This is a genomic window from Streptomyces sp. ISL-43 (genome assembly GCF_018614195.1).
Taxonomy (GTDB): domain Bacteria; phylum Actinomycetota; class Actinomycetes; order Streptomycetales; family Streptomycetaceae; genus Streptomyces.
In genome coordinates this window covers 1-55,669 of record NZ_JAGGOT010000032.1, presented here as the reverse complement: position 1 = coordinate 55,669, position 55,669 = coordinate 1, and the positions used below count along the sequence as shown (strand labels likewise).

Below are 55,669 nucleotides of genomic sequence, written 5' to 3'. Positions count from 1 at the left end.
CGGCGAAGACGGCCCTCAGCGTCGGGTTCACCCTCGCCGTCCCCGACCGGGCCGAGCCCGGGGACCACCCCGGAGCCATCGTCGCGCTGGAGGACCGGCCCGCCGACACGGCCGCGCGGGGGATCGGCGTGCAGCAGGCCGTCGCCGCCCGGGTCTACCTGCGGGTCACCGGGCCCACCGCCCCCGCCCTCGCCGTCGAGGACCTCCGCACCACCCGCCGCGGCGCCGCCGGCGCGGAGATCTCGTACACGCTCCACAACCTCGGCAACGTCACCCTGCGCCCCCGCGCCGTCCTCACCGCCTCCGGCGCCCTCGGCCGCTCCCTCCTCTCCCGGAACCTCACCGGGCTGCCCGCCGAGCTGCTGCCGGGGCAGGAAGTCCGGCTCCGAGCCCGCTGGGAGGACCCGCCCGCGCTGGAATGGACCCAGGTCACGGTGGCTGCCGGGGCCGAGGGCGCCACCTCCCGGGCCGCCGTCGGGCACGCCGCGCACCCCGCCCTGAACGGCCTGCTCGCGGCCGCTCTCGCCCTCGTGGCGGCGGTCTGGTCGGCGCTGGGAGCCGCATCGGGGAGAATGGCCCGTATGAGCGATCGTTCCCCCGAGACCACCAGCCCGCACCGTGCGGGCTTCGCCTGCTTCGTCGGCCGTCCCAACGCGGGGAAGTCGACCCTGACCAACGCGCTCGTGGGTACCAAGGTCGCGATCACCTCCAACCGGCCGCAGACCACCCGCCACACGGTCCGCGGCATCGTGCACCGCCCCGACGCCCAGCTCGTGCTGGTCGACACGCCCGGCCTCCACAAGCCGCGCACCCTGCTCGGCGAGCGCCTCAACGACGTCGTGCGCGCGACCTGGACCGAGGTCGACGTCATCGGCTTCTGCCTGCCCGCCGACCAGAAGCTCGGCCCCGGCGACAAGTTCATCGCCAAGGAGCTCGCGGGGATCAAGAAGACCCCCAAGATCGCCATCATCACCAAGACCGACCTGGTCGAGTCCAAGCAGGTGGGCGAGCAGCTCATCGCCGTCCACCAGCTCGCCGAGGAGCTCGGCTTCGAGTGGGCCGAGATCGTCCCCGTCTCGGCGGTCGGCGACAACCAGGTCCAGCTGCTGGCGGACCTGATCGCGCCGATGCTGCCGCTGAGCCCGCCGCTGTACCCCGAGGGCGACCTCACCGACGAGCCCGAGATGGTCATGGTCGCGGAGCTGATCCGCGAGGCCGCGCTCGAAGGCGTACGGGACGAGCTCCCGCACTCCATCGCGGTCGTCGTCGAGGAGATGATCCCCCGGGAGAACCGCCCGGCGGACCGCCCGCTGCTCGACATCCACGCGAACCTCTACATCGAGCGGCCGAGCCAGAAGGGCATCATCATCGGCCCGAAGGGCGCCCGCCTGAAGGAGGTCGGGATGAAGTCGCGCAAGCACATCGAGGCACTGCTCGGCACCCCGGTCTTCCTCGACCTGCACGTGAAGGTCGCCAAGGACTGGCAGCGCGACCCCAAGCAGCTCCGCAAGCTCGGCTTCTGATTCCTTGACGCGGCCGGCCCCGGCTAGGGGAGGCGCCGCACCTTCACCGCGTTGTCCGTACGGGTCCCGGGCCGGCCGTCAGGCTGGTTCTGGACCCGTACGTGTTCCTCCGCCAGCAGCACCTCCCAGGCGCCCGACTCCAGCTCCAGCTGGGCGAGGACCTCGTCGGGGGTCGGCATGGCCACCTCGGGGCGGTCCTGCTGCCAGGGTGCCCAGCCCGCGTGGCCCACGACGAGCAGGATGCCGCCGGGGGCCACGGCCGCGGCTGCCCGGCGCAGGATCCGCTCGCGCGGGAAATCGCCGAAGGTGTGCAGGAAGCACGCGGAGACCAGGTCGTACTCCCCGGCCGGGAAGGACTCCGCGAGGTCGTGGCGCTCCCACGCGGTGCGGTCCGCGACCCCGGCGTCGGCGGCGTGGGCCGCCGCCTTCTCCAGGGCGACCCCGGAGATGTCCGTCCCGGTGACGTGCCAGCCCTTGCGCGCGAGCCACACGGCGTCGCCGCCCTCGCCGCAGCCCAGATCCAGGGCCCGCCCCGGAGCGAGCGACGCGACCTCCCGCGCCAGGGCGGCGTTGGCGTCGCCGCTCCAGATCTTCTCGCTCTCCCGGTAGCGGGTGTCCCAGTACTCCTCGCCTTCGAAGTCGGCGGGCTCGGGGGACTGGTGGTCGTGCTCGTGCGCCATGGCGGCCTCTTCCGGTCGGTACGGGTGCCTGCGCCCCCGATGCTCCGCCCGCCTGTCCCGGCCCGCCAAACAACGTTGCCGTTCCGGCAACCCCGCCTGCCGCCCGCGCTCTCTTCGAGCAGGTACGAGCGGTACGCGGGCGGGAAGCGGACGCCGAGCTCCCGCTCCGCCTCGGCCGCCTCGGCCTCGGTCAGCGGCAGGCGGTCCGGCGGGGCGGCGGCGCGGGCCACCCGTTGGCCAGGGGCTGGGCGCGGGCCTGCCGTGCCTCCCGGCGCGGCCGGACCCGGTGGATCACAGGGGGCGGTCCGCGATCAGGGCCGTGCCGACCGGGCGGAAGCCGAGGCGGGCGTAGACGCGGGCCACGTCCTCGTCGCCCGCCGAGAGGAAGACCGTGCGGGCACCGCGGGCCAGGGCGTCCGCGATCAGGGCCGCCGTCACCGCGAGGGCCAGGCCTTGGCGGCGGGCCGAGGGGAGCGTGCCGACGCCGACGACCTCGGTGACGTCGCCGACCGGGATGTGCTGGCCGGAACACAGCACCACGCCGTCGCGTGCGGCCGCCGCCAGGGCGGTACGGCCCGACGCGATCATCCCGGCGACCCGGACCCGGCGGCCCTCCGAGGCCGGGTCCCGCTCCGCCACCGCGAGCTCCGCCGGGCCCGCCTCGCCCACCGCCGTGCCGGGCGCGGCGAAGGCCAGCATCGGCACCGTCACCGCCGCGCGCAGCAGCGGGTCGGCCGCGCCGAGTACGCGTACGTCCGGATGCGCGGGGATCCGTACCGCCGAGGGGTCGAGCACCATCAGCGGGTGGGCGTGGACCTGGAGTCCGGCGGCCTCCGCCGCGGCCCGCAGGGAGGGGGTGGTTTCGGCCACCCACTCGAAGGACTCGGGGACGTTCAGCTCCCGCTGGCGGGTCAGCACCCGTTCCACGTCGGCCACCGAGACGGCGTCGGCCGAATCGCCGCCGAGCGCGGGCCGCGCGTAGTACGGCCAGCCCGCGCTCTCCTGGACGAACAGGGTCAGCGGGCCGAAGTCCTCGGCCCGCGCCCCGCCCACCCGGGGTGCCGTGTCGTAGTAGCGCTCGAGCTCGGGCAGGCAGTCGGACGTAGTGATCATCCGGCCATCCAATCAAGCGGAGCGCCGCTAGGCACCTTCTTTCAGGACGCGCGAGATCAGCGAGCGCTGCGCCTCCGACAGGTTCGGGTCCTGGCAGAGCACCGTCCGCCCGTCGACCGTGATCCGGTAGGAGAACCCGTCCCGGATCCGGTCCGCCGGATCCCTCGGCGGACCGGGCCGCAGGGCCAGCTGGGCCAGGGCCTGCCACTCGGCCTCGTCGGGCATGCCCGAGGTGTCCACCTCGGCCCGTCGCTCGATCCCCGCGAAGCCGCCCGTTCGCACCACCTGAATCCGCATGACCGGCCTTCTACCCCAACCCGACCGCCGACCACGCCTTCTGCAGCGCCTGGTGTTCCGCGCCGCCCTCCCCGTACCGGGCCACGGCCGCGGTGACCGTCAGGGCGGCGAACTCCGCGAAGTCCGCCTTCGGGCCGAGCTGCCCGCCGGTCAGCGTGTCGTACCAGATCCGCCCGGCCCGCTCCCAGGCCTTGCCGCCGAGCTCGGTCGCCACGATGTAGAAGGCGTGGTTGGGGATGCCGGAGTTGATGTGCACCCCGCCGTTGTCGCGGGAGGTGCGGACGTAGCCGTCCATCGTCGCGGGCTGCGGGTCCTTGCCGAGCTCGTCGTCCTCGTACGCCGTCCCGGGCGCCTTCATCGACCGCAGGGCGGAGCCGCTGTCGACGGACGGACCGAGCAGCCCGGCGCCGATCAGCCAGTCGGCCTCCTCGGCCGTCTGGTCCAGCGAGTACTGCTTGATGAGGGAGCCGAAGACATCGGACATGGACTCGTTGAGCGCGCCGGACTGGCCGAAGTACTCGAGGTCGGCGGTGTACTGGGTGACCCCGTGGGTCAGCTCGTGCCCGATGACGTCCACGGAGACGGTGAAGTCGAGGAAGAGGTCCCCGTCCCCGTCGCCGAAGACCATCTGGCTGCCGTCCCAGAAGGCGTTGTTGTACAGCCGGTCGTAGTGGACGCTGGCGTTCAGCGGCAGGCCGGCGTCGTCGATCGAGTGGCGGCCGAAGGCCTTGAGGTACAGCTCGAAGGTGGCCCCGAGCCCGGCGTAGGCGCGGTTGACGCTGGCGTCCTTGCTCGCCTCCCCGCCCTCGCCGCGGACCTTCTTGCCGGGGAGCCGGGTGTGGTGCTGCGCGTCGTGGATGGTCCGCTCGGGGGTGTCGGGGACCGCGTCCCCCGCGGGCGGGAGGACCGCCATCAGGCGCCGGACGCGGTGGGAGGCGTCCAGTTCGAGGGTGCGCCGCGCGGCGGCCGCGCGGGCGGCGTCCTCGGACCGGGCGATCTTGTCCAGGAGGTGCGGCGGCACCACGGTGCAGAAGGTGGGGTGACTGTGGGCGTGGAAGGCATCCATGCCCGGCAATGTGGCAGCGGGTGACGAGAATGTCACTAGGGGCGACCATGATTCATTCGGTCGTCTTAAAGCGGTCGCATCGCGTTGACGGATCACCCGGACCTCGGGCCGATCTCGCGTGAGCGAACGAGGCTTAGCTCACAAAGGGTGCAAATCGGGCGCAGGGGTCTTGCATACTGAAACAGGTCCCGGATTACGGGGCGGCTCGGTTAGGCTCGGCCCATCATGCGTTTCGGGCTGCTTCTCCTTAGCTGCCGCGGCGAGGGCCTGTAGTCGTAGGCCGACCCCCTCCCCGCGGAGTTTGGTGTTGCGGTTTTGCGACCGTCGTCGGCCGTCCCAGCGAACTACACGCGGACACGCGAGGAGCCCTACGTCATGAGCCAGCACACTTTTGTCGGTCGCCCCACGCCCATCACGAACGCGACCCACACCCAGAAGCCCTCCGGGATGCCGATCCACAAGTACGGCTCGTACGAGCAGGTGGACATCCCCGACCGCACCTGGCCCGAGGCCCGCGTCACCAAGGCGCCCCGCTGGCTGTCCACCGACCTGCGCGACGGCAACCAGTCGCTGATCGACCCGATGACCCCCGCCCGCAAGCGCGAGATGTTCGACCTGCTGGTGCGCATGGGCTACAAGGAGATCGAGGTCGGCTTCCCGTCCTCCGGTGAGACCGACTTCGCCTTCGTGCGCTCCATCATCGAAGAGGGCGCGATCCCGGACGACGTCACCATCTCCGTACTGACCCAGGCCCGCGAGGACCTGATCGAGCGGACCGTGGAGTCGCTGGTCGGCGCCAAGCGCGCCACCGTACACCTGTACAACGCGACCGCCCCGACCTTCCGCCGGGTCGTCTTCCGCGGCTCCAAGGAGCAGATCAAGCAGATCGCCGTCGACGGCACCCGCCTGGTCATGGAGTACGCCGGCAAGCTGCTGGGCCCGGAGACCACCTTCGGCTACCAGTACAGCCCGGAGATCTTCACCGACACCGAGCTGGACTTCGCCCTGGAGGTCTGCGAGGCCGTCTGCGACGTGTGGCAGCCGTCCGAGGGCCGCGAGATCATCCTGAACCTGCCCGCCACCGTGGAGCGCTCGACGCCCTCCACGCACGCGGACCGCTTCGAGTGGATGGCCCGCAACCTGACCCGCCGCGAGCACATCTGCATCTCCGTGCACCCGCACAACGACCGCGGCACGGCCGTGGCCGCCGCCGAACTGGCCCTGATGGCCGGCGCCGACCGCATCGAGGGCTGCCTGTTCGGCCAGGGCGAGCGCACCGGCAACGTCGACCTGATCACGCTGGGCATGAACCTGTTCTCGCAGGGCATCGACCCGCAGATCGACTTCTCGCAGATCGACGAGATCCGTCGTACGAGCGAGTACTGCAACCAGATGGAAGTACATCCGCGCCACCCCTACGCGGGCGATCTGGTCTACACCGCCTTCTCCGGCTCCCACCAGGACGCCATCAAGAAGGGCTTCGACGCCATGGAGGCCGACGCGGCCGCCGCCGGCAAGACCGTCGACGACATCGAGTGGGCGGTCCCGTACCTGCCCATCGACCCCAAGGACGTCGGCCGCTCCTACGAGGCGGTCATCCGGGTCAACTCGCAGTCCGGCAAGGGCGGCATCGCGTACGTCCTGAAGAACGACCACAAGCTGGACCTGCCGCGCCGCATGCAGATCGAGTTCTCGCGGATCATCCAGGCCAAGACCGACTCCGAGGGCGGCGAGGTCACCCCGAAGGCGATCTGGGACGTCTTCCAGGACGAGTACCTGCCCAACCCGGAGAACCCGTGGGGCCGCATCCAGCTGCGTTCCGGTCAGACCACCACCGACAAGGACGGCACGGACACGCTGACCGTCGAGGCGGTCGTGGACGGCGTGGACACCGTGCTGAACGGCACCGGCAACGGCCCGATCTCGGCCTTCTTCGACGCGCTGGCCGGCATCGGCATCGACGCCCGCCTGCTGGACTACACCGAGCACACGATGAGCGAGGGCGCCTCCGCCGTCGCCGCCTCGTACATCGAGTGCGCGATCGACGGCCGCGTCCTGTGGGGCATCGGCATCGACGCCAACACCACCCGCGCCTCCCTGAAGGCGGTCATCTCCGCCGTCAACCGCGCGGGCCGCTGAACCCCGTCCGGCTGATCCCTGTCCGGCTGATCCCTGCCGTACATGCGCTTCGTGACCCCGTCCCTCCTCCCGGAGGGGCGGGGTCACGCCGTTTTCGCCCGCCTTCGCACCGCTTCCCGGCAGGGGCGCAGATCGGCCAAGTACGGGGCCCGGCGGATGTTGTCTTGTCACACGCCTGACGCATCCTCATCGATGTGGCTAACATCACGCCAACCCGGCGATGCTGCCGGAAGGTTACGGAGGTGCGACGTGCTGCCAGTTCGGGGTGGGGACGGCCGGAAGCTGACGGTCTGGGGCATCCGCACCACCTGGAGCACCGTGGGGGACGGGGAGTTCTTCTGCCCTGACTGCGGTGGGGACCGCAATTACCGCCGGCGCACCGGGCGCCGCCGGTTCACCGTCCTCGGGGTGCCGCTGCTGCCGCGCGGGCAGGCGGGCCCCGTCGTCGAATGCCAGGGCTGCCGCGAGCGCTTCGCCACCGAGGTCCTGGACCACCTCACCACCACCCGCTTCACCGCTCTGCTGCGCGACGCCGTGCACACGGTGACGCTGGCCGTGCTGGCCGCCGGCGGGACGGTGTCGCGCAGCGCGCTGGAGGCCGCCGTGGGCGCCGTACGGTCGGCCGGGTTCCAGGACTGCACGGAGGAGCAGCTGGAGTCCCTCGTGGAGGCGCTGGCCACCGACGAGGGGCGGCTCGGGCTCTACGACGGCCCGGACTGCTGCGGCGCCGCGCTCTCGATCGAGCTGCACGAGGTCCTGGAACCACTGGCTTCACACCTGGCCGCCCCCGGGCGCGAATCGATTCTGCTGCAGGGCGCGCGCGTGGCGCTGGCGGACGGCCCGTACATCCCCGCGGAGCGCGAGGTGCTCGCGACGGTGGGCGCGGCGCTGCGGATCGACACGGACGAGGTGGCACGGCTGCTGTCGGCGGTCCGGGCCCCGTAGGGGACCACCGAGCCGCGTTCGTTCGAAGATGCCTCGTGTCTCAGGGCGAGCCGCGACCTGGCCGTTTCGGCCAGGCCGGCCGTTTCACATGCCGTCGCCGCCCCCGGGATGGGATAAAACGGCACATTTCGAGGTAACGATCCAGCCTCGCACCCTCGATTTCGAGCCTTTCGCGCTCCGTTTGAACCGTGGAGCCGTGCCATCCGTGTGTGATGAGTCCACCAGGTGGACGGTCGGAGGAGCGCCTTCTCGTTTGCGCCGCCGAACCCCCGCGAAGCGTTAACCCGCACGTCATCCCGTAGGGCCTTCGCGTTCGCGCAGCGGGAACCGGTCATTCTGTGAACCGTTGGCCATAGCTGACCCCGACGTGCTCCGCCACTGGTGAAACCTCCAGATCGAGCACTCTCGCGCCTCAACACTTTGTGGAAGTCGACGATATCTGTGAGCGGCCCCACAGGCGTTCAATTCCGGTCACACGACGAGACGCCGGCGGTAACACCGCGGGGCTTCGATTCACGTGAACGCACTGACAACCCTGGCGGACCAACGGGTTAGCGACCCACTCCGGCCAGGGATAACCAGATTCCTCTCAGGTACCTACCTCATTGAAGGGCAAGGCAGAGATGGCACGTGTCGCCGCACCGCTTTCCGCCAACGGAGAGCAGAGCACGCACCCGGTCGACGAGGTGCTCCCCCTCCCCAAGCTCGCGCTGTACGGCTTCCAGCACGTACTCGCGTTCTACGCCGGTGCGGTGATCGTTCCGATCATCGTCGGTGGCGCCCTCGGGCTCACCACCGAGCAGCTGGTCTACCTGATCAACGCCGACCTCTTCACCTGCGGTATCGCCTCGATCATCCAGGCGTGGGGCATCGGCCGGATCGGCGCGCGGCTGCCTCTGATCCAGGGCGTCACCTTCACCGCGGTGTCCCCGATGATCGCCATCGGTCTCGGAGCGGGCGGCGGTACGGCGGGCCTGCTCGTCATCTACGGCGCGGTCATCACGGCCGGCATCGCCACCTTCGCCTTCGCCTGGCTGCCTCCCAAGGCCTTCCGTACGGTCATGAGGCTCTTCCCGCCGGTCGTCACCGGCACGGTGATCACCGTCCTCGGCATCGTGCTGATCCCCGTCGGTCTCAACGACGCCGCGGGCGGCGTCGGCAGCCCCGACTTCGGCGACCCCAAGCACTTCGCCTACGCCGGCGGCACGATGCTCTTCATCCTCGTCCTGATGAAGCTCGGCAAGCCCTTCCTCAACAGCATCTCCATCCTGCTCGGCCTGGTCGGCGGCACCGTCGTCGCCTTCCTGCTCGGCGACGCCAAGTTCGGCGACGTGAGCAACTCGGACTGGATCGGCATCACCACCCCGTTCCACTACGGAGCCCCGAAGTTCGCGTGGTTCCCGATCCTGCTGATGCTCATCGTCATGCTGATCACCATGGTCGAGACCACCGGTGACACGTACGCCGTCGGCGACATCGTCGGCAAGGAGATCGACAGCGAGACCGTGGCCCGCGCCCTGCGCGCCGACGGGGCCGCGACCGCGCTGGGCGGCGTCCTCAACTCCTTCCCGTACGTGGCCTTCGCCGAGAACGTCGGCCTGGTCCGCATGACCAAGGTCAAGAGCCGCTTCGTCGTGGTCGCCGCGGGCGTCTTCATGATCGTGCTGGGGCTGATCCCGAAGGCCGCCGCGATCGTCGCCGCGGTCCCGCACGGAGTGCTCGGCGGCGCGGCGACGGTGATGTTCGCCATGGTGGCCCTGGCCGGTATCCAGACCCTGGCCAAGGTCGACCTCAAGGAGGAGAAGAACGCGCTGGTCGTGGGCGTCTCCCTGGCCTTCGCCCTGCTCCCGGCCACCGTCCCGGTGCTCTTCAAGGACCACATGGACACGGACCTCTCCTCGCTCCTCAACAGCGGTGTGACGCTGGGCGCCACGGCCGCGATCGTCCTCAACCTGATCTTCAACGGCCTGGGCAAGGACGACGCGCACAGCGCCCCGCAGGCCGCCGCCCCGGAAGCCGCCGCCGCGGAGGCCGCCGCCCCCGAGGCCGCCGCCCCGGAGGTCGCCGCCCCGGCGGTGGACGACGAGGACACGGCAGCCATACCGGCCCAGTCGGCCGAGGGCGAGCACGCCGCCCCGACGCCGTCCGCCTGATCCTCCCAAGGGGTGTCCCCCGCCGGGCTCGCGCCCGGCGGGGGCCGCTGCCGTTCCGGGAGGCCGTCCTGTCAGCGGGGTACGGGACAATGGGGCCATGAGCCTGTTCCGCGACGACGGCATCGTGCTGCGCACCCAGAAGCTGGGTGAGGCGGACCGCATCATCACGCTGCTCACCCGGGGCCACGGCCGGGTCCGGGCCGTCGCCCGCGGTGTCCGGCGTACGAAGTCCAAGTTCGGCGCCGGGCTGGAACCTTTCTCCCACGCCGACGTGCAGTTCTTCGCGCGCGGCAACGAGTTGATCGGCCGCAGCCTGCCGCTCTGCACGCAGACCCAGATCATCGCCCCGTACGGCAACGGCATCGTCACCGACTACGCCCGCTACACCGCCGGCACCGCGATGCTGGAGACCGCCGAGCGGTTCACCGACCACGAGGGCGAGCCCGCCGTGCAGCAGTACCTGCTGCTCGTCGGCGCGCTGCGCACCCTCTCGCGCGGCGAACACGCGCCCAACCTCATCCTCGACGCCTTCCTGCTGCGCTCGCTGGCCGTCAACGGCTACGCGCCCAGCTTCGACGACTGCGCGAAGTGCGGGATCCACGGCCCCAACCGGCACTTCTCCGTCGGCGCCGGCGGGGTCATATGCGGCGACTGCCGCGTCCCCGGCAGCGTCGTACCCTCGTCGGAGGCCATCGCCCTGCTCAGCGCGCTGCTGACGGGCGACTGGGGGCATGCCGACGCGTGCGAGGCGCGTCACGTGCGGGAGGGCAGCGGGCTGGTCTCCGCCTACTTGCACTGGCATCTGGAGCGCGGGCTACGCTCCCTTCGATACGTCGAGAAATAGGAGCTGGGCACATGGCACGACGCGGGATTCTGGGACGCTCTCGCCGCGAGTACAAGGTTCCCGAGCCGCACCCGTCCGGTGAGCGTCCGCCGAAGATCCCCGGCGAGCTCGTCCCGAACCACGTCGCGGTCGTCATGGACGGCAACGGCCGCTGGGCCAAGGAGCGCGGACTGCCGCGGACCGAGGGCCACAAGGTGGGCGAGGGTGTCGTACTCGACGTGCTCAAGGGCTGCCTGGAGATGGGCGTCAAGAACCTCTCCCTCTATGCCTTCTCGACGGAGAACTGGAAGCGCTCGCCCGACGAGGTGCGCTTCCTCATGAACTTCAACCGCGACGTCATCCGGCGCCGGCGCGACGAGATGAACGAGCTGGGCATCCGCATCCGCTGGGTCGGCCGCATGCCGAAGATGTGGAAGTCGGTCGTCCAGGAGCTGCAGGTCGCGCAGGAGCAGACCGTCGACAACGACGCGATGACCCTGTACTTCTGCGTCAACTACGGCGGCCGCGCCGAGATCGCGGACGCGGCGCAGGCGATCGCGCGCGACGTGGCGGCCGGCCGGCTCGACCCGTCGAAGGTCAACGAGAAGACCTTCGCGAAGTACATGTACTACCCGGACATGCCGGACGTGGACCTCTTCCTGCGGCCGAGCGGCGAACAGCGCACCTCCAACTACCTGCTCTGGCAGAGCGCGTACGCCGAGATGGTCTTCCAGGACGTCCTGTGGCCGGACTTCGACCGCCGCAACCTCTGGGCGGCCTGCTACGAGTACGCCCAGCGGGACCGCCGCTTCGGCGGGGCCGTCCCGAACCAGGGGGAGCCGGGCGCCTCGGCCTGAGCGTCCCCTACGCTCCAGTTTCATGAACACGAGTGGGGATCACGCACAGCGGACGGAGCAGGCCGTATTCGCCTACCGGCCGACGCTCGACGACCTTCGGGGGGCCGTCCGGGCCCGCGCCCGGCGGACCGGAGCGGGCCGGGCGGAGACGGTCCTGCTCCCGCTGATGACGACCCTCCTCGTGGTGGCGTTCGGCCTGTTCCGCGGGTTCCTGCCGATCGTCGTCGTGATCAGCGCGGTGGTGGGCCTGGGCGCCGGGCTCATCGGTGTCGTACGGGGTCGACGCGGCATGGCGCGCCGGCTCCACAGCGTGATGGCGCAGTACGGGCAGTGCCGCACGGTGGTCGACGAGCGGGGCGCCGCGACCACGGGCGAGAGCATGTCGTACACGACCGACTGGAAGCTCTTCACGGATTACGTCGAGACACCGGAACTCTTCGTCTTGGTCGGAGGCCCGCGCGCGAGCTGCCTCGCGGCACTGCCGAAGCGGGGAGCCCAGGAGCCCGCCGACATCGACCGCACGCGCGCGATCCTCGACCGGAACCTGCGCAAGCTCTGAAGGTTGTTGCAGAATGCCCCTGACCGAGGCTTCTGCAACAACCTTTAGGCGGCGGCCGCCGCGCAGTCGGAGCAGGTGCCGAAGATTTCCACCGTGTGGGCGACGTTCACGAATCCGTGCTCGGCCGCGATGGCGTCCGCCCACTTCTCCACCGCCGGGCCTTCCACCTCGACCGCCTTGCCGCACTTGCGGCAGACCAGGTGGTGGTGGTGCTCCCCGGTGGAGCAGCGCCGGTAGACGGACTCGCCGTCGCTGGTACGCAGGACGTCCACCTCGCCGGCGTCCGCGAGGGACTGCAGGGTGCGGTAGACGGTCGTCAGGCCCACGGAGTCGCCGCGGTGCTTGAGCATGTCGTGGAGTTCCTGGGCACTGCGGAACTCGTCCACCTCGTCCAGCGCCGCCGCGACGGCGGCCCGCTGCCGGGTGGATCGTCCTCGTACTGGCGCGGTATTCATCTCGCCAGGCGCAGTCGCCACCGGTTCCTCCTCGTTTCGGTCTCGGCCCATTGTGCCAGGCGGCCGTGGGCCTCAGGCCTTCAGACTTCCACGCCTTCCCGCGTGCAGACTTCCTCGGTGGCGCGGGCGGCCTTCGCCCGGCGCCGGGCCAGCGGGGTCGACACGGCCGTCATGACCATGAAGACGGCGATGGCGAGCAGCACGATCGTGCCGCCGGACGGCGCGTCGATGTAGTACGTGGCCGCCGTGCCGGAGAGCGAGACCAGTACGCCGATCACCATGGCCACCGACAAGGTGGCGGTGAAGCCCCGGGTGACGCGCTGTGCGGCGGCGACGGGGATCACCATCATGGCGCTGACCAGCAGCAGGCCGACGATGCGCATCGCGACGGTGACGGTGACGGCGGCGGTGACCGCCATCAGCAGGTTCAGGAAGCGCACCGGCAGGCCGGTGACCCGGGCGAACTCCTCGTCCTGGCAGACCGCGAACAGCTGACGGCGCAGCCCCAGGGTGACGGCGACGACGAACAGGGCGAGGATCACCACGGCGGTGATGTCCTCGGCCGAGACGGTGGTGATGGAGCCGAAGAGGTAGCTGGTCAGATTGGCCGTGGAGCCGCCCGGAGCCAGGTTGATGATCATGACGCCGCCGGCCAGGCCGCCGTAGAAGAGCATGGCGAGCGCGATGTCCCCGCTGGTCTTGCCGCGGGAGCGGATCAGCTCCATGCCGACCGCGCCGATGACGGCGACGAGCGTGGCCATCCACACCGGGCTCGTGTTGAGCAGGAAGCCGAGCGCGACACCGGTCATGGCCACGTGCCCGATGCCGTCGCCCATGACGGCCTGGCGGCGCTGCACGAGGTACGTGCCGATCGCGGGGGCCGTGATGCCGACCAGGGCGGCCGCGATCAGCGCGCGCTGCATGAAGGCGTAGTCGAGGAGGTCCATCAGCTCAGCAGTCCCGTCCGCAGGGGCTCGGCGTCGTGCGCCGCGTGGGGGTGTACGTGGTCGTGGCCGGGCAGCGCGTGCTGGCCCACGGCCTCCGGGGGCGGGCCGTCGTGCGTGACGCAGCCGTCGCGCAGGACGACGGCGCGGTCGATGAGCGGCTCCAGCGGACCCAGTTCGTGCAGGACGAGCAGCACGGTGGTGCCGGCGGCGACCTGGGTGCGCAGGGCATTCGCGAGGACCTCCTGGTTGGCCAGGTCCACGCCCGCCATCGGCTCGTCCATGATCAGCAGCTCCGGCTCGACGGCGAGCGCGCGGGCGATGAGCACCCGCTGGTGCTGGCCGCCGGAGAGGGCGTTCACGGAGGCGCCGGCGTAGAAGCCCATGTCGACCAGGTCCAGAGCCCGCTCGACGGCGGCCTTGTCGGCCTTGCGCAGGAACCCGAACCGGGTGCGCGCGAGCCGGCCGGCGGAGACGACCTCGCGGACGGTGGCGGGGACCCCGCTGGCGGCGGTGGTGCGCTGGGGGACGTACCCGATGCGCGACCAGTCGCGGAAACGCTTGAAATCGGTGCCGAAGAGCGACAGAGCGCCGTCGCTCAGCGGGACCTGGCCGACCACGGCGCGTACCGCCGTGGACTTGCCGGAGCCGTTGGCGCCGAGCAGGGCGACGACCTCGCCGCGGCGGACGGTCAGGTCGACGCCGCGCAGCACGGGGCGCGAGCCGAGCGAGGCCGTGGCCCCGCGCAGGGATATGACGGGCTGGTCCGACACCTGCTCGGGCTTGGACTCCATGGCTCGCGCCTCCGTTGCTGCTACTGCTGCCATTACTTGTTGCCGAGTGCCTTCTGGAGGTTCTTCAGGTTGGCCCGCATGACCTCGAAGTAGTCAGCGCCCTGGGACTTGTCCGTGATTCCCTCGAGGGGGTCCAGGACGTCGGTCTTCAGGCCGGTGTCGGTCGCGAGGGTCTTGGCCGTCTTGTCGCTGGCCAGCGTCTCGAAGAACACCGTCGTCACATTGTCCTTTTTCGCGATGGTCTGGAGCTCCTTCATCCGGGCCGGGCTCGGCTCGGACTCGGGGTCGACGCCGGAGATGCCCTCCTGGTCGAGGCCGTAGCGCTCGGCGAGGTAGCCGAAGGCGGAGTGGGTGGTGATGAAGGTCTTGGAGGCCGTGTTCTTCAGGCCGTCCTTGAACTCGGTGTCGAGCGCGCCCAGCTTGGCGACCAGCTCGCCGGTGTTCTTCTCGTAGTCCGCCGCGTGGTCGGGGTCGGCCTTCTCCAGGGCCGCGCCGACGCCCTTGGCGATCTCCGCGTACTTGACGGGGTCGAGCCAGACGTGGGGGTCCTCGCCGGCTTCGCCGTGGCTGTGGTCGTGGTCGTGGCCGTCAGCGGCGCCCTCGGCGGGGTGGCCTTCCTCGGCCGTGTGGTCGTGGTCGTGGCCGGAGGTGCCGTGCGCCTCCAGCTTGGTGAGGGTGGCGGCGTCGACGATGTTCTTCACGCCGGACTGGGCGACGGCCTTGTCGACGGCGGGCTGCAGCGTCTTGAGGTAGAGGACGACGTCCGACTCGGCGAGCTGCGCGGTCTGCTTCGGGGTGATCTCCAGGTCGTGCGGCTCCACGCCCGGCTTGGTGAGGGTGTCGACCTTCACGTGGTCCTTGCCGATCTGCTCGGCGAGGAACTGCATCGGATAGAACGACGCCGTCACGTCGAGTCTGCCGTCCTTGCCGCCGGCGGCTCCGGCGGCGCCCGAGCAGGCGGTGAGGGCCGTGGCGGCGAGGGCAACGGCTCCGGCGAGGGTGGCGGTGGGTATGAGGCGTCGTACGTTCATGACATCCATTTTCATCAAAGATGGAAACGATTGTCAAAAACGCTGGTGAAGTGGGGTGCGGAGCGCCCGTGGACGGGGGTCCCGATTTGAAAGGGAGGGTGCGGGCGCCGGTAACCTTGAGGCTTCGCCGTTCGTCCTCGTAAATGAAGAGAGCACCGTGGCCGCCGACAAGATCGAAACCATCGTCAGCCTGAGCAAGCGCCGTGGCTTCGTTTTCCCGTGCAGTGACATCTACGGCGGCTCTCGGGCTGCCTGGGATTACGGTCCGCTCGGTGTCGAGCTCAAGGAGAACATCAAGCGCCAGTGGTGGAAGGCGATGGTCACCGGGCGTGAGGACGTCGTCGGCCTCGACTCCTCCGTGATCCTGGCCCCCGAGGTCTGGGTGGCGTCGGGTCACGTCGGCACCTTCTCGGACCCGCTGACGGAGTGCACCTCCTGTCACAAGCGCCACCGCGCCGACCACCTGGAAGAGGCGTACGAGGCCAAGCACGGCCGCACGCCCGCCAACGGTCTCGCCGACATCAACTGCCCCAACTGCGGCGTGAAGGGCCAGTTCACCGAGCCCAAGCAGTTCTCCGGCATGCTGGAGACCCACCTCGGCCCGACCCAGGACACCGGCTCCAAGGCGTACCTGCGCCCCGAGACGGCCCAGGGCATCTTCACCAACTTCGCCCACGTGCAGACCACCTCGCGCAAGAAGCCCCCGTTCGGCATCGCGCAGATGGGCAAGTCCTTCCGCAACGAGATCACGCCCGGCAACTTCATCTTCCGCACCCGCGAGTTCGAGCAGATGGAGATGGAGTTCTTCGTCAAGCCGGGCGAGGACGAGCAGTGGCAGGAGTACTGGATGCAGGAGCGGTGGAACTGGTACCGCGACCTCGGCATCCGCGAGGAGAACATCCGCTGGTACGACCACCCGAAGGAGAAGCTGTCCCACTACTCGAAGCGCACCGCCGACATCGAGTACCGCTTCAACTTCGGTGGCAATGAGTTCTCCGAGCTCGAGGGCGTGGCCAACCGCACCGACTTCGACCTCAAGGCCCACTCCGCCGCCTCCGGCCAGGACTTGGTGTACTTCGACCAGGAGTCCAAGGAGAAGTACACCCCGTACGTCATCGAGCCGGCGGCCGGTGTCAACCGCGCCATGCTCGCCTTCATGCTCGACGCGTACAACGAGGACGAGGCCCCCAACGCCAAGGGCGTCATGGAGAAGCGCACCGTGATGCGCCTCGACCCGCGCCTGGCCCCGATCAAGGTCGCCGTCCTGCCGCTGTCCCGCAACGCGCAGCTGTCGCCGAAGGCCAAGGGCCTCGCCGCCGACCTGCGCAAGTACTGGAACATCGAGTTCGACGACGCGGGCGCCATCGGCCGCCGCTACCGCCGTCAGGACGAGATCGGTACGCCGTTCTGCGTCACCGTCGACTTCGACACCCTCGACGACAACGCGGTGACCGTGCGCGAGCGCGACACCATGAAGCAGGAGCGCGTCTCCCTGGACCAGATCCAGAGCTACCTCGGCAGCCGCCTGCTCGGCTGCTAGCTTCCCGCGGCGAGAACGGCAGTGGCCCGGTGCGTATCGCGCACCGGGCCACTGCCGTCTGCCGCGCCGACTACGCCGGTGCGGCGGTGCCCTCGGCGGTGGCGGCCGCCAGGGCCGCGGCCCTGGCCTGGCCCTCGGCCTGGGTCCGCTTCGAGAACCTGATGGTCCAGAAGATCAGCGAGAGCAGGAAGCCGTAGATCAGGACGGGGCTGACCACGACCATCTGGTCGACGGTCAGCTGGTACGCCAGCACGACGCGCAGCAATGCCTCCACCAGGTACGCGACGCCCCAGACGGTGGTCATCCGTCGCATCGCCCTGCGGAAGTCGGGGTACTGCCAGAGCCCGTTGAAGTACGCCACGCCCTCCTTCGTCCCGTCCGTGCCGAACTTCCGGCCGAAGTAGAACATCAGCGGCCGGGGAGCGAACAGGGTGGCGATGCAGAGCAGGCCGAACAGACCCGTCACCCCCGAGTCCTTGATGAGCAGGGCGCGCGCCGAGTGCGCGCCGATCAGCGTGACGAGGGCGGTGATCACCAGGAAGACCAGGGTGACCACGGCGAATTCGTCGATCTTGCGTCGCCAGGCGAGGTGGACAATGGAGTCGACCACCGGCCAGACGCCGCTGACCAGCAGCGCGGCGAACTCGCTCCAGCCCCGGTCGGTGAGCATGTTGTACGTGAGGATGGGTGCGACCACGTTGAACCCGATGGTCAGGATCCAGCCGATCGCGGCGGCGGCTCCGGACCGGGCCGGTGGCCCGGACTGTGCTGCCGGTACTTCCTGAGCGGACAATGTTCCCCCTGGAACAGACCTGATGACGTGCGGTAAGGGGAACGTAGGAACGCGACAGGGGTGCGGCAAGGGCGTGGCGCCCAAAATGATGATCAAGAAGTCCGGAGTGGCCGATTCCGGACGTCAGGCGCGCAGACCCCGGATGACCAGGGCAGAGACCGCCTCGAACTCCGCGGTGATGTTCGGCAGCAGCCAGTCCGCGGCGTACTGCGGATCGTGGAAGCGGCCGGTGGCATCGAACACCGCACGGGCGGCGGCCGGTACGTCGGCCGCGCTGAGCGATCCCTCCACGACGCCCTCGCCGATGATCCGGGAGAGTTGTTCGATCAGCTGTGTCAGATGGTGGTCGACCACACCGCTGTTCTCGGCGAGCAGCACCGTGTACGTCGCGAACAGTTCCGGGTCGTCACCCGCCTTGTGGCGCTTGGACTCGAACAGCGCCTCCAGCCACGACTCCAGCTTCGAGGGGGCCGGCTCGGCGGGCGCCGAGGCGATCTCCTCCAGCATGCTCACGTTCTTGGCGAGCCAGCGGTCCGTGACGGCCTCGCGCAGCGCCGCCTTCGACGGGAAGTGCCGGTACACGCTGCCGTGACTCACGCCCAGGGCCCGCGCCACGTCCACCACGGTCGCCTTGGTCGGACCGAAGCGGCGCAGCACCTCCTCGGTGATTTCGAGGATGCGCTCGGGAGTGAGGGGCTCGGCAGCTGCGGGTGGCATGAGTACGACCGTACAGCCGGATCAGTGCTCGCTGTCCAGGTGGGCCATCTGCGCCGCCGGATACCGCTCGCCCGCCGCGGCCCCGGCGGGGACCGCCTCCTCGATGGCGGCGCGGTCGGCGGGGGTCAGCACTATCTCCATGGCACCCAGCGCCTCCGCGAGCCGGTCGCGGCGGCGGGCGCCCACCAGCGGCACGATGTCCCCGCCGCGCGAGAGCACCCAGGCGATGGCGGTCTGGGCGACGCTGACGCCCTTGTCGTCGGCGACCTTGCGCAGGGCGTCGACCAGGTCGAGGTTCCGGTCGAGGTTGTCTCCCTGGAAGCGCGGGCTCATCCCGCGGAAGTCGCCCGGGGCGAGAGCCCGTCCGCGGGTGAAGTGCCCGCTGATCAGGCCGCGGGACAGCACTCCGTACGCCGTGATACCTATGCCGAGCTCGCGGGCGGTCGGCAGGATCTCCTGCTCGATGCCGCGCGAGATCAGGGAGTACTCGATCTGGAGGTCGGCGATCGGGGCCACGGCGGCTGCCCGGCGCAGGGTGTCCGCGCCGACTTCGGAGAGCCCGATGTGCCGGACGTGCCCGGCCTCCACGGCTTCGGCGATGGCGCCGACGGTCTCCTCGATCGGGACGTCCGGGTCCACGCGGGCGATGCGGTAGACGTCGATGTGATCCCGGCCGAGCCGTTGGAGCGAGTAGGCCAGGAAGTTCTTGACGGCCTCCGGCCGCCCGTCGTAACCGGTGAAGCCGCCCTCGACCGTGCGCAGGGCGCCGAACTTCACGCTGGTCAGCGCCTGATCGCGGGCCGCGGCGGGCGCGGTGCGCAGGGCTTCGTTGATGAGGAGCTCGTTGTGCCCCATGCCGTAGAAGTCGCCGGTGTCGAGAAGGGTGACGCCGGCGTCGAGGGCCGCGTGGATGGTGGCGATGGACTCGGCGCGGTCGGCCTCGCCGTAGAGGGCGGACATCCCCATGCATCCCAGACCCAGCGGGAAGACCGAGGGGCCGGTGGTGCCGAGGGCGCGCTTCGAGTGGGTCGGGGTCGTCGGGTGGGTCGTCGCGTAGGTGCTCTCGTTCGTCGTCATGGAACGAGAATGGCATGACGGGTGACAGATTTCAATATCTGTCACCCGTCAGTGTGGGGAGGTGTGCCGCGGGGCCGGCGTCATCGGGGAGCGGGTTCAGGACTCCGGGTGCGCCAGCCGGCTCAGCAGGGTGATCGCGTCCTCGCGCGGGACCGGCCGGAAGAACTCCGTATCGACCGCTTCGACGGCGGCGATCGCCCGCGGCGCCAGCTCGGCCCCGGCCTCGGTGACCCGTAGCCGCTTGGCGCGCGTGTCCGCCGGGTCGACCTCGCGCGCGAGCAGCCCCTTCTGCTCCAGGGTCCGCACCACCTGCGACGTCATCTTCACGTCGGTGCCGGCCTGGCGCGCCAGCGCCTGTTGGTTGGGGTGCTCGCCCTGGTTGTTGAGCCACCAGGCGCAGGCGAGCAGGACGAACTGCACGTGGGTCAGACCCAGGGGGCCCAGCGCCGCGGCGATGCCGCGCTGCCAGCGCAGGGTGGCGTGCCAGAGCAGGAGCCCGGGGCTTTCGCCCGGAGTCAGGGCCATCAGGTCCGAGCCGCCGTCCGGACCAGCGCGGCCATGGTCTCGGGCCAGTCGGCGGTGATGGCCGGGCCGATCTGCGGGCCGGCCTCGGCGGCGCCCTCGCCGCTGATCTCCATCCGGTACGCCACGCGGCTGCGGTCCGCGCCGAGCCGGTCGATCCGGTGGGTGGTCCGCAGGACCAGTCCGTCGAAGCGCGCCTCGTCGACGAACATCTCGCCCTCGGTCGCCTCGGCGACGAGCAGTTCCACCGGGTCCTGGCCGGCCGGGGTCATGGTGATCTCCGCGCCCGCCGCGAAGGCGCCCCGGAGCTCGATCTTCTCGATGTCGGCGTTCCAGGTGCCCCAGCCCTCGACGTCGGCCCACAGGGCCCAGATCGCCTTGGGCGTGGCGGCGGTTTCGACGCTGTGCTCGTACTCCCACATGGCTGCCTCCTGGTGGACGTTCTCAGATGTTCTTCGCGAAGACTATCTGCGCGAAGAGTAACCGTCCAGGAGGTCGGGGCCGCAGGTCGCGGGGGAGGGTCGTCAGGACGTCGCGCGCAGTACCAGCGCGCCTATCGCGACCAGGGTCAGGACGGCCGCGGGGGCGAGCTCGTAGTTCTTCGCGCGCAGGTGGGCGATGGCCGCGCCGATGAAGTAGAGCGAAACGCCGATGGCGGCGGCGATGCCCAACGGCGTCAGCCACAGGCCCGCGACCAGGCCGATCGCGCCCGCCGCCTTGAGGCCGGCCAGGCGCGGCAGCCAGGAGTCCGGAACTCCGAGGTTCTGCATGCTCGCCGTGACCGCCGGGTTGCGTCGGAGCGTGAGGGTGGCGGAGGCGGTGAGGGTGAGGGCGAGCAGGGCGGCGACGACGGCGTAGGCGATGAACATGATGAACTCCAACAGTCGGTGGTGGTAAATCATTGAATATCATCAACGATCGATAGAGTGCAATCATTTCCACGTTGTTACGATGTGGCCATGACGGCGCCTCAGGACTCCCCGCACCCTCCGCAGCGGCTGGGCCTGCTGCTGGCCTGGCACGGATCGGTCACCCAGACCCGCATGAAGAAGGCGCTCAGCGCGGCCGGACTCACCCCGCGCCACGCGATGACCCTGATGCACCTGGCCGGCGGCCCCATCGGCCAGCGCGCCCTCGCCGAGCGGCTGGAAGTGGACCCGAGCGTGCTCGTCGGGATCCTCAACGACCTCGAGGGCGGCGGGCTCGCCGAGCGCCGCCGGGACCCGGCCGACCGGCGGCGTCACAACGTCGCCATCACCGACGCCGGGACGGACGTCCTGACCAGGACCAACGCGGCTCTCGACGCGGTCGAGCTCGGACTGTTCGCGGGGCTGTCGGGGCAGGACCGGGACGTGCTGCGGGGGCTGCTGGCGCGGATCGATTCGCACGGCGACGACCTCGACTGCGCGGAGTAGCCCGCGCGGCGGTACGGGGATACGAGGCCCTGGCCCGGCGGGGCACGACCGGTGGGCAGGGTGGCGGCCCGGCCTTCCGGTGGGCCCGGACGGGAGCTCCGTGGCGGGCGCGACCGGTGCGGCTCGGTGCGGCTTGGCGCGGCTTGGGAGCAGGCCCGTCCGGCACTGGGGCGACGGCCTCATTCCTTGTCCGCCTGATGATCACGGGTTAAGGTCCCCGGGCACGCATCGGGGGATCACAGCAGGTGGGGGATATGGCCGACGATTTCGACGCACGCAACAAGGGTGTGGCCGCGGTGGGGCAGGCCATTACGGCCGTGGCGTTGGTGGGGGCACTCGGTATCGGTTTCTGGACGCTCGCGCAGTCGTCGTCCGCCACCAGTACGCCGCCGCGGCCCGCTACCTGCTCGGGCGGGGAGCCCGACAAGACGCAGGCGCAGTCCGGGGACGCGCCCCCGCGCGCCTCCGGGGCCCAGCTGTGCACGGCGCTGCACCGTCCCGACCTCGCGGAACTGCTGGGCACACCCGGGGAGATCGCGAAGAGCGCCGGCGGCAGCGCCGGCTCCGTCAAGGTCGCCGGGGGCAAGGAGATCACCAGTTCCTCGGCCAGGGTCGAGCTCGGGACCTACACGGTGACGCTGCGGGCCGACTACGACCTCCTTCCCGTGGCCACGACCGCCGCCCTTCTGGGAGACGGCGCGCCCGGCCGGACGGTTCTGGGCCGCCCGGCGGTCCTCTACTCGGACCGCACGATCAGCATCGGCTTCCGCCTCGACGGGAGCGACAGCCACAGCCGTCCCGGCGTCCCGGCCCGCGTCCTCGTCGTGGCCCAGGACGCGCAGGACAGCGGCGGCTCCTTGTCGATGGCCCTGTGGCGTACGGACGGCCTGGTGCCGGACGACGCGGCGCTGCTCCGCGTCGCCGAGACGGTGCTGCCGACGCTCCCGGGATGGTCCGCCGCGGGGTGACGGCGGTCGGCGGCGCTTGCCGCTGGGGCGGGTCGGGCCGCCGGGCTGTGCCGCTGCGCGGGCTCGTCCCCGCCCCGCCCTTCCCCCGTCCCCCGGGCTGCGCCGGACCCCCCGGACCTCCCGGACCCCCGGGCTGCGCCCCGCCCCCCCCGCCTCCGATACAGGCCGGCAGGGCACGCCTCCGCCGGCCCCCGCCCGCGCCTCCGGTCGCGCCCGGTCACGCCCCCGGGGGTGCCTTCGTGGTGCGGGGTGTGGGCGGGGGCAGGGGTTGGGGACCGGCCAAGGAGAGGGACTTCGCCGTGCGGAGGGCCGTGGTGTGGGCCCAGGGGCCGCTCGTGGCCAGGCCTACCAGCAGGACCAGTACGCCGCAGGCCGTGATGATCCACCAGCCGGGGCGGGCCGCCGTGACGAAGTCGGACGGGGTGGCGGTCATGCCGGCGGCCAGGACCGCGCCGACGATCGCCACGCCCAGGGTGCCGCCGGTCTGGCGGCTGGTGGAGGCCACCGCCGCGGCCACGCCCGCCTGGGCGCGCGGCATGCCGGAGACGGCGGTGTTGGTGATCGGGGCGTTGACCATGCCGAAGCCGAGTCCGAAGAGCACGTACCCGGCGAAGAGGAGCGGGTCCGAGGACTCCGCCGAGAACGCGGCGAAGAGCAGGCCGCTCGCCGCCATGCCCACCCCCGCGACCACGAGCGGCAGCCGTGGGCCGCGGGTGCCGACAAGCCGGCCCGACAGCGGGGCGCAGAGGAAGGCCAGGGCCGCCATGGGCAGCATGTACAGGCCGGCGTCCAGGGCGTCGAGGCCCCGTACGTCCTGGAGGTACAGGGTGTTCAGGAACAGGAACCCGGACAGCGCGGCGAAGGCGCTGACCGCGATCACCGTGGCCCCGCTGAAGGGGGCGCTGCGGAAGAACCGCGGGTCGATCAGGGGCTCCGCCCGCCTGGGCTCGTACACCAGCAGCCCGGCCAGGGAGGCGACGGCGAGCGCCGCGCAGCCGAGGATCAGCGGGGAGCTCGGGCCGGCGGCCGGGGCCTCGATGATCCCGTAGGTGACGGAGCCCAGCAGAGCCATGACCAGCAGCTGCCCGACGGGGTCGGGGCGGCGCGGGTGGTCGGCCCGCGACTCGGGGACGTAGCGCAGGGTCAGGAGGAGGGCGAGCGCTCCGACGGGGAGGTTGACCCAGAAGATGGACCGCCAGCCGACGGAGTCGACGAGCAGGCCGCCGATCAGCGGGCCCGCGGCCATGGAGATGCCGACGACCGCACCCCAGGCGCCGATGGCGCGGGCGCGCTCGCGCGGGTCGGTGAAGGTGTTGGTGATGATCGACATGGCGACCGGGTTGAGCATCGAGCCGCCCACCGCCTGGACCATCCGGAAGGCGACGAGCCACTCCAGGCTCGGCGCGAGCGAGCAGAGCAGCGAGCCGAGGGTGAAGACGATGAGGCCAACGGTGAAGACCTTGCGGCGACCGATCCGGTCCGCCGTGGAGCCGGCCAGCATCAGGAGCGAGGCCAGGACCAGCGTGTAGGCGTCGATCGTCCACTGCATCCCGGCCACCGAGGCGTCCAGGTCGCGCCGCATGGAGGGGAGGGCCACGTTCAGGACGGTGTTGTCGAGACTGACGATGAGCAGGCTCATGCAGCAGATCGCCAGGACGAGCAGACGCCTCCTGGGGCTCACGTCGCGCATGGTGCCGATAGTACGTCTAACTAAAGAAATATGACCCACGGCGCGGCTGCGCGACAATGGGGGGATGACCACGCTCCCTCCGCCTCTCGCGATCGGCCCGCACACCGTGCAGCCCCCGGTGGTGCTCGCGCCCATGGCCGGCATCACCAATGCCCCGTTCCGAACCCTGTGCCGCGAGTTCTCGGGCGGCAAGGGGCTGTTCGTGAGCGAGATGATCACGACCCGTGCCCTGGTCGAGCGCAACGAGAAGACCATGCATCTGATCCACTTCGACGAGACCGAGAAGCCTCGCTCGATCCAGCTGTACGGGGTGGACCCGGTGACGGTCGGCAAGGCGGTCCGCATGATCGTCGAGGAGGACCGCGCCGACCACATCGACCTCAACTTCGGCTGCCCGGTCCCCAAGGTGACCCGCAAGGGCGGCGGCTCGGCCCTCCCGTACAAGCGCAACCTGCTGCGCGCGATCCTGCGCGAGGCCGTCGCGGGCGCGGGCGACCTGCCGGTGACGATGAAGATGCGCAAGGGCATCAACGACGACCACCTCACCTACCTCGACGCCGGCCGGATCGCCGTCGAGGAGGGCGTCACCGCCATAGCCCTGCACGGCCGCACCACCGCCCAGCACTACGGGGGCACCGCCGACTGGGACGCCATCGCGCGGCTCAAGGAGCATGTGCCGGAGATCCCGGTGCTCGGCAACGGCGACATCTGGTGTGCCGAGGACGCGCTGCGCATGGTCCGCGAGACCGGCTGCGACGGCGTGGTCGTGGGGCGCGGCTGCCTGGGGCGGCCGTGGCTGTTCAACGACCTGGTCGCGGCCTTCGAGGGGCGCCCCGAGGACTTCCACAAGCCCACGCTGCGGGAGGTCGCGCGCACCATGCTCCGGCACGCCGAGCTGCTGGGGGAGTGGATCGGCGACGAGGCGCGCGGGGTGATCGACTTCCGTAAGCACGTGGCCTGGTACACCAAGGGCTTCTCGGTGGGGTCGGAGATGCGCCAGAAGCTCGCCGTCACCTCCTCCCTGGCCGAGCTGGACGCTCATCTGAGCGAGCTGGATTTGGATCAGCCCTGGCCGGAGAGTGCGGACGGACCGCGCGGCCGGACGTCCGGAAACAACCGGGTTGTCCTGCCCGAGGGCTGGTTGAAGGATCCTTACGACTGTGCGGGCGTGAGTGAGGAAGCCGAACTGGACACGTCCGGAGGCTGAGGATTCACTGGCAAAACGCGTCAGCTGTGGCGTGACATACGCCACGCATGGGTGAGGTTTCGCTCAGATGAGCGCAATGGTCACGGGTAAGACTTTCAAAGGGTGGCACTGGGTGCCACCCTTTGTGCGTTCAAGTGTTGAACGCAAATGTATCGATGATCGCTCATCCGAGCGGGTTTAAGCCTCAGTGGGCCTCTCATCCTTCGGGATGTGAAGGCTCTTCGTATGTTCTGGCTACTCGCCAGTTACTTTCGATCTGGGGGCGGGTGGATGGTTACGGGCGCATGACCGCCAAGTGGACGTACCCATAAGCCTTCGATCTGGGTATGTTCCTGGCCGTCAGGGCAGCCACCGAGCCTCGAGGAGTCGAGACCCGTGTCGGAAAACAAAGATCAGAAGTTCGTCTACGACTTCACGGAGGGCAACCGCGACCTCAAGGACCTTCTCGGTGGCAAGGGTGCCAACCTCGCCGAGATGACCAACCTGGGTCTGCCGGTCCCTCCCGGCTTCACCATCACCACCGAGGCCTGCAAGGTCTACCTCGACAGCGGCGAGGCCCCGGCCGAGCTGCGCGAGGAGGTCAGCGCGCACCTCGCCGCCCTCGAGGCGAAGATGGGCAAGAAGCTCGGCCAGTCGGACGACCCGCTCCTGGTCTCCGTGCGTTCCGGTGCCAAGTTCTCGATGCCGGGCATGATGGACACGGTCCTCAACATCGGCCTCTCCGATGTGTCCGTCACCGGGCTCGCCACCCAGGCCGGCAACGAGCGCTTCGCGTGGGATTCGTACCGCCGCCTCATCCAGATGTTCGGCAAGACCGTCCTCGATGTGGACGGCGAGCTGTTCGAGGAAGCCCTCGACGAGGCCAAGGCCGCCAAGAAGGTCACCGTCGACACCGACCTCGACGCCGCCGACCTGAAGAAGCTGGTCACCCGCTTCAAGAAGATCGTCGCCAAGCAGGCCGGCCGCGAGTTCCCGCAGGACGCCCGCGAGCAGCTGGACCTCGCCGTCGAAGCGGTCTTCAACTCCTGGAACACCGACCGCGCCAAGCTCTACCGCCGCCAGGAGCGCATCCCGAGCGACCTGGGCACCGCGGTCAACATCTGCTCCATGGTCTTCGGCAACCTCGGCCCCGACTCCGGCACCGGCGTCGCCTTCACCCGCGACCCGGCCAGCGGCCACGCGGGCGTCTACGGCGACTACCTCCAGAACGCCCAGGGCGAGGACGTGGTCGCGGGCATCCGCAACACCGTCCCGCTGGCGGACCTGGAGTCGATCGACAAGACCTCCTACGACCAGCTCATGACGATCATGACGACGCTGGAGACCCACTACAAGGATCTCTGCGACATCGAGTTCACCATCGAGCGCGGCCAGCTGTGGATGCTCCAGACCCGCGTCGGCAAGCGCACCGCGGGCGCCGCCTTCCGCATCGCCACCCAGCTCGTGGACCAGGGCCTGATCGACGAGGCCGAGGCCCTGCAGCGCGTCAACGGCGCCCAGCTCGCGCAGCTGATGTTCCCGCGCTTCGACGAGGACGCCAAGACCACGCTGCTCGGCCGCGGCATCGCCGCCTCCCCGGGCGCGGCCGTCGGCAAGGCCGTCTTCGACTCCTACACGGCCGTCAAGTGGTCCCGCTCCGGCGAGAAGGTCATCCTGATCCGCCGCGAGACCAACCCCGACGACCTGGACGGCATGATCGCCTCCGAGGGCATCCTGACCTCGCGCGGCGGCAAGACCTCGCACGCCGCCGTCGTCGCCCGCGGCATGGGCAAGACCTGCGTCTGCGGCGCCGAGGACCTTGAGGTCGACACCAAGCGCCGCCGCATGACGGTCGGCGGGACGGTCGTCGAAGAGGGCGACGTCGTCTCCATCGACGGCTCCACCGGCAAGGTCTACCTCGGCGAGGTACCCGTCGTACCGTCTCCGGTCGTCGAGTACTTCGAGGGCCGCATGCACGCCGGCGCCGACGACGCCGACGAGCTCGTCGCCGCCGTGCACCGGATCATGGCCTACGCCGACCGCGTACGCCGCCTGCGCGTGCGCGCCAACGCCGACAACGCCGAGGACGCGCTGCGCGCCCGCCGCTTCGGCGCCCAGGGCATCGGCCTGTGCCGCACCGAGCACATGTTCCTCGGCGAGCGCCGCGAGCTGGTCGAGCACCTGATCCTCGCGGACACCGACAAGGAGCGTGAGACGGCACTGAGTGCCCTCCTGCCGCTCCAGAAGAAGGACTTCGTCGAGCTGTTCGAGGCGATGGACGGCCTGCCCGTCACCGTCCGCCTGCTCGACCCGCCGCTGCACGAGTTCCTGCCCGACATCACCGAGCTGTCGGTGCGCGTCGCCCTCGCCGAGTCCCGCAAGGACGCCAACGAGAACGACCTGCGCCTGCTCCAGGCCGTGCACAAGCTGCACGAGCAGAACCCGATGCTGGGTCTGCGCGGTGTCCGTCTCGGCCTGGTCATCCCCGGCCTGTTCGCCATGCAGGTCCGGGCGATCGCCGAGGCCGCGGCCGAGCGCAAGAACGCCAAGGGCGACCCGCGCGCCGAGATCATGGTCCCGCTCGTGGGCACCGTCCAGGAGCTGGAGATCGTCCGCGAGGAAGCCGACCAGGTCATCGCCGAGGTGGAGGCCGCCACCGGCACCAGCCTCAAGCTGACCATCGGCACCATGATCGAGCTGCCGCGCGCCGCCCTCACGGCCGGCCAGATCGCCGAGGCCGCGCAGTTCTTCTCCTTCGGCACGAACGACCTGACCCAGACGGTGTGGGGCTTCTCCCGCGACGACGTCGAGGCCAGCTTCTTCACCGCCTACCTGGAGAAGGGCATCTTCGGGGTCTCGCCCTTCGAGACCATCGACCGCGAGGGCGTCGGCTCGCTGGTCCGCAGCGCCGTCGAGGCCGGCCGGGCCACCCGCCCCGACCTCAAGCTCGGTGTCTGCGGAGAGCACGGCGGTGACCCGGAGTCCGTCCACTTCTTCCACGAAGTCGGCCTCGACTACGTCTCCTGCTCGCCGTTCCGGATTCCGGTCGCGCGCCTGGAGGCCGGCCGCGCCGCCGCCGAGGCGAAGGGCAGCGACAGCCGCTGACCGCCCCCAGGCCCCCGGTTCGGGGGGGCCCACTTGGACCGCGCCTGCCCCCGGGTTCCCTGACACCCGGCGGCAGGCGCGCCTATTTCCCGGGCGCCGCCAGCCTTCCGCGCGTTCCGCTTTCCGTGCCTTCCGGCGTTCCGGGTTCGGCGTTCCCCGGCCGTTCGGTCTCGGCCGATCGGCCGTTCCGGCCGTTCCCTGCCGGGCAATATTCGTTCAATGTTGTTCCAAAGGCCTTAACGGCAACAGGCGGTGGACGGATCCCCACCCGTCCACCGCCTGTCGCCAATCCGCCGGACACGTCGGCGCTTCCCGGTGCGACCGACCGCCAGGCCCCGCAAAGCCCCCCACGGCCTTCGCGGAGCGTTTCGGTCGCGCCGGAGTGTGCCCGGCGGAGTACAGGATTTCGGTTGTCACGCCCCCGCCGAAAGGGGTTTCAACTGTGGCTGAAAGGCCATGGTGACCACGTGTGACGGCGTGCATACTCATGGGGCGGGGGGATTGCGGTTGCACAGGTGGGGGTTCGGTGCTGCGTATCCATTTCACTGGAGTGGACCTGGCACGCGTAAGGATGGCAGGGCGTCCCGATGCGTTGTGGGAAACGATTTTGAGTTTTCACCGATTAAGAGACCGGCGGGATGCCCGGCTCTTCGGTGATTGGCGTACCGAAACCCGGAGCAGGTTGAATGGTGAAACACGACTTCTCGGCGCACTGATACCGAGCCGCGGGTATTTCCCCGATTTCCTCACGCCCGTCGAGGGGCAGTACGGATGGGACGTCGGCCTCGACGCCCTGCGCGCGATCCGCCCCGAGCGGATGCGGCGCGAGCTCCTGATGCTCGGCCAGGGCGCGGGAGCGGGCTCGGGCATGGCGGCGGCCTTCGGGATGCCCTCGGCGGCGGGTGCGGGCGGGGGCGCCGACGGTCCGGTCCCCAGGCGGCTGCGCGACTTCATGGAGGGCGCCACCGCGCACCTGCCCCGGCTCCTCGGAGAACTGCGCGGCTACCACCGGGCGGCCGTGGAGCCGTACTGGACCCACATCCAGGCCCAGATCGAGGCCGAGCGGGCCGCGCGCGGCCGGGCGCTGCTCGACGGCGGAGCGGACGAGCTGCTCGCCTCCCTGCCGCCGATGCTGCGCTGGCGGGCTCCGGTGCTGGAGTGCGACTACCCCGTGGACCGTGACGTACGGCTACGGGGGCGCGGGCTGCTGCTCCAGCCCTCCTTCTTCTGCCGGCGCACGGCGGTGACCCTGCACGATCCGGAGCTGCCGCCGGTACTGGTCTATCCGGCCGCGGCGGAGCTGGGCTCGGCCCAGGTCGGCTGCGAGGCGACCCGCCCGGCGGCGGAGCTGCGCCAGTACCGCCAGCGCACCCTGGGCAAGCTCGTCGGGCACACCCGCTCGGTGGTGCTCGAGGCCATAGGGGACGGAGCCACCACCAGCGAGCTGGCCCGGCGTGCCGGGGTCTCGCTGGCCTCCGCGAGCCAGCACGCCGGGGTGATGCGGGAGGCCGGCCTCGTCACCACCCTGCGCCGGGGCAACGCCGTCCTGCACACGGTGACGCCGCTGGGGGCCGCGCTGCTCAAGGGCGGGGCCGTGGCCTCATGACCGCGGCCGCACCCCGGCGGGGAGGAACCCCCGCCGGGGTGCGGCCGATGATGCCGTGCGGCGCCTATCCCGGGAGGCGCCGTGAGGCGTCCCTCCGGGACGTGTTCAGACCCGGAACGGGCCGGTCACCTCGTAGGTGATGCCGCCGGTGGAGCTGCCGCTCGTACCGCGCTGGCTGCTGAAGTAGAGCCGGTTCCCGGCGGGGGAGAAGGCCGGGCCGGTGATCTCCGAGGAGGACTGCCCGGTGACCCGCAGGAAGGGGGCGACCACGTCGTCCGGGGTGATCACGCAGATCTCCAGGTTGCCGCCGTCCTCGGCGACGTACAGGTCGCCGAACGAGGACCCCGTGACGTTGTCGACGCCTGTCAGGGGGGCGCCGCCGCCGGGCACCAGGGAGTCGTCGTAGGCCAGCTCGTAGGTGCTGTTCGCGAGGTTGAGCTGCCAGACCCGGTTGTCGCCCTTGGTGGTGAACCAGACCGTGTCGTTGGCGTAGTGGCAGCCCTCGCCGCCGTTGAACTTCTTGGAGCCGGAGACCTGGGTGCGGGTGGTGGTCGGGGAGCCGTCCGGGTCGGGGACGTTCTGCCAGGTGAAGGACCCGGAGGTGGCGGTTCCGGCGACCATCGCCTGGAGGGTGCCGGAGGAGAGGTCGCCCCAGGTGGTGGGGATGAACCGGTAGAAGCAGCCGCTGGTCTCGTCCTCGGTCAGGTAGATCACCTGGCGCACCGGGTCGGCGGCGGCCGCCTCGTGCTTGAACCTGCCCATCGCCGGGCGCTGTACCGCCGTGTTCACGCCGTACGGGTCGGTCTCGTACACGTAGCCGAGGCTGACCTCCTCGCAGGACAGCCAGGTGTTCCACGGGGTCTTGCCGCCCGCGCAGTTCTGCCGGGTGCCGGAGAGGATCCGGTACGCGCCGGTGATGGTGCCCGAGGAGTTGAACTTGACGGCGCTCGCGCCGCCGGAGGGGTTGATCTCCGAGTTCGACACGTAGATCCAGCCCGAGCCGTCGGCGAAGCAGGCGCCGCCGTCCGGGGCGCTGTGCCACTTGTACGTGGTGGGGCCGACGTTCTGGCCGGAGCGGGCGATCACGCGGCTGCTGAAGCCGGTGGGCAGCATGATGCCGTTCGCGTCCGCCGCGCCGAGCGCCCCGTAGGGTCCGGCGCCGGGCTGGGCGGGGGCGGCGTAGGCCGCCCCGTGCATCAATGTGCCGCCGAAGGCGGCGGCCGAGGACCCGATGACGGCCCCGCGGAGGAAGGTACGACGTTCCACGGTCACTCCTGTGGGAGGAGAAGCTCCGCGCCCGGTCGGGCGGGGAGTCGCACTCGCGTGGAGGAACTTAGAAGTGCCGAGTTGACGTGAAGTCAATTCCAAATGGCGCGGGGGCGACCGGTTCGGGGTCAATCCGCCAGGAGGGATTCCGGGAAATCCGAGCGCTCTTTTCGGAGGGTCCCGCGGACCTCCACGGCACCGGCGCCCGCCGGCCCGCCGGCGGCCGCGCGGGCCCGGCGGGGTACGGCGAGATGTGACGCACTACGGGACTTTCTGCCCTGGGGAGTGCCCCGGTACGGGAGGATGGTGGACTCATGAGCCACAACGCCGCCGTCTGCGACATCTCCGGCCGCGCCGACCTGGACGTCGTGCTGCGCCGCTTCTACACGGCCGCCTTCGCCGACCCGCGGATCGGGCCGTTCTTCACCGAGATCGCCGGCACCGACCTCGACGTGCACCTGCCCCGGATCACCGACTTCTGGGAGCGGGCCCTCTTCCGCAGCGCCGACTACCGGCGCAACGCCTTCGCCCCGCACGCCGCCCTCCACTCGGCCCGCGAGATGACCGCCGGGGACTTCGGCCGCTGGGTGCAGCTGTGGCGCGCCACGATCGACGGACTGCACCAGGGGCCGAACGCGGAGCGAGCCAAGGCGCAGGGCGAGCGGATCGCGCTGACCCTGCACAAGCGGCTCGCCGGCGCGGACGAGGAGCTGCCGCGCGGCGAGGGCACGGTGGGCTTCGTACCGCTGGCAGCCCTGGAGCTGCGCTCGTTCGCCTGACCCCGTGTGGCCCCGTCCGACCCCTGTCTGGTCCCGTCTGTCCCGTCTGACCTGCGGGTTCGTCCTCCGCCGAGAAAATCCGGAAAAGTTTCGCCCGGAGCGATGAGTTCTCCGGGGCCCCGCGGTCTATCCCTCGAAAGCAACGGGAACACACCGAGAGAAGAGGGACCGCGATGTCCTCCACCATGATTTTCGTCAACCTGCCGGTCAAGGACCTCGACGCGACGAAGGCCTTCTGGGCCGGGCTCGGCTACTCCTTCAACGCCCAGTTCACCGACGAGAACTGCGCCTCGATGCCGATCAGCGACACCATCGTCGCGATGTTCCTGACCGAGGCCCGCTTCAAGGACTTCACCCACAAGGCCATCGCCGACACCGCCACCACCACCTCGGTGCTCCTGTGTCTGAGCGCCGAGAGCCGTGCCGCGGTGGACGAGCTCGTCGACGGGGCCCTCGCCGGCGGCGCCACCGAGCCCCGCGCCGCCCAGGACTACGGCACCATGTACGGCCGCGCCTTCGACGACCTCGACGGCCACACCTGGGAGATCATGTGGATGGATCCGGCGACGGTCCAGGCCTGAGCCTCACACCGAGGTCGCGGCAGTCCGCACCGGATACGTGCGGACCGCCACCTCCTCGTCGTCCAGGCAGCGCCCCGTCTCCAGGTCGAAGCGCTGCTTGAGCAGCGGCGAGGCCACGAAGGTCCGCCCTTCCGCGGTGCCGAGCAGCCCGCGCGAGAGGACGTACGCCCCGGTGAAGGGGTCCCGGTTGGTGATGGCGTACGGGCGCCCCTTGCGGTCGAGGAACACCGCGGCCTGGCTCCCGTCGGGCAGCAGGGCCGCGACCCCGCGCCCGGGGACGAGCTCGGAGAGCTCGCACACCGTCAGCCAGCCTTCGTCCACCTGCAGTTCGACGGTCATCGGGTGCCTCCCAGGGATCCAACGGGCTCAAGGGTGAGGATGGTCAGGTCGGGCTTGACCTGGTCGCGCTCGGGGACGAACTTCACGGTCGGGTCGGGGGCGCCGGGAGCGTTGACGAAGGACACGAACCGGCGCAGCCGTTCCGGGTCCTCCAGGGTCTCGGCCCACTCGTCGCGGTAGTGCGCCACGTGGTCGGCCATCAGCGACTCCAGCTCCGCGCACAGCCCGAGCGAGTCGTGCACGACGACGTCCCGCAGGTGCCCGAGACCGCCCTCCAGCCGCTCCAGCCAGGTGGAGGTGCGCTCCAGCCGGTCCGCCGTGCGGATGTAGAACATCAGGAACCGGTCGATGAGCCGGATCAGCTCGGCGTCGGACAGGTCCTGGGCCAGCAGGTCGGCGTGGCGCGGGGTGGCCCCGCCGTTGCCGCCGACGTAGAGGTTCCAGCCGCTCGCCGTCGCGATGACCCCGAAGTCCTTGCTCTGCGCCTCCGCGCACTCGCGGGCGCAGCCGGAGACCGCCGACTTGAGCTTGTGCGGGGCGCGCAGGCCCCGGTAGCGCAGCTCCAGGTCGATGGCCATCCGTACGGAGTCCTGGACTCCGTAGCGGCACCAGGTCTGGCCCACGCAGGACTTCACCGTCCGCAGGGCCTTGCCGTAGGCGTGCCCGGACTCGAATCCGGCATCGACGAGGCGGGCCCAGATGCGGGGGAGCTGGTCGACGCTGGCGCCGAAGAGGTCGATGCGCTGCCCGCCGGTGATCTTCGTGTAGAGGCCGAAGTCGCGGGCCACCTCGCCGATCACGATGAGCTTGTCGGGGGTGATCTCGCCACCGGGGATGCGCGGGACCACCGAGTACGAGCCGTTGCGCTGCATGTTCGCGAGGAAGTGGTCGTTGGTGTCCTGCAGGGCCGCCTGCTCCCCGTCCAGGACGTAGCCGCTCGCGCCGAGGGTGGGGGCGAGCGAGGCGATGATCGAGCCGATGGTGGGCTTGCACAGCTCGCAGCCGTCCCCGCCGCGCGCGCCCTCCCGGCCGTGGCTGTCCAGGAGCTGCTGGTAGGAGCTCACGCGCAGAGTGCGCACGATCTCGTAGAGCTCGGCGCGGGTGAAGGCGAAGCAGTCGCAGAGCCCTTTGTCGGCGGCGGGCGGCATGAGCTGCCCGATCACCTTCAGGCAGCTGCCGCAACCGGTGCCCGCCTTGGTGCACTTCTTGACCTCGGGGACGGTCGCGTGGGCGGTGATGGCCTTCTTGGTGACGTTGTGGCAGGAGCAGATCACCGCGGTGTCGGGGAGCGAGGCCGGGCCCAGGGCGACGGGCGCACCGGCCCCGGCGGGCAGCACCAGCTGCTCGGGGGTGACGGGCGGTACGGAGCCGGTGAGCGGGCGCAGCAGGCCGTAGGAGTCGGCGTCGCCGACCAGGACGCCGCCCAGCAGGACGCCTTCGGAGGAGACGACCACCTTCTTGTAGACGCCGGAGCGGGAGTCGGAGTAGACGACGTCGAGGCTGCCGGCGGTGGCGCCGTGCGCGTCGCCGAAGGAGGCCACGTCCACGCCGAGCAGTTTGAGCTTGGTGGAGAGGTCGGCTCCGGTGAACTCCTTCTCGCGGCCCAGCAGGTCCTCGGCGGCCGTCTCGGCCATCTCGTAGCCGGGGGCGACCAGGCCGTAGACGCGGCCGTCGGCGGCGAGCGCGCACTCGCCGATGGCGTAGACGTGCGGGTCGGAAGTGCGGCAGTGGGCGTCGACGGCGATGCCGCCGCGCTCGCCGACGCTCAGGCCGCTCTCGCGGGCGAGCTGGTCGCGGGGGCGGACGCCGGCGGAGAAGACGACCAGCTCGGTGGAGACGGTGGAACCGTCGGACAGCTTCATGCCGGTGACCGAGCCGTCGTCGCCGGTGACGACCTCCTGGGTGCCGACGCCCGTGTGGACGGTGAGGCCCATGTTCTGGATGGTGCGCAGCAGGGCCGCGCCGCCGCCCTCGTCGACCTGGGCGGGCATCAGCCGGGGCGCGAACTCCACGATGCGGGTGGCGAGCCCGAGGCCCTGGAGCGCGCCGGCGGCCTCCAGCCCGAGCAGGCCGCCGCCGACGACGGCACCGCTCGTGCGGGTCTTGGCGTACTCCTCGATCGCCAGGAGGTCCTCGATGGTGCGGTAGACGAAACAGCCCGGGGCGTCCTTGCCGGGGACGGGCGGCACGAAGGGGTAGCTGCCCGTCGCGAGCACGAGCACGTCGTACGGGAACACGCGCCCCGAGCGGGAGGTGACGGTGCGGGCCTCGCGGTCGATGGTCTCGGCGGGATCGTCGAGGTGCAGGGTGATCCCGTGGTCCTCCATGAAGGAGGCCGGGGTCATCGAGAGGTCCTCGGGGGTGCTGCCGGAGAAGTACGAGGTCAGGTGCACGCGGTCGTAGGCCGGCCGGGGCTCCTCGCAGAGCACGGTGATCCGGTGCGTGGCGGTGGCGCCGCGCTCGGCGAGTGCCTCCAGGTAGCGCTGGCCGACCATGCCGTGGCCGATGAGCACGATGGCGGGGGTGGGCGTGGGCGTGGCTGCGGCCATGATCAGGAGCCTCCGTCGTCGGTGAGCAGGTGGTGCAAGTCGGTGAGGGTCTCGCCGTCCTCCCAGCTGCGGGCGAGGGCGCCCACGCTGGAGAGCTCGCCGAGGAGGACCCCGCCGACGAGGCGGTCGCCGCGGACGACGACCTTGCGGTAGGTGCGGCGCGTGGCGTCGGTGAGGCGGACCACGTCGTCGCCGGGGAGCGGGGTGGTCTCGCCGAAGGCGGCGAGGTCGAGGGGCCGGTCGCCGCCGGCGGTGAGGGTGAGCCGGGTCAGGGCCCGGGTGCCGGAGTATCCGGAGGCATCGCCGGCGGCGCCGGCGATGCCCTGGCCGGTTCCGAGGAGGACGTCGGCGAGGGCGTCGGCCTGTTCCAGGGCGGGGCCGGCCAGGCCGTACACCCGGCCCGCGTGCTCGGCGCAGTCGCCGATCGCGTGGATGCGGGGGTCGCTGGTGCGCAGCCGGTCGTCGACCACGATGCCGGTGCGGACGTCGAGCCCGGCGGCCAGGGCGAGGCCGGTGCGCGGCCGCACCCCGCAGGCGAGCACGACGATGTCGGCGTCGAGGCGGTAGCCGACGGCGAGCTCGACGCCGGTGACCCTGTTCTGGCCGGTCCGCGGGACCTGCGGGGTGGTGCGGGCCGCCGCCGGGCCGGTGGCGGGGCGGGTGTCCCCGTCCGGGCCGGACGTCGTGAGGCCGCGCACCCGGCACTCGGTGTGGATCTCGACGCCGAGCGCGGTGAGGTGCGTGTGCAGCAGGGCCGAGGCGTCCGCGTCGAGCTGGCGCTCCATGAGGCGCTCGCCCTGCTGCGCCAGCACGACCTGCGCGCCGCGCTCGGCGAGGGCGCGGGCCGCCGAAACGCCGAGGAGGCCGCCGCCGATCACCACCGCGCGCACGCCGGGGCGGACGGCGGCGGACAGGGCCAGGCAGTCGTCCATGGTGCGGAAGGCGTGGACCCCGGAGGGGAGGTCCCGGCCCTCGGGTTCGAACAGGCCGCGCAGCGCCGGGAGGACCGGGTTCGACCCGGTGGCCAGCACCAGGGTGCCGTAGGGCTCGACCGTTCCGTCGTCGCAGTGCACCACCTGCTCGGCCCGGTCGATCCGCACCGCCCGCACGCCCCGGCGCAGCGCCGGGCCGGCGGCGGGCAAGGCCGTCACCTCCGGTGCGTACCGGCCGGCCAGGACTTCCGCGAGCAGGACCCGGTTGTACGGGACGTGCGGTTCCTCGCCGAGGACTGTGACGTTCCCGCCCAGCCGGGCGGCGAGCCGCAGGCCCGCGAGGCCGCCGCCGATCACCACCACGCGCTGCTGTTCCGAGGTCATGACACGAGGGTGCGACGCTGCTGTTTCCCCTCGGCACCGTCTTTGTTACCCGGACGGAACGCCGACCTCAGCGTCCGGGTTAAGGGTCCGTGAGGCGTTCCTCAAGGCCGCCTTAAGGATCATCCGCCGGACCCGGCGGCCGCGCGGACCGCCCTTAGCGTGGCCCGTATGGAGATGCGGCGGTGCGGGTCAAGGGCGGAATGCTGGGCGGGGCGGGGGCCGTGACCCTGCTGTGGGCCGCCCAGGTGCGGCCCTCGGCCCGGCTCGACGCGCTGTTCGCGACCGCCGCCCACCTGTCCGGGCTGCTCGCCGGGTACGGGGTCCTGGTGCTGCTGTTCCTGATGGCCCGCGTCCCCGCCGTCGAGCACGGGGTGGGCGCCGACCGGCTCGCCCGCTGGCACGCGCTGGGCGGCCGGCACGTCCTGCTGCTCTGTTTCGGGCACGGGCTGTTCGCGCTGTGGGGGTACGCCGTCCACGAGGGGGTCGACGTGCTCTCCGCCGTCCGGGAGCTGCTCGGCTACCCGGCCGTGGCCGCCGCGGCGACCGGGACCGTCCTCCTGGCCGCCGTCGGCATCACCTCCGCCCGCTCCGTACGCCGCCGCGTCCCGTACGAGACCTGGCGCGGGGTGCACCTGCTGGTCTACCTCGCCGCGGCCCTGGCCTTCGGGCACCAGCTCGTCGGGCCCGACCTGGCCCTGGTCGCCTGGTTCTGGGCCCTCGCCCACGCCGTCGTCGCCGTCCTGCTCGTCTGGTACCGGGCCGTGGTCCCCGTCCGCCAGGTCCTGCGGCACGCGCTGCGGGTCGCCGAAGTCCGCGTCGAGGGGCCCGGGGTCGTCTCCGTCGTCGTCTACGGGGAGCACCTCGCGGAGCTGCGCGCGGAGCCGGGCCAGTTCCTGCGCTGGCGGTTCCTGCAGCGCCGGCTGTGGCACACCGCGCTGCCGTTCTCGCTGTCGGCTCCGGTCCGCGGGGACACGCTGCGCATCACGGTGAAGGCGCTGGGCGGCCACTCCCGCCGGATCCGCCGGCTGCGCCCGGGCACCCGGGTGATCGCCACCGGCCCCTTCGGGGCGCTCACCGCCGCCCGGCGGACCCGGCCCAAGGTGCTGCTGATCGCCGGCGGGGTCGGGATCACCCCGATGCGGGCCCTGTTCGAGACCCTGCCGGGCGGGCCGGGGGACATCACCCTGCTCTACCGGGCCGGGGCCGAGGAGCACCTCGTCCTGCGCTCCGAGCTGGAGGCCATCGCCGCGCAGCGGCGGGCCGGGCTGCACTACCTGCTCGGGCGCTCGGACGCCGCATACGATCCGCTGGCTCCGCAGGCGCTGCTCGCGCTGGTTCCCGACCTGGCGGAGCACGACGTGTACCTGTGCGGGCCGCCCGGGATGGCGGACGCCACGCAGGCCGCGCTGCTGCGGGCAGGGGTGCCGGGCGGGCGGATCCACTCCGAGTGCTTCAGCTTCTGAGGCGCCGCCGCCCTTGAGCCCGCTTCCGTCCCCCGAGAGGTCGCCGCACCCATGCGTAACCCGCTGCACGTCGCCCTGTCCGTGTCCGTACCGCCCGGGGCGACCGCACCGGCCGGGCCCGCGGCGCCCGCCGCCGCCCGGCACCGCAGGCCCCGTACCTCCCCTGCGCACGCCGCGTGGACCGCGCTGGCCCGCGTACCGCCCGCGCGGCGGCTGGCGGCCGGGCTCGGGCTGGCCAGCGTGCTGGCCGCGAGCGTGCTGACGGCGGCGGTGGACCCGTCGGCTCCGGTGGCCCCGGACCGGGCGCCGGCCCGGCAAAGCTCAACCTTTGCGCAAGTTTCCGGGGATTGATGGCTGGTGCACCCACCTGCTCCGTAGGGTCGGTGCCGTGCCTGACATATCGACAACCATGATCATCGTGCTGTGCGTGGCCGCCGCCGCGGCGGGCTGGATCGACGCCGTCGTGGGCGGCGGCGGCCTGCTGCTCCTGCCGGCCCTGCTGCTCGGCCTGCCGAACGCCCACCCCGCGACCGTCCTCGGCACCAACAAGGCCGTGGCCATCGTCGGGACCTCGGGCGCGGCCGTGACCTACCTGCGCAAGACCCGGGTGGACGTGAAGCTCGCCGTCCGCATCGGCCTGGCGGCGCTCGCCGGCTCGATGGGCGGGGCCGCGCTGGCCGGCGGGATCAGCAAGGACGCGCTGCGTCCGATGATCATGGTCGTCCTGGTGGTCGTCGCCGGCTTCGTGCTCTTTCGGCCCGCCTTCGGCACCGCCCCCGGCGCGACCCCCGTCAGCCGGCAGCGCGTCCTGCTCGCCATCGCCCTGGCCGGCCTCGGCATCGGGTTCTACGACGGCCTCATCGGGCCCGGCACCGGCACCTTCCTCGTCCTGGCCCTGACGGCCCTCCTCCACCTCGACCTGGTCACCGCCTCCGCCACGGCGAAGATCGTCAACGTGTGCACCAACGCCGGGGCGCTCGCGATGTTCGCGTACCAGGGCATGGTGCTGTGGCAACTGGCCGCGCTGATGGCGGCGTTCAACCTGGCCGGTGCCATGATCGGCGCCCGCATGGCGCTGAAGAAGGGCAGCGGCTTCGTACGCGGCGTCCTCCTGACGGTGGTCGGCGCCCTCGTGCTCAAGCTGGGCTTCGAGCAGTGGGGCTGACCCTGGGCGTAAAGTTCCGCTCGTGCACCTCCTCGAGATATCCGACCTGATCACCGTCACGGACCCGCGCACCGGGGAGCGCCTCCCGGTCCGCCGCGATGACGTGATCCGCAGGCTCCGGGAGTCCGGGGACCGGCGCGCGGCCCGCATCGTCGCCCGGCTGCCGGCCGGCCCGGACGACGTGCTCGACCCGCTCGCCGTGGACCGCCTGATGATCGGCGTCCACACCGAGATGCAGCGGCTCAGCGAGGAACTGCGCGTCGACGAACGCCTGGTGCACGTGATCGGCCCGCTCTTCGAGGCCATCCGCGAGATCGCCGGCCGGCGCGGCCGGTTCCGACTCGTCGACATCGGCTGCGGGCTCGGCTACCTGATCCGCCGGCTCGCGGCCACCGGCGCCCTGGGCCCCGGCGTCGAGCTCATCGGTGTCGACCTCGACGCCGCACTGGTCGCAGAGGCCGACCGGCTGGCCCGCGCCGAGGGGCTCGACTGCCGGTTCGTCCACGGCAACGCCTTCGACCTGCCGGAGGTCGCCACCGTCTACGTCTCGACCGGGGTGCTGCACCACTTCCGCGGCCCCGCGCTCGGGGAGTTCTTCGAGGCCCAGGCCGACTCGCCGGCCCTCGCCTTCTGTCATTTCGACATCGCCGCCACCGGGCTGGCACCCGTCGGCGCCTGGATGTTCCACCGGGCCCGAATGCGCCACCCGCTCGGCCGCCACGACGGAGTCGTCTCCGCCCGCCGCGCCCACTCCGACGAAACCCTGCTGCGCGCCGCGAGCGTGCCCGGCATCCGGCCCCTGCTCTACGAACCCCGGAGCCTGGCCAACCCCTTCTGCACCACCCTGCGCCCGATCCTCGGCGTCCGGCCCGAGCTGGAGGAGCCGCTGCGCCGGGCCCTCGGCCGCGACTCCCGCCGGCTCGTGGGCGCGGAGCGGCTGAGCCCCGGCCGGCCGGCCGGCCCCGGGCTGCCCGGCGCCGCGGGCACCGGCGCTTCGACCGGAGCCTCCCTCGGGTCCGCACGGTGAACCCGGTCCTGCCGCTCGCCGTCCTCGGCCTCGTCGACGCCGCGTTCAGCGGCTTCCGCGCCTACGCCGGCCGGGACGCCCGGATCCGCAAGCACCGAGCCATCGCCCGCGCGGCCCTGCGCGGCCTCGGCGTCGGCGCGGTCCTGCTGCTCGCCCCCGCGCTCACGGCCGGCGGCGTCCTGCTGGCCGCCGACGATCCGGACCGGGCGTACGGCGCCCTCGCCGACGGCGGCGCCGGCTTCCTCGTCCCGCTCGGGGCCTACGCCCTCGCGGTCGCGCTCTCGCTCGCCGCCTACTTCGCCCTGCCGTTCCGGGCCAGCACCCTCGCGATGGTGATCGGCCTCGGGCCGCTGACCCTGGCGCGGCCGCTGTTCGTGGCCGCCGCCTGTGCGGGCGCGCTCCTCGCCGGGGGCGGCTGGACCTCGCTCCTCGTCGGCGCCGTCGCGGGCGCCGCCGTCCTGTGCGTCGAGCCGTACGTCCACCGCCGCTGGTACGCGCCGTCGTTCTGAGACCGGCGCGTCCGGGCCCGCCCGGCCGGGTGCCTCAGTACGTGCCCGTGAGGTGGGCGAAGACGACCACGTTGCCCTGGTAGCCGGTGCGCGGGGTGAAGCCGCCGCCGCACGTGATGACGCGGAGCTCGGCGCGCGGCGAAGACCCGTAGACGCGGGTGTCGGGGAAGGCCCTGGCGTCGTAGACCTCCACCGCGTGGACCGTGAACACGGCCGTACGCCCGTCCGCGCGGGCGACCTCGATCAGGGCTCCCCGGCGCAGCGCCCCGAGGTGGTAGAAGACCGCCGGGCCGGTCGCGTCGTCCACGTGCCCGGCGACGACCGCGGTGCCGGTGGCGCCCGGGGTGGTCCCGTCGCGGTACCAGCCCGCCAGGTCCCGGCGGGCGGGCGGCGGCACTTCGAGGCTGCCGTCGGACTGGAGCCCGAGCCCGGTGAGCGGGGCGTCCACCCGGATGGAGGGGATCTTGATGCGGGTGGGCGGGGAACCGCTGAGCGGGGCGATCGCCCCGGGGTACTGGGCGTGGGCGCTCAGCGCCTCGCCGGGGGAGGGCAGCGGGGGCCGGACCCGCTCGCCCGAGCCGCTGCCGACGAGCCAGACTCCGATGCAGGCGGCGAGCGCCACGAGCCCGCCGGAGCGGGCTCGGCTTGCGTCCATCGCGGGCCCCCTAGTGCTGTGGCCGGGAAGGTTTGCCGGGTCGCGGTGTTCGGTGCGGTGCGTCGGAAGGCGGAGGGCCGCGGCTCGTACTGGACGTACGTCCGTGGTCCGACGACGCGGCGAGGTGCCGTGTCGGGCGCCGCGACCCGGTGGACCCCTCCGGTCGCAGCACCAGCCCTTCGCGCCTTCGTTCCTTGACTGGCCGTCGCCCGGCCCCGCGAACGGGGGGGACCTCGCGGGGCGGGCGACGGGGGACGGTACCGGTCGGACCGCGGCCGGAGCCGCGGTGGGCGTCCGTCAGCTCCGCGTGCCGCTCGCCCGGCGACGCAGGAGCCAGGTACCGCCGGCGGCGGCCGCGACCAGTACTGCCGCTCCCGCCGCGATCTTGGCGGGGTCGGCGGTGGTGGTCGTGCCACCGCCCACCCCGGTCCGCACGTGGCCCTGAGGGCCGCGGTCGTGCTCGGTGACGATCAGGTCGCCGGTGGCGAACTTGCCGTTCGCACAGGTGGCGCCGATGCCGTAGGTGCCGGGACGGGTGCCGCGGGCGACCTGGAACTGCCCCACGACCACCTCCTTGCGGGTCCCCGGGGTCAGCTTGAAGCGGCCGCCCCCGACGGTGGTGGCATCGCCCTCGGCGTGGCTTGCGGGGCCGCAGGCGCTGGTGTTCACCGTGACGGTCGTGCCGGGGGCGGCCGACTTGGGCCAGACCTCCAGCGGGGCGAAGTCCCCGGCCGCGAAGCTCGCCATGCCCAGGTCCACGGCGGCGACCGCACCGGCCACCGGGCCGGTGAACGCGGCAGCGGTCAGCGCGGTGGCGGTGAGCGCGTGGGCTGTGCGTCGGCGCATGGGAGGTCTCCTGTGGACACGGGGTCGTGTTTCCGAGGTAACCCGGGCGCCCGGGCCGGCGCCTGCTGATGTGGTGTCAGATTGAGCCCCGGGATGCCCGCGAGTGTGCCGTTTGTGCAGGTCAGCGGCTGTGATGGGCCATCCGTGGACCCCCACCCCGTCCGGGTGACGCTGGCCTGGCGGCGGGGCGGAAGAGGCGCGGTGGACCGGCCGGCGGGGCTAAAGAGGCGCGGTGGACGGGCCGGCGGGGCTAAAGAGGCGCGGTGGACGGGCCGGCGGGGCCGGATTCGGCCGGAGGGAGGGTAAGCGTGGCTGCCGCGCCCGAGGGGCCGGCGTTGGCGAGGGTCACCGTGGCGCCGATGACCTGCGCCTGGCCCAGGGCGATGGTGAGGCCCAGGCCCGTGCCCTGGCCGCGTTCCGTCGCACCGGTCAGGAAGCGCTGCGGGCCGTCGCGCAGCAGCGTCTCGGGGAAGCCCGGGCCCCGGTCGCGGACCGTCACCGTGTTCCCGGCCACCGTCACCGTGACCGGGGCTCCGCCGTGCCTGCGGGCGTTGACCAGCAGGTTCGTCAGGATGCGCTCCAGGCGTCGGACGTCCGTGCGCACGCATGCCGTGCCGTCCGCGCCCACCACCCGCGCCTCGACCCCCGAACGCCGGGTGATGGACTCCACCAGCGGCCCCAGCGCGTGCGTGTCCAGCTGCGCCACCTCCCGGTCCGCGTCCAGCCGGGCCACCTCCAGGAGGTCCTCGGTCAGGGTGCGCAGGGCCGAGACCCGGTCGCGCACCAGCTCGGTGGGCCGCCCCGGAGGCAGCAGTTCGGCGGCCGTGTGCAGTCCGGTCAGCGGGGTCCGCAGCTCGTGCGCCACGTCGGCCGTGAACCGCTGCTCCGCCACCAGCCGCCGCTGCAGGCTCGCCGCCATCGTGTCGACCGCCGAGGACAGCTCGGCCACCTCGTCGCGGGTCCCCGGCACGCCCGACGGGCCGATCCGCGCGTCCAGTTCGCCCGCGCTGATCCGCCGGGCGGTCTCGGCCGCCGACCGCAGGTCCTTGCTCAGCCGGCTGGCCAGCGCCGCCCCGCCGATCGCCGCGAGGCTGACGACCACCACCCCGAAGGCGATCAACTGGTGGTCCAGTTCTGCCAGTTCCGCCCGGTCCGCGTCCAGGGACTGCCGTACGGAGAGCACTTGGTCGCTGCCGACCGGCCGGGCGGCCCACACCGCCGGGCGGGGCCCGTCCAGGTCCAGGTAGGTGGTGCGCTGCCCGGAGAGGGCCGCCCGCCGCAGGGGCTCGGGCAGGCTGGGGCAGTCGATGCGCGCGTCGGCCTCGCCGACCTTGTCGAAGTCCAGCCGGCCCGTGAGCTCGTACACCTGCCTGACGCGGACGAGTTGCGCGACGGCGCTCTGGCGCGCCGCGTCGGACACCTGGTGGACCCGGGCCTCGTGGATCAGTACGCCGATGGTGAGCGCGACGAGCGAGCAGCCGACGGCGAGCAGTACGGAGATCTTCCAGCGCAGGCCCAGGGCGTGCAGGAGGCGGCGGCAGCGGAGCGCGGCGCGTTTCACCGGGCGCCCTGGTCCTTCCCGGCGGCGGATTCGCAGCCGGACGGCCGCGGGGCCGGGTACTGCCCGGGGTGCGCGCCGGAGATGGTGTCGCCGAACTGCCGCTCGTCGCTGAGCACGGTCATCCGCCGGCCGTCCCAGTGGTAGCGGACGGCTTGCGCGGACCCGTCGTCGTCGGCGGTGCGGATCAGCAGGTCGCTGCCGACGATCTCGGGGCTCATCCGCCGGCCGGTGGTGAACAGGATCGGGACGATCCTTCCGTCGGCCACGGTGTAGACGCTCAGCATCGAACGCCTGCTGGGGGTGTCGGCTGCGACGATCAGCTCGGGCTTCCCGTCGCCGGTCAGGTCGGCGAACCGCGGCGGGCGGACCCCGGCCCGGCCGGGGCCCTCGATCGTCTCCGAGCGGCCGAACTGCTTCATCGACTTGTCCGCGCGCAGGACGGCCATCACGTCGACCTTCTCGATCCCCTCCGGCCCCACGGCGGGGGCGTCCTTGAGCGGCTGGGGCGGTGGCATCCGGCTGGCCACCGCGGCGGCGCCGGAGGTCGGGGAGTCGTCGGCCCACAGCGGCCACAGCGGCTTCGGCCGCGGCTGGGCCGAGACGGGCGGCGCGGGCTCGCCCCGGTCGAGGCCGCCGGGCGCGGCGCAGCCGCCGAGGCCGGCGCAGAGCAGGGCGGCGGCGACGAGGCCGCGGCGGGTCGGTCGAGTCATGGGGCGGAACCGTCAGGTGGTGGGAGGGGGCGGCGGGGGAGGAGGCAGACTGACGGTAGACGGCGTCGGTCACGGGCGTCGGGAGGTTGTGTAACAGCGGTGCGTACGCGGACTTTCGCCGCCGAACAGGGGACTTTCGACCCGGCGGCGGCCGGTGGCGGTCCGGCGGACAGCCCACTGTGAGTCGAGGGAGGGCCGCATGACATCGGCCGATCGGCCGGAAGGCCACGGCGAAGGAACGATTCCCCAGGTGGAGGAGCTGCCCTTCTTCGTCTACGGGACCCTGCGCCCGGGCGAGGTCAACCACGACCTGTTCCTGCGCGGCCGCACGGCCGCCGAGGAGCCCGCCCGGCTGCCGGACGCGGCACTGTACGAGGGCCCCGGCTACCCCTTCGCCGTCGCCCGCGCGGGCTCCGCCGTGGCCGGGGAGCTGATCACCCCGGCCCCGGGCGCCTACGGGGAACTCCTCGTCGCGCTCGATCTGCTGGAGGAGTACGAGGGCCCCGGGAGCCCCGGCAACATCTACGACCGCATCGCCCGCGAGGCCCTGCGCCCCGACGGCACCCCGGTCCGCGCCTGGGTCTACCTGGCGGCGCCACCACTGGCAAGCCGCCTCGCACGCTCGGGCAAGCGGATCCCCGGCGGCGACTGGCTGCGCCGGTAGGCCGTCCTCAGGCCGTCATGACGACGGCCGCCACCACCGCCGGGTGCGGGCCCCGGCCGCGGGAGCCGGTGGGGCCGGCCGGGCCGGTGGTGGTGGCGGCGGGGCGGCGTCGTCACTCGCGCGAGACGACCTCGATCCGCCGCCGGGTGTGGTCCGCACGCAGGGTGTCCAGGCCCGTCCACACGGTGGCCGGGCCTGGCCCCAGAGCGCGTCCCGGGCCCGTAGGGAGGATCGTGGAAGGAGAGCCCGAATACACCTGGCCCCGCCCTCCCGTCCGAGCGCCGCTCGGACGGCGACGCCGGCAGGCGCACCACCCATCCTGGAGGCACACCCTGCGTAAGGTCATCGACTGCAGGGACTACCCCAGCGAGGCCAAGTGCAGCCTGACCATCGCGGGCGAGGAAGAGGAAGTGATCAGGGCGGCCACCGAGCACTCCGTGTCCGTGCACAGCGAGGTCGACACACCGGAGTTCCGCGACATGCTGCGGACGATGTTGAAGGACGAGGTGCCGCAGCACGCCTGACGCCCGACCGGCCTACAGGCCTTCCGCGCCCCGGTTGCGCAGGCGCTGCCCGTACTGCTGGAGGACCCACAGCTCTTCCTGGACCGCCGCCAGCTGCTCCGGCGCGTCCTGGTGGCCGAGGCGGGCCAGGGTGCCCTGGATCTCGTGCACCCGGCGGTCGACCGCGCGCAGCCGGACCTGGACCAGCTGGACCCCGGCGTAGACCTCGTCCACCGTCTTCGCGTGGATGGCCTCGACGACCAGCTCGGTGACCAGCGCGCGGACGGTGTCGTTCGGCGCGGCGTCCCGGACCCGGGTCAGGTAGTCCTCGCTGCCCAGGGAAGCGCCGCCGGCGTCCTGGATCGCCTGGCGGACGGCCGCGTAGGGCGGGGCGGTGAACTCGTCCATCCCGTACGCGTCGAAGGCGGGGGAGACCAGGGCCGGGCGCTGGAGCGCCAGCTTGAGCAGCTCGCGCTCGGTGATGTGGGCGGGGCTGCGCAGGTTCAGCGCCGGACCCGTAGGCGTGGCGGCCGGTGCGGGGATGTCCTCGTACGAGTGGCTGCCCCGGCGCTGCTGCTGGGGCTGGTTGCCCCGTTCCCGGGCCCAACGGTCCAGCTGGGCGATCCGCTTGACCACGAACTGCTCGTCGCGCATGCCGAGCATGCCCGCGAGCTGGACCGCCGACTCGTGCTGGATCGCGACGTTCTTGATCTTCTTGATGATCGGGGCGGCTTCTTCCAGCGCGGCCGCCCGCCCGGCGGGATTCTCCAGGTTGTGCCGGGCCACGATGTGCCGCAGCGCGAACTCGAAGAGCGGGGTGCGGGCCTCGACCAGTCCGGCCACGGCCACGTCGCCTTGCGCGAGGCGCAGGTCGCAAGGGTCCATGCCGCCCGGGGCGATGGTGATGGAGGTCTCGGCGGCGAACTTCTGGTCGTCCTCGAAGGCGCGCAGCGCGGCCTTCTGCCCGGCCGAGTCGCCGTCGAAGGTGAAGATCACCTCGGCCGTCGCGTTGTCCATCAGCAGGCGGCGCAGGATCTTGATGTGGTCGCCGCCGAAGGCGGTGCCGCAGGTGGCGATCGCGGTCGTGACCCCGGCCATGTGGCAGGCCATCACGTCGGTGTAGCCCTCGACCACCACGGCCCGGGAGGTCTTGGCGATCTCCTTCTTGGCCAGGTCGATGCCGTAGAGCACCTGGGACTTCTTGTAGATCGAGGTCTCGGGCGTGTTCAGGTACTTGGGGCCGTTGTCGTCGTCGCGCAGCTTGCGCGCGCCGAAGCCGACGACCTCGCCGCTGATGTCGCGGATGGGCCACATCAGCCGGCCGCGGAAGCGGTCGATGGGCTTTCCGCTGCGGCTGTCCTGGGCCAGGCCCGAGGTGATCAGTTCCTTGTCGCTGAAGCCCTTGCCGCGCAGGAAGCGGGTCAGGTGGTCCCAGCCGGCCGGGCTGTAGCCGACGCTGAAGTGCGCGGCGGCGGCCTGGTCGAAGCCGCGCTCGGCCAGGAACCTGCGGCCGATCTCCGCTTCGGCGCTGCCGAGCTGGTCCATGTAGAAGTCGGCGGCCGCTTTGTGCGCCTCGACCAGCCGGATGCGCTCGCCGCGTCCGCTGGTGCCGGCGGTGTAGCCGCCCTCCTCGTACCGCAGGGTGATGCCGGCCAGGCCGGCGAGCCGCTCGACCGCCTCCGAGAAGGAGAGGTGGTCGATCTTCATGACGAAGTCGAGGGTGTCCCCGCCCGCCTGGCAGCCGAAGCAGTGGTAGAAGCCCTTGCTGGGGCTGACCTGGAAGGACGGGGACTTCTCGTCATGGAAGGGACACAGGCCCTTGAGGTTCCCGCCGCCGGCGTTGCGCAGCTGGAGGTACTCCGAGACCACGGCGTCGATAGGGACCGCGTCCCGTACCGCCTTCACGTCGTCGTCGTTGATCCGTCCTGCCACGCGTGAAGTCTACGGCCGGGGACCGACAAACCCGTCAGGCCCCCTCCGCCGGTACCAGGGCGGAAAGCGGAATCGACGGATCCGCCAGTTTCTCGCGGTCGACGGGCGCTTTCGACCTGATCAGGGCCTGGATGTGCTCGGTGACGTCCCACACGTTCACGTTCATCCCGGCCAGGACCCGCCCGTCCGAGAGCCAGAAGGCGATGAACTCCCGCTTGCCCACGTCCCCGCGGATCAGCACCTGGTCGTAGCCGCCTGCCGGCGCGTACCCCGAGTACTCCAGGCCCACGTCGTACTGGTCGGAGAAGAAGTAGGGCACGCGGTCGTACGAGACCTCCTGCCCGAGCATCGCCCGCGCGGCGGCCGGACCCCCGTTGAGGGCGTTCGCCCAGTGCTCCACCCGCAGCCGGGTCCCCAGCACCGGGTGGTGCGCTGCCGCCACGTCACCGACCGCGAAGACGTCCGGGTCGGAGGTGCGCAGCGAGGCGTCCACGGCGATCCCGCCGCCGTGCTCCCGGTCCACCAGGGCCAGACCCGAGGTCTCGGCGAGCGCGGTCCGCGGCGCGGCCCCGATCGCCGCGAGGACGGCGTGCGCCGGGTGCTCCTCGCCGTCGTCGGTGCGGGCCGCCAGGACCATCCCGTCGTGCCCGATGATCTCGGTCAGCCGGGCGCCGAAGTGGAAGCGGACCCCGTGCTCGGCGTGCAGGTCGGCGAAGAGCCGGCCGATCTCCGGACCGAGCACCGTGTACAGCGGGGTCGCCTCCGGCTCGATCACGGTGACCTCGGCCCCGTACCCCCGGGCCGCCGCGGCGACCTCCAGGCCGATCCAGCCGGCGCCCGCGATCAGCAGGTGCCCGTTGTCCCGGCCCAGGCCCGCGAGGACCCCGCGCAGCCGCTCGGCGTGCGCGAGCCGGCGCAGGTGGTGCACCCCGACCAGCCCGGTGCCCGGGATGTCGAGCCGGCGCGGCTCGGCGCCGGTGGCGAGGAGCAGCTTGTCGTAGGGCAGCGCCGTGCCGTCGCCGAGGACCACCTTCTTGGCGTCCCGGTCCAGCTGGACCGCGGGCTGGCCGAGGTGCAGCTCGATGTCGGAGGCCGCGTACCAGGACGCCTCGTGGACGAAGACGCTCTCGCGCTCCTCCTTGCCCGCCAGGTAGCCCTTGGAGAGCGGGGGCCGTTCGTAGGGATGCTCGCGCTCGTCGCCGATCAGGATCACCCGTCCCGTGAACCCCTCCGACCGCAGCGTCTCGGCTGCCTTGGCCCCGGCGAGCCCTGCGCCCACGATGACGAACGTCCGGTGTGCGTCGACCACCTGATGCCTCCTCATAACCTCTGCGCCACATGCGACCACATGCGAGCGTCCCGCACTGAGCCTGCCGCGTGAAGGGGGAGTGGCCCGATCAGCTCACCCTCCGGCGCGTCGCGTGCGCAGCGTGAGACGGGCGTGCAGGGAGCGCGCGGCGGCGTCCGTGAGCGCCGCGATCTGGTCGACGACCGCGCGTTTGCGGGCCTTGTCGTCCGGGGCCTCGTCGAAGACCGCCCGGAACTGCGGGTCCAGGCCCTCGGGCGCGCGGGCGCTGAGCGCCTCCGCGAGCTCGGCCAGGACGATGCGCTGATCGGCTCGGATCCGCTCCTGCTCGTCGCGCTGCATCACGTACAGGTCGGCGACGGCCTTCAGCACGGCGCACTCGTTGCGCGCCTCGCGCGGGACCACCAGCTCCGCCGCGTACCGGGTCAGCCGGCCGGTGCCGTACGCCTGCCGGGTGGCGCCCTCGGCGGCCAGGCAGAAGCGGCCGATCAGCTGGCTGGTGGCGTCCTTCAGCCGGGCCTGGGCGACGGCCGAGCCGTCGTACCCGTGCGGCCACCACTCCTGCTCCATCAGCCGGTCCAGCGCCTCGCGCAGTTCCTCCGGCTCGGTGTCGGAGGGCACGTACCGGCCGATGGCGACCCGCCAGATCGCGGTGCGCTCGGGCTCGGCGAACAGGAGGTTCGGGTCGAGGTGGCCGGCGTGCAGGCCGTCCTCGAAGTCGTGGACGGAGTACGCCACGTCGTCCGACCAGTCCATGACCTGCGCCTCGAAGCACTTGCGGTCCGCGGGCGCGCCGCGGCGCAACCACGCGAAGACCGGCAGGTCGTCGTCGTACGCGCCGAACTTCACCGAGTCCGGGTCGGTCGGGTGGTCCCCGCGCGCCCAGGGGTACTTGGTGGCGGCGTCCAGAGCGGCCCGGGTCAGATTCAGCCCGACACTGACCAGCTCGCCGGTCGCCGGATCGGGTACGAACCGCTTGGGCTCCAGGCGGGTCAGCAGGCGCAGCGACTGGGCGTTGCCCTCGAAGCCGCCGCAGTCCTTGGCGAACTCGTTGAGCGCCTCCTCGCCGTTGTGGCCGAAGGGCGGGTGGCCCATGTCGTGCGAGAGGCAGGCCGCCTCGACCAGGTCGGGGTCGCAGCCGAGCGCGGCGCCGAGCTCGCGGCCGACCTGGGCGCATTCGAGGGAGTGGGTCAGGCGCGTACGGGGACTCGCGTCCCAGTCGTACGAACGCGTCCCGGGGGTGACCACCTGGGTCTTCCCGGCGAGCCGGCGCAGGGCGGCGGAGTGCAGCACGCGGGCGCGGTCGCGCTGGAAGGCGGTCCGGCCCGGCCGTTTGTCGGGCTCGGTGGCCCAGCGCTCGGTGTCGGCGCTCCCGTACGGCTCGCCGGGCTGGTCGGGGCGGATGGGTGCGGTGGTGCCTTCCATGCCTTCCATGCTCAGAACGGTAACCGCACCCGCCGACAAGACGAGACAATCCGAGCAATCCCAACCAACCCGGTCTTACGCGGTGGCCAGTTCCAGCGGGTGCTCCCGCCGTACGGGGGCCGCGAGGGCCGCGACGGCTTCGTCGTAGCGCCGCAGCACCAGCCGGGCCAGCGCCGGATGGGCCCCGAGCGGGGCGGCGGCCGGGCCCTGCGCGGCGGCGGCGCACTGGGTGGCGAAGCGGCCGGGGGCGGTGAAGTAGGAGGCGACCGCGACCCGGTGGCGGCCCCGCGCGGCCAGCGCCCGTACGGCGTCGGGCACGGTGGGCGAGGCGGCCGACGCGTAGGCAGCCACGACCGGCACCCCGCCGAGCCGTTCGCCGAGCAGGGCGGCGGTGACCCGGGCGTCGGCGGCGGAGTCGGGGTCGCGGGATCCGGCGGAGGCCAGCACCACCGGCGAGCCGGCGCTCCAGCCGGCCTCCACGAGCCGCTCGTACAGGGCCTCGACGAGCAGCGGATGCGGGCCGAGCGGGGCGGCGATGCGGATCCGCAGGTGCCCGGCGCGGGCGGCGGAGGCCGGCAGGTCCCGCTTGACGTGGGTGCCGCGCCCCAGCAGCAGCGGCACCAGGACGGCTGCCCCGGAGACCTGATCGAGGGTGTCGTCCAGCAGGGGCTGGTTCAGCTCGATGTGCCCGAGCCGGACGTCGAGGCGGGGGCGGAGCTCGCGGACCCGCTCGAGGAGGGTTTCGACGGTGTGCGGTGCGCGCGGGTCGCGGCTGCCGTGGGCCACGGCGACGAGGGTGGGCTGCATGGGGGGACTCCGTGGTGTCGGGGGCGCAGGCCGCTGAGCTGCGTGCCGAGCTGGGCGGTTATCCGGGTCAGCAACTCCGCCGTGGTGGCCGGCGGAAGGGGAAGCGGGAGGGGCAGGGACTCGGGAGGGTGCGCCGGCTCCGTCATGAACAGATCCTGCGCGCCGCAGGTTGCCGACGCGTTGCGCCGGGGTGACGGGTGTTTTCCGGCTGCTCACAGGGGGGTGGACGCGGGGGGTGCGGCGGCGGCCGGGCCGCCCGCTCGGAAACCGCCGGGGTCGTACACGCGTCCGTAGTCCACAGGACCAACAGGGGGTAGTGATGCGCGCAGCGGTACGAGGCCTGCTCGGGGCGGTACGAGGCCTGCCGAGGGCGGCGCGGGACCGGTTCGGGGCGCCGGGGGAGCGGCGCAAGGCCGTACCGGACCGGCGTGAAGCCGTACGGGGCCCGGTGCCCCGGACCGTGCGGGCGCGGCGGCGGGCCGTGCGGGTCGTGGTGGCCGGCTGCGTGCTCGCGCTGCTGCCTTCCGCGTGGACGCACGCGGCGGCCGGGCCGCGGCTGCGCACGACCGCCGGGGCGCCCGCCGCCGAGGTGGCGGTGGTCTTCGGGGCCGGGCTGTGGAACGGCCGGCCCACCCCGTACCTCGCGAGCCGCCTCGACGCCGCCGCCGGGCTCTACCGCGCGGGCAAGGTCAAGGTCGTCCTCGTCACCGGGGACAACAGCCGCACCGAATACGACGAGCCCGACGCGATGCGCGCGTACCTGACGGGCCACGGGGTGCCGGACGCCCGCATCGTCAGCGACTACGCGGGCTTCGACTCGTGGGACTCCTGCGTCCGGGCCCGGGAGATCTTCGGGGTGCGCCGGGCGGTGCTGATCAGCCAGGGCTTCCACATCCGCCGGGCGGTGGCCCTGTGCCGGGCCGCGGGCGTGGACGCGTACGGGGTCGGGGTGGCCGAGGCGCACGACGCGACCTGGTTCTACGGCGGCGCGCGCGAGGTCTTCGCCTCGGGGAAGGCGGCGCTGGACGCCGTCTTCAAGCCGGAGCCGCGCTTCCTGGGTCCGAAGGAGGAGGGGGTGTCGCGGGCCCTGGCCGCTCTGGCAGACTGACGCCGCTATCGGCGTATGCCGATTAGTCATATGCCGGTCTGTCTCGTTCGTCAGGGGTGTGGAACCGTGGCTGTTGTGGATCTCAGCGACAAGGTCGTCGTCGTCACCGGTGGAGCCCGCGGCCTCGGCGCGGCTGCCGCGCAGGCCGTCGTGGACGGCGGCGGCAAGGTGCTGATCACCGACGTCCTGGAGGCGGAGGGCGCCGAAACGGCCGCGAAGCTCGGCGACGCGGCACGCTTCCTGCGCCACGACGTGACCAGCGAATCCGACTGGGAGGCGGCGCTGCGGTACGCGCTCGCCGAGTTCGGCCGGATCGACGGCCTGGTCAACAACGCCGGCATCGCCACCGGCCAGTTCCTGGAACACGAGAGCGTCGAGCACTTCCGCCGGGTCGTCGAGATCAACCTGGTCGGCGTCTTCATCGGCATCAAGACCGCGATCCCGCTGCTGCGCGCGAACGGCGGCGGCTCCATCGTCAACATCTCCTCCGCCGCCGGCCTCACCGGCCTCGCGCTGACCGCGGGGTACGGCGCCTCGAAGTGGGGCGTGCGCGGCCTGTCGAAGATCGGCGCGGTCGAGCTCGCCGAGTCGGGGATCCGCGTGAACTCGGTCCACCCCGGCATGACGCTGACCCCGATGACCGCCCCGATCGGCATCCAGGCCGGCGAGGGCAACTACCCCGGCGCCCCGCTCGGCCGCGTCGGCCTCCCCGAGGAGATCGCCGCCGCGGTCGCCTTCCTCCTCTCGGACGCCGCCGGATACATGACCGGCGCCGAGCTCGCGGTGGACGGCGGCTGGACGGCCGGCCTCACGGTGAAGCACCTGACGGGCCAGTGACCCGGCACCCCGGCGGCCGTGCGGCCTTCCGCCGGGGGCCGGGCCTCACCGGAGCCGCCGGGTTGCGCTGAGGTCGAACACCCCAGCCCGTAACGCGGGGCGGCGCCCGCCGTAACACCCGCGTCGCATCGTGAGGCGTATGCACACCCCGGGAGCCGCACCGGCCGATACCGCCTCCTCCGCCGTCACCGCCACGCACTGCCCGTACTGCGCGCTGCAGTGCGGGATGAACCTCCGCCCCGAACCGGACGGAGCCGGTGTGGCGGTGGAGGAGCGCGCGGACTTCCCCGTGAACCGGGGCGCGCTGTGCGGCAAGGGCCGCACCGCCCCCTCCGTGCTCTCCTCCCGGGTGCGCCTGACCCAGCCGCTCGTCCGCACCCACGCCGGGCGGCTGGAGCCGGCCACCTGGGAGGAGGCCCTCGACGCCGTCGCCGAGGGCCTCGCCCGCACGCGGCGGTCCCACGGGGCGGACGCGGTCGGGGTGTTCGGCGGTGGCGGGCTGACGAACGAGAAGGCGTACGCCCTCGGGAAGTTCGCCCGCGTCGCCCTGCGGACCTCGCAGATCGACTACAACGGCCGGTTCTGCATGTCCTCGGCCGCCGCCGCGCACCAGCGGGCCTTCGGGCTCGACCGGGGGCTGCCCTTCCCGCTGGAGGACATCCCCCGGACCGGCTGCGTCATCCTCGTCGGCTCCAACCCCGCCGAGACCATGCCGCCCGCCCTGCGCTTCTTCCGGGAACTCAGGGAGAACGGCGGCACGCTGATCGTGGTGGACCCGCGCCGCACGCGCACCGCCGAGCAGGCCGACCTGCACCTGGCACCGCGCCCCGGCACGGACCTGGCGCTCGCGCTCGGCCTGCTGCACCTCGTGGTGGCCGGCGGGCACACGGACGAGGAGTTCATCGCCGAGCGCACCACGGGCTGGGAGGAGGCCCGCGCGGGGGCCATGGCGCACTGGCCGGAGCTCGTCGAGCGCATCACGGGCGTGCCCGTGCCCAAGCTCCGCGAGGCGGTCCGGATGTTCTGCGAGCCCTCCTCCGCCATGGTGCTCACCGCACGCGGCCCCGAGCAGCAGTCCAAGGGCACCGACACCGTCGGCGCCTGGATCAACCTCTGCCTCGCCACCGGCCGCGCCGGCCGCCCGCTCTCCGGCTACGGATGCCTCACCGGCCAGGGCAACGGTCAGGGCGGCCGCGAACACGGCCAGAAAGCCGACCAGCTCCCCGGCTACCGCAAGCTCACCGACCCGGCGGCGCGGGCGCACGTGGCCGGGGTCTGGGGCATCGACCCCGACGACCTGCCCGGCCCGGGCCGCAGCGCCTACGAACTCCTCGACGCGCTGGGCTCCGAGGTCAAGGCCCTGCTCCTGATGGGCTCCAACCCGGTGGTCTCGGCCCCCCGCGCCGCCCACGTCGAGGAGCGCATCCGCTCCCTGGACTTCCTCGCCGTCGCGGACGTGGTCCTGTCCGAGACCGCCGCCCTGGCGGACGTGGTCCTCCCGGTCACCCAGTGGGCGGAGGAGACCGGCACCACCACCAACCTGGAGGGCAGGGTCCTGCTCCGTCGCCAGGCACTGACCGCGCCGCCGGGCGTCCGCTCCGACCTGGAGGTCCTGCACGGACTGGCGGCCCGGCTGGGCATGCCGAAGGCCTTCCCGACCGCGCCCGAGGAGGTCTTCGAGGAGCTGCGCCGCGCCTCGGCGGGCGGCCCGGCGGACTACTCGGGCATCAGCTACGCCCGGATCGAAGCCGAGCAGGGAGTCTTCTGGCCGTGCCCGGCGGACTCCCGGGCGGACTCCCCGGCGGACTCCCCATCGGGGGAGGCCGACCGGCCCGAGCCCCACCCCGGCACCCCGCGCCTCTTCCTGGACCGCTTCGCCACCGAGGACGGCCGGGCCCGCTTCGTCCCCGTCACCCACCGCGACGCCGCCGAGGTCCCGGACGCGGAGTACCCGCTGCTGCTCACCACCGGCCGGGTGGTCGCCCAGTACCAGTCGGGCGCGCAGACCCGCCGGGTGGAGGAGCTCAACGAAGCCGCCCCCGGCCCCTTCGTGGAACTCCACCCCCGCCTCGCGGCCCGCATCGGCGTGGCCGACGGCGCCCTCCTGGCCGTCACCTCCCGGCGCGGCCGCGCGGTCGCCCCGGCCCGCATCACGGACACCATCCGCGCGGACACGGTCTTCATGCCCTTCCACTGGCCGGGCGAGGGCCGCGCCAACACCCTGACCAACCCGGCGCTGGACCCCACGTCCCGCATGCCGGAGTTCAAGGTCTGCGCGGTCCGCGTCGAGCCGGCCTAGCCGCAATGCTGGTGACTTTGGTGT

The 55,669-nt window shown here is 72.1% G+C and carries 52 protein-coding genes and 1 pseudogene (1 of these 53 cut by a window edge); 26 read left to right on the top strand and 27 right to left on the bottom strand.

The window, feature by feature from the left end; translation table 11 throughout:
* Together J7F03_RS41075 and era are read left to right on the top strand one after the other, a co-directional pair.
* Window positions 1-68 (top strand): annotated as a pseudogene (locus tag J7F03_RS41075) (WxL protein peptidoglycan domain-containing protein) (its annotated part extends 361 nt beyond the left edge of the window); the annotation flags it as partial.
* Window positions 69-572: 504 nt separating this feature from the next.
* Window positions 573-1,523 (top strand): GTPase Era, encoded by a 951-nt coding sequence (era, locus tag J7F03_RS41070; protein ID WP_374104362.1) that lies wholly within the window; start codon window positions 573-575, stop codon window positions 1,521-1,523.
* A gap of 23 nt (window positions 1,524-1,546) precedes the next feature.
* Here the strand turns inward: era and J7F03_RS18775 are convergent, their stop codons facing one another.
* The 4 genes from J7F03_RS18775 to J7F03_RS18760 form a co-directional block, all read right to left on the bottom strand.
* On the bottom strand, window positions 1,547-2,203 hold the full coding sequence (locus J7F03_RS18775) for a bifunctional 2-polyprenyl-6-hydroxyphenol methylase/3-demethylubiquinol 3-O-methyltransferase UbiG (protein WP_214950828.1): 657 nt from the start codon (window positions 2,201-2,203) through the stop codon (window positions 1,547-1,549).
* Between the two features lie 291 nt (window positions 2,204-2,494).
* Entirely contained in the window at window positions 2,495-3,316 is an 822-nt protein-coding gene (locus tag J7F03_RS18770; RefSeq protein WP_214950827.1) for a GNAT family N-acetyltransferase, read from the bottom strand.
* A gap of 27 nt (window positions 3,317-3,343) precedes the next feature.
* On the bottom strand, window positions 3,344-3,613 hold the full coding sequence (locus J7F03_RS18765; RefSeq protein ID WP_214950825.1) for a protealysin inhibitor emfourin: 270 nt from the start codon (window positions 3,611-3,613) through the stop codon (window positions 3,344-3,346).
* Window positions 3,614-3,623: 10 nt separating this feature from the next.
* A complete protein-coding gene (locus J7F03_RS18760; RefSeq protein WP_214950824.1) occupies window positions 3,624-4,679 on the bottom strand; it encodes a M4 family metallopeptidase in 1,056 nt (351 codons plus the stop codon).
* A gap of 375 nt (window positions 4,680-5,054) precedes the next feature.
* Here J7F03_RS18760 and leuA point away from each other — a divergent pair, with 375 nt between their 5' ends.
* The 6 genes from leuA (at window position 5,055) to J7F03_RS18730 (ending at window position 12,155) form a co-directional block, all read left to right on the top strand.
* Window positions 5,055-6,818, top strand: a complete 1,764-nt coding sequence (gene leuA, locus J7F03_RS18755; RefSeq protein ID WP_214950823.1) for a 2-isopropylmalate synthase — start codon at window positions 5,055-5,057, stop codon at window positions 6,816-6,818.
* 249 nt (window positions 6,819-7,067) lie between these two features.
* On the top strand, window positions 7,068-7,763 hold the full coding sequence (locus tag J7F03_RS18750; protein WP_214950822.1) for a TerB family tellurite resistance protein: 696 nt from the start codon (window positions 7,068-7,070) through the stop codon (window positions 7,761-7,763).
* 623 nt (window positions 7,764-8,386) lie between these two features.
* Complete coding sequence (locus J7F03_RS18745) at window positions 8,387-9,916, top strand: nucleobase:cation symporter-2 family protein (protein WP_214950821.1); 1,530 nt, start codon at window positions 8,387-8,389, stop codon at window positions 9,914-9,916.
* 97 nt (window positions 9,917-10,013) lie between these two features.
* A complete protein-coding gene (gene recO / locus J7F03_RS18740) occupies window positions 10,014-10,760 on the top strand; it encodes a DNA repair protein RecO (protein WP_214950820.1) in 747 nt (248 codons plus the stop codon).
* A gap of 11 nt (window positions 10,761-10,771) precedes the next feature.
* A complete protein-coding gene (locus J7F03_RS18735) occupies window positions 10,772-11,596 on the top strand; it encodes an isoprenyl transferase (RefSeq protein ID WP_214950819.1) in 825 nt (274 codons plus the stop codon).
* A gap of 22 nt (window positions 11,597-11,618) precedes the next feature.
* A complete protein-coding gene (locus tag J7F03_RS18730; protein ID WP_214950817.1) occupies window positions 11,619-12,155 on the top strand; it encodes a hypothetical protein in 537 nt (178 codons plus the stop codon).
* Window positions 12,156-12,199: 44 nt separating this feature from the next.
* Here J7F03_RS18730 and J7F03_RS18725 read toward each other — a convergent pair whose 3' ends face one another.
* From J7F03_RS18725 to J7F03_RS18710, 4 genes are all read right to left on the bottom strand, one after another.
* Window positions 12,200-12,610, bottom strand: coding sequence for a Fur family transcriptional regulator (locus tag J7F03_RS18725; RefSeq protein ID WP_214951015.1), 411 nt, complete (start codon window positions 12,608-12,610; stop codon window positions 12,200-12,202).
* Between the two features lie 80 nt (window positions 12,611-12,690).
* On the bottom strand, window positions 12,691-13,557 hold the full coding sequence (locus tag J7F03_RS18720; RefSeq protein WP_214950815.1) for a metal ABC transporter permease: 867 nt from the start codon (window positions 13,555-13,557) through the stop codon (window positions 12,691-12,693).
* Window positions 13,557-14,348: a metal ABC transporter ATP-binding protein gene (locus J7F03_RS18715; protein WP_251072130.1), complete on the bottom strand. Its 792-nt coding sequence runs from the start codon at window positions 14,346-14,348 to the stop codon at window positions 13,557-13,559. The genes J7F03_RS18720 and J7F03_RS18715 overlap by 1 nt, the downstream gene beginning before the upstream one ends.
* Before the next feature lie 32 nt (window positions 14,349-14,380).
* On the bottom strand, window positions 14,381-15,379 hold the full coding sequence (locus tag J7F03_RS18710; RefSeq protein ID WP_214950813.1) for a metal ABC transporter substrate-binding protein: 999 nt from the start codon (window positions 15,377-15,379) through the stop codon (window positions 14,381-14,383).
* A 157-nt stretch (window positions 15,380-15,536) separates the two neighbouring features.
* On the opposite strand from J7F03_RS18710, the gene J7F03_RS18705 reads away from it, so the two are divergent.
* Window positions 15,537-16,919 carry a glycine--tRNA ligase gene (locus J7F03_RS18705; protein WP_214950811.1) on the top strand — a complete coding sequence of 461 codons (1,383 nt, stop codon included), beginning with the start codon at window positions 15,537-15,539 and terminating at the stop codon, window positions 16,917-16,919.
* Window positions 16,920-16,989: 70 nt separating this feature from the next.
* On the opposite strand, the gene J7F03_RS18700 is transcribed toward J7F03_RS18705, so the two are convergent.
* The 6 genes from J7F03_RS18700 to J7F03_RS18675 form a co-directional block, all read right to left on the bottom strand.
* Complete coding sequence (locus tag J7F03_RS18700; RefSeq protein WP_214950809.1) at window positions 16,990-17,712, bottom strand: VC0807 family protein; 723 nt, start codon at window positions 17,710-17,712, stop codon at window positions 16,990-16,992.
* Window positions 17,713-17,835: 123 nt separating this feature from the next.
* Window positions 17,836-18,429, bottom strand: coding sequence for a TetR/AcrR family transcriptional regulator (locus tag J7F03_RS18695; protein ID WP_214950807.1), 594 nt, complete (start codon window positions 18,427-18,429; stop codon window positions 17,836-17,838).
* Window positions 18,430-18,450: 21 nt separating this feature from the next.
* Window positions 18,451-19,506 (bottom strand): aldo/keto reductase, encoded by a 1,056-nt coding sequence (locus tag J7F03_RS18690; protein WP_214950805.1) that lies wholly within the window; start codon window positions 19,504-19,506, stop codon window positions 18,451-18,453.
* 96 nt (window positions 19,507-19,602) lie between these two features.
* On the bottom strand, window positions 19,603-20,031 hold the full coding sequence (locus J7F03_RS18685) for a MarR family winged helix-turn-helix transcriptional regulator (RefSeq protein ID WP_214950802.1): 429 nt from the start codon (window positions 20,029-20,031) through the stop codon (window positions 19,603-19,605).
* A complete protein-coding gene (locus tag J7F03_RS18680) occupies window positions 20,031-20,450 on the bottom strand; it encodes an SRPBCC family protein (RefSeq protein WP_214950800.1) in 420 nt (139 codons plus the stop codon). Before J7F03_RS18680 ends, J7F03_RS18685 begins: the two co-directional genes overlap by 1 nt.
* Before the next feature lie 102 nt (window positions 20,451-20,552).
* Complete coding sequence (locus J7F03_RS18675; protein WP_251072129.1) at window positions 20,553-20,930, bottom strand: DoxX family protein; 378 nt, start codon at window positions 20,928-20,930, stop codon at window positions 20,553-20,555.
* A 57-nt stretch (window positions 20,931-20,987) separates the two neighbouring features.
* Between J7F03_RS18675 and J7F03_RS18670 the strand changes: the two genes are divergently transcribed.
* Together J7F03_RS18670 and J7F03_RS18665 are read left to right on the top strand one after the other, a co-directional pair.
* Complete coding sequence (locus tag J7F03_RS18670) at window positions 20,988-21,443, top strand: MarR family winged helix-turn-helix transcriptional regulator (protein WP_214950798.1); 456 nt, start codon at window positions 20,988-20,990, stop codon at window positions 21,441-21,443.
* Between the two features lie 254 nt (window positions 21,444-21,697).
* A complete protein-coding gene (locus tag J7F03_RS18665) occupies window positions 21,698-22,411 on the top strand; it encodes a DUF6215 domain-containing protein (protein ID WP_214950795.1) in 714 nt (237 codons plus the stop codon).
* 217 nt (window positions 22,412-22,628) lie between these two features.
* Here J7F03_RS18665 and J7F03_RS18660 read toward each other — a convergent pair whose 3' ends face one another.
* Window positions 22,629-24,101 carry an MFS transporter gene (locus J7F03_RS18660; protein ID WP_214950793.1) on the bottom strand — a complete coding sequence of 491 codons (1,473 nt, stop codon included), beginning with the start codon at window positions 24,099-24,101 and terminating at the stop codon, window positions 22,629-22,631.
* Window positions 24,102-24,165: 64 nt separating this feature from the next.
* Here J7F03_RS18660 and dusB point away from each other — a divergent pair, with 64 nt between their 5' ends.
* From dusB to J7F03_RS18645, 3 genes are all read left to right on the top strand, one after another.
* Window positions 24,166-25,308: a tRNA dihydrouridine synthase DusB gene (gene dusB, locus J7F03_RS18655; RefSeq protein WP_214950791.1), complete on the top strand. Its 1,143-nt coding sequence runs from the start codon at window positions 24,166-24,168 to the stop codon at window positions 25,306-25,308.
* A 375-nt stretch (window positions 25,309-25,683) separates the two neighbouring features.
* Window positions 25,684-28,392 (top strand): pyruvate, phosphate dikinase, encoded by a 2,709-nt coding sequence (ppdK, locus tag J7F03_RS18650; protein ID WP_214950789.1) that lies wholly within the window; start codon window positions 25,684-25,686, stop codon window positions 28,390-28,392.
* A gap of 526 nt (window positions 28,393-28,918) precedes the next feature.
* The gene (locus tag J7F03_RS18645) at window positions 28,919-29,998 is read left to right on the top strand and encodes a helix-turn-helix domain-containing protein (protein WP_214950787.1); all 1,080 of its coding nucleotides are present in this window, start codon (window positions 28,919-28,921) and stop codon (window positions 29,996-29,998) included.
* Between the two features lie 105 nt (window positions 29,999-30,103).
* Here J7F03_RS18645 and J7F03_RS18640 read toward each other — a convergent pair whose 3' ends face one another.
* On the bottom strand, window positions 30,104-31,264 hold the full coding sequence (locus J7F03_RS18640; RefSeq protein ID WP_214950785.1) for an alkaline phosphatase PhoX: 1,161 nt from the start codon (window positions 31,262-31,264) through the stop codon (window positions 30,104-30,106).
* Window positions 31,265-31,578: 314 nt separating this feature from the next.
* Between J7F03_RS18640 and J7F03_RS18635 the strand changes: the two genes are divergently transcribed.
* Entirely contained in the window at window positions 31,579-32,043 is a 465-nt protein-coding gene (locus J7F03_RS18635; RefSeq protein ID WP_214950783.1) for a group III truncated hemoglobin, read from the top strand.
* A 173-nt stretch (window positions 32,044-32,216) separates the two neighbouring features.
* The gene (locus J7F03_RS18630) at window positions 32,217-32,624 is read left to right on the top strand and encodes a VOC family protein (protein ID WP_214950781.1); all 408 of its coding nucleotides are present in this window, start codon (window positions 32,217-32,219) and stop codon (window positions 32,622-32,624) included.
* Between the two features lie 3 nt (window positions 32,625-32,627).
* Here the strand turns inward: J7F03_RS18630 and nirD are convergent, their stop codons facing one another.
* From nirD to J7F03_RS18615, 3 genes are read right to left on the bottom strand one after another with little or no spacing between them, the layout of a single operon-like run.
* Complete coding sequence (gene nirD / locus J7F03_RS18625) at window positions 32,628-32,963, bottom strand: nitrite reductase small subunit NirD (protein ID WP_214950779.1); 336 nt, start codon at window positions 32,961-32,963, stop codon at window positions 32,628-32,630.
* Window positions 32,960-35,512 carry a nitrite reductase large subunit NirB gene (gene nirB / locus J7F03_RS18620; protein WP_214950778.1) on the bottom strand — a complete coding sequence of 851 codons (2,553 nt, stop codon included), beginning with the start codon at window positions 35,510-35,512 and terminating at the stop codon, window positions 32,960-32,962. Before nirB ends, nirD begins: the two co-directional genes overlap by 4 nt.
* 2 nt (window positions 35,513-35,514) lie before the next feature.
* Window positions 35,515-36,828, bottom strand: coding sequence for an NAD(P)/FAD-dependent oxidoreductase (locus tag J7F03_RS18615; protein ID WP_214950777.1), 1,314 nt, complete (start codon window positions 36,826-36,828; stop codon window positions 35,515-35,517).
* Between the two features lie 182 nt (window positions 36,829-37,010).
* Here J7F03_RS18615 and J7F03_RS18610 point away from each other — a divergent pair, with 182 nt between their 5' ends.
* The 5 genes from J7F03_RS18610 to J7F03_RS18590 are packed head-to-tail and all read left to right on the top strand — an operon-like array spanning window position 37,011 to window position 40,992.
* Complete coding sequence (locus J7F03_RS18610) at window positions 37,011-38,291, top strand: ferredoxin reductase family protein (RefSeq protein ID WP_308379716.1); 1,281 nt, start codon at window positions 37,011-37,013, stop codon at window positions 38,289-38,291.
* A 51-nt stretch (window positions 38,292-38,342) separates the two neighbouring features.
* Window positions 38,343-38,642 carry a hypothetical protein gene (locus J7F03_RS18605; RefSeq protein WP_214950776.1) on the top strand — a complete coding sequence of 100 codons (300 nt, stop codon included), beginning with the start codon at window positions 38,343-38,345 and terminating at the stop codon, window positions 38,640-38,642.
* Window positions 38,643-38,679: 37 nt separating this feature from the next.
* Window positions 38,680-39,456, top strand: coding sequence for a TSUP family transporter (locus J7F03_RS18600; RefSeq protein WP_214950775.1), 777 nt, complete (start codon window positions 38,680-38,682; stop codon window positions 39,454-39,456).
* A 22-nt stretch (window positions 39,457-39,478) separates the two neighbouring features.
* Entirely contained in the window at window positions 39,479-40,483 is a 1,005-nt protein-coding gene (locus J7F03_RS18595; protein ID WP_214950774.1) for a class I SAM-dependent methyltransferase, read from the top strand.
* The gene (locus tag J7F03_RS18590; protein ID WP_214950772.1) at window positions 40,480-40,992 is read left to right on the top strand and encodes a hypothetical protein; all 513 of its coding nucleotides are present in this window, start codon (window positions 40,480-40,482) and stop codon (window positions 40,990-40,992) included. The genes J7F03_RS18595 and J7F03_RS18590 overlap by 4 nt, the downstream gene beginning before the upstream one ends.
* Before the next feature lie 34 nt (window positions 40,993-41,026).
* Here J7F03_RS18590 and J7F03_RS18585 read toward each other — a convergent pair whose 3' ends face one another.
* The 4 genes from J7F03_RS18585 to J7F03_RS18570 form a co-directional block, all read right to left on the bottom strand.
* The gene (locus J7F03_RS18585; protein WP_214950770.1) at window positions 41,027-41,647 is read right to left on the bottom strand and encodes a class F sortase; all 621 of its coding nucleotides are present in this window, start codon (window positions 41,645-41,647) and stop codon (window positions 41,027-41,029) included.
* A 297-nt stretch (window positions 41,648-41,944) separates the two neighbouring features.
* Complete coding sequence (locus tag J7F03_RS18580) at window positions 41,945-42,493, bottom strand: hypothetical protein (protein ID WP_251072128.1); 549 nt, start codon at window positions 42,491-42,493, stop codon at window positions 41,945-41,947.
* Window positions 42,494-42,743: 250 nt separating this feature from the next.
* A complete protein-coding gene (locus tag J7F03_RS18575; protein WP_308379713.1) occupies window positions 42,744-44,054 on the bottom strand; it encodes a HAMP domain-containing sensor histidine kinase in 1,311 nt (436 codons plus the stop codon).
* Window positions 44,051-44,764 carry a hypothetical protein gene (locus tag J7F03_RS18570; RefSeq protein ID WP_214950768.1) on the bottom strand — a complete coding sequence of 238 codons (714 nt, stop codon included), beginning with the start codon at window positions 44,762-44,764 and terminating at the stop codon, window positions 44,051-44,053. The genes J7F03_RS18575 and J7F03_RS18570 overlap by 4 nt, the downstream gene beginning before the upstream one ends.
* Window positions 44,765-44,963: 199 nt before the next feature.
* Between J7F03_RS18570 and J7F03_RS18565 the strand changes: the two genes are divergently transcribed.
* Together J7F03_RS18565 and J7F03_RS42665 are read left to right on the top strand one after the other, a co-directional pair.
* A complete protein-coding gene (locus J7F03_RS18565; protein WP_214950766.1) occupies window positions 44,964-45,428 on the top strand; it encodes a gamma-glutamylcyclotransferase family protein in 465 nt (154 codons plus the stop codon).
* A 17-nt stretch (window positions 45,429-45,445) separates the two neighbouring features.
* Window positions 45,446-45,952: a DUF1059 domain-containing protein gene (locus J7F03_RS42665; protein WP_374104361.1), complete on the top strand. Its 507-nt coding sequence runs from the start codon at window positions 45,446-45,448 to the stop codon at window positions 45,950-45,952.
* 12 nt (window positions 45,953-45,964) lie between these two features.
* Here J7F03_RS42665 and dnaG read toward each other — a convergent pair whose 3' ends face one another.
* From dnaG to J7F03_RS18540, 4 genes are all read right to left on the bottom strand, one after another.
* A complete protein-coding gene (dnaG, locus tag J7F03_RS18555) occupies window positions 45,965-47,863 on the bottom strand; it encodes a DNA primase (protein WP_214950764.1) in 1,899 nt (632 codons plus the stop codon).
* A 34-nt stretch (window positions 47,864-47,897) separates the two neighbouring features.
* On the bottom strand, window positions 47,898-49,172 hold the full coding sequence (locus J7F03_RS18550) for an FAD-dependent oxidoreductase (protein WP_214950762.1): 1,275 nt from the start codon (window positions 49,170-49,172) through the stop codon (window positions 47,898-47,900).
* A gap of 93 nt (window positions 49,173-49,265) precedes the next feature.
* The gene (locus J7F03_RS18545) at window positions 49,266-50,603 is read right to left on the bottom strand and encodes a deoxyguanosinetriphosphate triphosphohydrolase (RefSeq protein WP_214950761.1); all 1,338 of its coding nucleotides are present in this window, start codon (window positions 50,601-50,603) and stop codon (window positions 49,266-49,268) included.
* 66 nt (window positions 50,604-50,669) lie between these two features.
* On the bottom strand, window positions 50,670-51,401 hold the full coding sequence (locus J7F03_RS18540) for a sirohydrochlorin chelatase (RefSeq protein WP_214950759.1): 732 nt from the start codon (window positions 51,399-51,401) through the stop codon (window positions 50,670-50,672).
* Between the two features lie 319 nt (window positions 51,402-51,720).
* Between J7F03_RS18540 and J7F03_RS18535 the strand changes: the two genes are divergently transcribed.
* The 3 genes from J7F03_RS18535 (at window position 51,721) to J7F03_RS18525 (ending at window position 55,645) form a co-directional block, all read left to right on the top strand.
* Entirely contained in the window at window positions 51,721-52,509 is a 789-nt protein-coding gene (locus tag J7F03_RS18535) for a vancomycin high temperature exclusion protein (protein WP_214950758.1), read from the top strand.
* A 30-nt stretch (window positions 52,510-52,539) separates the two neighbouring features.
* Entirely contained in the window at window positions 52,540-53,346 is an 807-nt protein-coding gene (locus J7F03_RS18530) for a glucose 1-dehydrogenase (RefSeq protein ID WP_214951001.1), read from the top strand.
* A gap of 139 nt (window positions 53,347-53,485) precedes the next feature.
* Window positions 53,486-55,645 (top strand): molybdopterin oxidoreductase family protein, encoded by a 2,160-nt coding sequence (locus J7F03_RS18525; protein WP_214950757.1) that lies wholly within the window; start codon window positions 53,486-53,488, stop codon window positions 55,643-55,645.
* The last annotated feature ends 24 nt before the right edge of the window (window positions 55,646-55,669 follow it).

Excerpts from the sequence above, each read along its gene's own strand:
- era (WP_374104362.1), top strand. The coding sequence starts at position 573 with ATGGCCCGTATGAGCGATCGTTCCCCCGAGACCACCAGCCCGCACCGT.
- J7F03_RS18775 (WP_214950828.1), bottom strand. The coding sequence starts at position 2,203 with ATGGCGCACGAGCACGACCACCAGTCCCCCGAGCCCGCCGACTTCGAA.
- J7F03_RS18770 (WP_214950827.1), bottom strand. The coding sequence starts at position 3,316 with ATGATCACTACGTCCGACTGCCTGCCCGAGCTCGAGCGCTACTACGAC.
- J7F03_RS18765 (WP_214950825.1), bottom strand. The coding sequence starts at position 3,613 with ATGCGGATTCAGGTGGTGCGAACGGGCGGCTTCGCGGGGATCGAGCGA.
- J7F03_RS18760 (WP_214950824.1), bottom strand. The coding sequence starts at position 4,679 with ATGGATGCCTTCCACGCCCACAGTCACCCCACCTTCTGCACCGTGGTG.
- leuA (WP_214950823.1), top strand. The coding sequence starts at position 5,055 with ATGAGCCAGCACACTTTTGTCGGTCGCCCCACGCCCATCACGAACGCG.
- J7F03_RS18745 (WP_214950821.1), top strand. The coding sequence starts at position 8,387 with ATGGCACGTGTCGCCGCACCGCTTTCCGCCAACGGAGAGCAGAGCACG.
- recO (WP_214950820.1), top strand. The coding sequence starts at position 10,014 with ATGAGCCTGTTCCGCGACGACGGCATCGTGCTGCGCACCCAGAAGCTG.
- J7F03_RS18735 (WP_214950819.1), top strand. The coding sequence starts at position 10,772 with ATGGCACGACGCGGGATTCTGGGACGCTCTCGCCGCGAGTACAAGGTT.
- J7F03_RS18730 (WP_214950817.1), top strand. The coding sequence starts at position 11,619 with ATGAACACGAGTGGGGATCACGCACAGCGGACGGAGCAGGCCGTATTC.
- J7F03_RS18725 (WP_214951015.1), bottom strand. The coding sequence starts at position 12,610 with ATGAATACCGCGCCAGTACGAGGACGATCCACCCGGCAGCGGGCCGCC.
- J7F03_RS18720 (WP_214950815.1), bottom strand. The coding sequence starts at position 13,557 with ATGGACCTCCTCGACTACGCCTTCATGCAGCGCGCGCTGATCGCGGCC.
- J7F03_RS18715 (WP_251072130.1), bottom strand. The coding sequence starts at position 14,348 with ATGGAGTCCAAGCCCGAGCAGGTGTCGGACCAGCCCGTCATATCCCTG.
- J7F03_RS18710 (WP_214950813.1), bottom strand. The coding sequence starts at position 15,379 with ATGAACGTACGACGCCTCATACCCACCGCCACCCTCGCCGGAGCCGTT.
- J7F03_RS18695 (WP_214950807.1), bottom strand. The coding sequence starts at position 18,429 with ATGCCACCCGCAGCTGCCGAGCCCCTCACTCCCGAGCGCATCCTCGAA.
- J7F03_RS18690 (WP_214950805.1), bottom strand. The coding sequence starts at position 19,506 with ATGACGACGAACGAGAGCACCTACGCGACGACCCACCCGACGACCCCG.
- J7F03_RS18685 (WP_214950802.1), bottom strand. The coding sequence starts at position 20,031 with ATGGCCCTGACTCCGGGCGAAAGCCCCGGGCTCCTGCTCTGGCACGCC.
- J7F03_RS18680 (WP_214950800.1), bottom strand. The coding sequence starts at position 20,450 with ATGTGGGAGTACGAGCACAGCGTCGAAACCGCCGCCACGCCCAAGGCG.
- J7F03_RS18675 (WP_251072129.1), bottom strand. The coding sequence starts at position 20,930 with ATGATTTACCACCACCGACTGTTGGAGTTCATCATGTTCATCGCCTAC.
- J7F03_RS18670 (WP_214950798.1), top strand. The coding sequence starts at position 20,988 with ATGACGGCGCCTCAGGACTCCCCGCACCCTCCGCAGCGGCTGGGCCTG.
- J7F03_RS18665 (WP_214950795.1), top strand. The coding sequence starts at position 21,698 with ATGGCCGACGATTTCGACGCACGCAACAAGGGTGTGGCCGCGGTGGGG.
- J7F03_RS18660 (WP_214950793.1), bottom strand. The coding sequence starts at position 24,101 with ATGCGCGACGTGAGCCCCAGGAGGCGTCTGCTCGTCCTGGCGATCTGC.
- dusB (WP_214950791.1), top strand. The coding sequence starts at position 24,166 with ATGACCACGCTCCCTCCGCCTCTCGCGATCGGCCCGCACACCGTGCAG.
- J7F03_RS18635 (WP_214950783.1), top strand. The coding sequence starts at position 31,579 with ATGAGCCACAACGCCGCCGTCTGCGACATCTCCGGCCGCGCCGACCTG.
- J7F03_RS18630 (WP_214950781.1), top strand. The coding sequence starts at position 32,217 with ATGTCCTCCACCATGATTTTCGTCAACCTGCCGGTCAAGGACCTCGAC.
- nirD (WP_214950779.1), bottom strand. The coding sequence starts at position 32,963 with ATGACCGTCGAACTGCAGGTGGACGAAGGCTGGCTGACGGTGTGCGAG.
- nirB (WP_214950778.1), bottom strand. The coding sequence starts at position 35,512 with ATGGCCGCAGCCACGCCCACGCCCACCCCCGCCATCGTGCTCATCGGC.
- J7F03_RS18615 (WP_214950777.1), bottom strand. The coding sequence starts at position 36,828 with ATGACCTCGGAACAGCAGCGCGTGGTGGTGATCGGCGGCGGCCTCGCG.
- J7F03_RS18605 (WP_214950776.1), top strand. The coding sequence starts at position 38,343 with ATGCGTAACCCGCTGCACGTCGCCCTGTCCGTGTCCGTACCGCCCGGG.
- J7F03_RS18585 (WP_214950770.1), bottom strand. The coding sequence starts at position 41,647 with ATGGACGCAAGCCGAGCCCGCTCCGGCGGGCTCGTGGCGCTCGCCGCC.
- J7F03_RS18580 (WP_251072128.1), bottom strand. The coding sequence starts at position 42,493 with ATGCGCCGACGCACAGCCCACGCGCTCACCGCCACCGCGCTGACCGCT.
- J7F03_RS18570 (WP_214950768.1), bottom strand. The coding sequence starts at position 44,764 with ATGACTCGACCGACCCGCCGCGGCCTCGTCGCCGCCGCCCTGCTCTGC.
- J7F03_RS18565 (WP_214950766.1), top strand. The coding sequence starts at position 44,964 with ATGACATCGGCCGATCGGCCGGAAGGCCACGGCGAAGGAACGATTCCC.
- J7F03_RS42665 (WP_374104361.1), top strand. The coding sequence starts at position 45,446 with ATGACGACGGCCGCCACCACCGCCGGGTGCGGGCCCCGGCCGCGGGAG.
- J7F03_RS18545 (WP_214950761.1), bottom strand. The coding sequence starts at position 50,603 with ATGGAAGGCATGGAAGGCACCACCGCACCCATCCGCCCCGACCAGCCC.
- J7F03_RS18540 (WP_214950759.1), bottom strand. The coding sequence starts at position 51,401 with ATGCAGCCCACCCTCGTCGCCGTGGCCCACGGCAGCCGCGACCCGCGC.
- J7F03_RS18535 (WP_214950758.1), top strand. The coding sequence starts at position 51,721 with ATGCGCGCAGCGGTACGAGGCCTGCTCGGGGCGGTACGAGGCCTGCCG.
- J7F03_RS18530 (WP_214951001.1), top strand. The coding sequence starts at position 52,540 with ATGCCGGTCTGTCTCGTTCGTCAGGGGTGTGGAACCGTGGCTGTTGTG.
- J7F03_RS18525 (WP_214950757.1), top strand. The coding sequence starts at position 53,486 with ATGCACACCCCGGGAGCCGCACCGGCCGATACCGCCTCCTCCGCCGTC.